This window comes from Zavarzinella formosa DSM 19928 (assembly GCF_000255705.1).
Classification (GTDB): Bacteria; Planctomycetota; Planctomycetia; order Gemmatales; family Gemmataceae; genus Zavarzinella; species Zavarzinella formosa.
Map to the genome: position 1 here is coordinate 1,405,677 of NZ_JH636439.1, position 57,671 is coordinate 1,463,347.

Below are 57,671 nucleotides of genomic sequence, written 5' to 3' on the forward strand. Positions count from 1 at the left end.
ACGCAGTGTGGAGCGGTTCAGCCCCAAACGTTCGCTTGCCTGGCCGAGGTGGGCGTCCACTTCCAGCAAAACACGTCTGAATAGGGCCTTTTCCACCACGGCAATGAGTTTCGTGTGGAGATCGTTTTCACCGGAGGCGATCATCGCTTCGATCATCTCTCGGACTTCCAGACGGTCGGCCTCGGCAATTCCCGTCCGGGGGCGCGGTTGCTCCGCCCGTAATGTCCGGGGCAGAAACTCGGGCATCACGAGCGGGCCGACGGTGCAGAGCATCGACTCTTTCAGGACAGCCTGCAATTCACGAACATTGCCCGGCCAACGATATTGCCGCAGACAGGCCAGCGTTTCCGGGTCAAACCCTTGGATCGACAAGCCGAGTTCTTGATTGAACTGAAACAAGAAATGATGGGCCAATTCGGCAATGTCGTCCGCGCGGTCGCGAAGAGCGGGAACTTGGATCGTCACTCCCCGGAGACGATAGAAGAGATCCGCGCGGAAGAGGCCATCGGCTATCCGTCGTTCGAGATCCTGATTGGTCGCCGCGATGAGCCTCACGCGCGTCTGAATCGTCTCGCGGCCTCCGACCCGCTCGAATTGCTGATCTTGCAGCAAGCGGAGAATCTTGGCCTGCGCGGTCAGCGGCATGTCCCCGATTTCATCAAGAAAAATCGTTCCTTCGTGGCACTGTTCAAATTTGCCGATCCGTTGCCGGTCGGCGCCGGTGAACGCCCCTTTTTCGTGGCCGAACAGTTCGCTTTCGATCAGCCCGTCGGGCATGGCTGCGCAGTTGATGGCAAGAAACGGATGGCCCGCGCGCCGACTATGGTGATAAATGGCCCTCGCGACCAGTTCCTTGCCGACGCCGCTTTCTCCCAAGATCAGCACGTTCACATCCTGCGGGGCAATCCGGCCGATGACCTTGCACATTTCCTGCATGGCCGGAGTGTGCCCGACAAGCTGCTCGCGAGGTTCCAACCCCGGCAGGACCGCCGGCACTTGCATGAGATAGGCGGCCTCGAACGCCCGCCGCAGAATGTCCTCCACACGGCCGAAATCAAGGGGCTTGATTAGGTATTCAAACGCGCCCCCTTTCATCGTTTCAATCGCGGTGGTGGTGGTTCCATGCGCGGTGATGAAGACAACCGTTTGCTTGGGCGAAATTTCCCGGATCGCCTCGAAGGCTTTCAACCCGTTGCCGTCCGGCAACTGAAGGTCCAGAACCACGACCTCCGGCTTTTCGGCTCGAAAAAGGCGCACGCCCTCGGCGACTGTCCCGGCCGAGATCACTCGTGTGGCCTCGTTGCCGAACACTCGGGCAAAGGAATAGCAGACGCTTGGTTCATCATCCACCACGAGCAGCGTCGGCATGGCGGGAGACTCCGGAAATTGTGGGAAGTGAAATTGTAAAAGAGGCGCCGGGGCCGGCGCGGTCGGTGAGCGTCAGTTGGCCGCCGTGAGCTTGGACGATCCGGCGGGAAAGACTCAAACCCAATCCGGTCCCGGTGGGCTTTGTGCTGACGAAAGGCGTGAACAGACGGTCGGCGATTCGGATGTCAATGCCGGGGCCGGTGTCGCTCACCGTTAACCGGAATTGATCCGGCATCTGGTTGTCCAGGCAGATATTGATCTCCCCGCCACCGGGCATTGCATCCAGGGCGTTAAACAGCAAATTCACAAGCACGCTCTGAAACTGGTCGCTATCAATATCGGCGATCACTGGTTCACAAGGCAATCGGAGATTCAAGGTGACCCGTTGTTGTCGCAAGCGTTCCTGGATCAGATCAACGACCCGGTGAACAATCCCGGCCACGTCCTCCGGTTGATGGCCGACTTCCACCGGGCGGGCAAAATCAAGCAGGGCCTGCACCTTGCGTTCAAGCCGGCCCACTTCATCGTGAATGACTTGCAAATCTGTGTTGGAAAGTCCCTTGCCACAATGACCATTCAACGCCGCGCCGACGAGAAGTTTGATGCTGGTGAGCGGATTGCGGACCTCATGGGCGATGCTGGCCGCCAGTTGTCCGACGGCGGCGAGTTGTTCCGCGCGCAATCCCTCTCGCTCCTGTCGCTGAAGCTGGCCGACCACATCCCGGACTCTCTCAAGAATGGTCCCGACCTGACGGTTCATCGCATGCAAATCGCTTCCTTCGCTTGTCAACCGCAATGAGGCGACTTCTTGATCGAGATGTGAGTGAACATCCCCCAACCGGACGCTCAGCCGGGTGATGGATCGGTTCAGTCCCAGAGCGACCCCAAATCCGCCGATCAATCCTCCGGCCGCCCCGACCGCGGCGAGCAAGATCATTTGCGATCTGGCCCGGCCACTGAGCCGGGCGCTTTCCTCGGCCGTGTCATTCATTTCCTGCCGGTTTAACTCCAGCAATTCTTCACAGGGAGCGACCACCAGTCGAATGGGATGACTGTCGGCCCATTTCAGATATTCAGCCGTCTCCGGGCCGATGGATGACCGGGTGGATTGCTGAAGTTCCTGATGGTATCCCCGATAGCCTGACTCGATGGCGGCGATGGCCTGTTGCTCAGCCGGGGAAGTTTCCGATATCTTCACCAACGCAAGCGATTCTTCAAAATCGTTCTGATCCTTTTCGACTTTGGCCCAGCGCTCCGTTGTCATGTCCATGATGTAAAGGAATGTGTGGAAGCGAAGACGACGAAGGCTTGTTTCGAGATTTTGCGCCGCCCGCAGAATACGGTCATGCTCCGAAACGATTTTGTCCCGGTCGGCTTGCAGTCGGTTGATGGAGCGGATTCCAAGCAGGCTCGTGCCGAGCATCGCCAGCGAGACGAGCAGGGCGGGCATCGTCACTTGGAAAACCATTTGTCGATTCAGAGCCACGATGAACGGACCTCTTTGATGCAACCGAGGCGAATACCTCAAATTAATGACCCGTCGGGGAAGGCGAATGCGTTGCCTCCACCGCCACACCGTTCGATGTCGCCGTTGTTCCGTTATTGCCTTCCCCCGAATGCTCGGAACGGGCTTGATCGTTGGCCGACGGCGTCGGGCTGCTTGATGCTCCAAACCACTGGAGAACGTAATAGAAGATCGGCGTCAGGAAGATGCCGAACATTGTGACTCCCAGCATCCCTGCAAAAACCGCCGTCCCGAGCGAATGCCGCATTTCCGCACCGGCTCCGCTGGCGATGACCAAGGGCACCACGCCGAAGATAAACGCGAAAGAGGTCATCACGATCGGCCTCAATCGAAGCTGGGACGCCTCGATGGTGGCCTCTCTGGCCGGGATGCCCGCTTCCTGGCGTTGCTTCGCAAACTCCACGATCAAGATTGCATTTTTGCAAGCGAGGCCAACCAACACGACAAAACCGATCTGTGTGAAAACGGATACCTCGATGCCCGCCAGTTGGACCCCGATAATCGAACAGAGCAAACACATCGGGACCACCAAGATCACCGCCAGCGGCAGTTTCCAACTCTCATATTGAGCGGCCAACACGAGGAACACGAATATCACGGCCAGCAGGAAGAACCACATTGCCGAATTCCCGGCTTGGTTTTGCAGATAAGCCAGTTCGGTCCATTCATATTTCATCTCCCTTGGCAATTCCTTGCCGGCCAGCTTCTCCATTTCTTGGATGGCTTGGGCCGACCCAAATCCCTTGGTTGGATTTCCCGTGACGGCCGCCGCAGAGTACATGTTGTAACGCATCACAACAACCGGCCCGGAAGTGTCCCGCACTTCCATGATCGTGCCCATCCGGACCATTTGCCCCTGCATGTTCCGCACTTGAAGCTGAAGGATATCCGGCGTTTCGTTGCGGAATCGCTGGTCAGCTTGGACATTAACCTGCCAGGTTCGCCCGAATTCGTTGAAGTTGTTGACGTAGTAAGATCCCAAATAAACTTGGAGCGTGTTGAAAATCTCACTGATCTGCACGCCCATCGCCCGGCATTTGGTGCGGTCGATTTCAAGACGCAACCAAGGGGTGTTCGCCCCGGATGTCGTGAAAAGTCCGTTCAACCCTGGCGTTGCGTTCCCTTGGGTGACAAGTCGATCCGATACTCGCTCCAATTGATCCAAGTTTGTGGTGCCACGTGATTCAACAATCAGATTGAATCCGCCGGTGGTCCCCAACCCGTCTACCGGCGGGGCGCCGAAGGTGGAGATCACGGCCTCGCTCACCTCACTGCGACACTTTTCTTGAATCGACGCGGCAATCGCCTCGGCCGACAAACTTGAACCACGGCGTCGGCCGAAATCATCCAGCATGATGTACATGGAACCAAGATTCGGGGCATTGGCATTCAAGATGACCGACCGGCCGGAGATTCCGAGCGTGTGTTTCACGCCGGGTGTTTGACGGGTGATGGCGTCGATCTTCGCCATCGCCGCCTCCGTTCGCTCGGCGGAGGCCGAGTCCGGCAACTGCATGTTGAGGATCAGATAGCCTTTGTCCTGTTCGGGGATAAAGCCAGTCGGCGTGTTGATGAACTGCCAGTAGGTCATTCCCAGCAATCCCGCATAGACGAGCAAGACCGCCACGCTCAACCGCAGCATTCGACCGACGGTTCGCCCATAGACAGCCGTGACCCGATCAAAGACTTGGTTGAACCAGCGGAAGAACACCCCGAGAACCGCATTCACCGGCCGGATCAGGAACCAACCGATCAAACCGCCGATCAAAATGCCTGGGGTGGCGAACCAAGCGAACCGAAGGCCGGTTTCGGTCCAAGTCAATTCTTGTCCTTCTTCGGGAACCCGGACAACGGGAAAACCGAAGCGGCCGCCGATCAGGGACGGGGCCAGTTCGTAGGTCAGCACCCCGCCGAGAATGGCGAAGATCCACCACGGGAGGGCTTCCTTTTTGTGAACATGCCCTTCGTGATTGTCTTCGGATTTGAAAATAAGCACGGCCCGCGAGGGTGTCATCGTCAAGGCGTTGATGGCCGAAATGATGGTCGAAACGGTGATGGTCACCGCAAATTGCCGGAAGAACTGGCCGGTGATTCCCCCCAAGAAACAACAGGGAATGAAGACGGCGCTCAAGACGAGGGTGATCGCCAGAACCGGGCCGGTGATTTCCTCCATCGCCTTGATCGTGGCCGTCCGGGAATCTAGGCCAGTGGCCATTTGTCGCTCAATGTTCTCCAGCACCACAATGGCGTCATCGACGACGATCCCGATGGCCAACACTAGCCCGAACAAGGTCAGGCTGTTTAGCGAGAATCCCATCAGGGACATAATGACGAAGGTGCCGATCAGCGAGACCGGCACATCAATCATCGGCAGAATCATGGCCCGCCAGTCTTGAAGGAATAACAAGACGACGATGGCGACCAAAATCACCGCATCACGGAGCGTGTGGAACACTTCGTTGACGGATTCCCGCACGAATGGCGTCGTGTCATAGGCGATTCGATAATCCAGCCCGTCGGGAAAACGGGTTTTCAGTTCCTTCATTTTGGCATAAACGCCCTCGGATGTTTCCAATGCGTTTGAGCCGGGAAGTTGATACACGTTCAAGGCCACGGAGGGCTTGCCGTCGAGGGTGCAGGATTGGTCGTATTGCAGTGCCCCGCGTTCGACTTTGGGCTGGCCGTGAGCATCCCGAGACACCACGTCACGCAAGCGGACGATGCCGGTTGTTGACTGAAGCCCCGGATCTGTGGTGGTCGTTGTCGCCGAAGCTCCGGTTCCGGAGCTTGAACTTGTGGATGAGGAGGTGTCGGAACCGCCGCCCATTGTTGAATTGGATTGGGTCTGGTTGTCCTGTCCCCCCTTGATGATGATGTCGGCGAATTGATCCGGCTCGGTGAGCCGGCCCAACGTGGTGACGGTTAGCTGGAACTGTTGACCCTTGGGAGTTGGCCGTTGCCCGATCTGTCCGGCGGCCACTTGGACGTTTTGCTGGGAGATGGCCGTGACCACATCCATCGCGCTCAGATTAAGGGCGGCGAGTTTGTCCGGATCGAGCCAGGCCCGCAAACTGTAATCGCGTTGGCCAAAGTAAGAGACCCCGGCGACTCCCGGCAGTCGGCCGATTTCGTCGCGGACATCAATGGTCGCGTAGTTGCTCAAATAGAGGTCGTCGTAACGCCCGTCCGTGGAGATCAGGTTCACGATCATCAACGTGTTGGGGGACATCTTTTTGACGGAGATGCCTTCGTTTTGCACCAGCGGCGGGATGACCGGCAGGGCCAGCGAAACGCGATTTTGGACCAGCACTTGGGCCATGTCCGAATCGGTTCCGAGTTTGAACGTGATCGTGAGCGTATAGGTGCCGTCATTTGTGCAGCGGGAAGACATATACATCATGCCTTCGACGCCGCTCACCTGTTCCTCAATGGGCGCCGCCACCGTGTCGCGAACGGTCGTGGCGTTGGCGCCGGGATAAAACGCCGTCACTTGCACGGTCGGGGGCGTCACATCCGGGTATTGGGCAACGGGCAGGGTGAACAAGGCCACGCCGCCCGCCAGCGTAATCACCAGAGAGATGACGGTGGCAAAGATCGGTCGATCCACAAAGAATCGGGCGAGCATGGTTATGACTCCTCAGTGCGTGTGTCCGCCACCGTTGGCTCGCGTCGAGTGACCATTTTTCGAAGTCCTTGCACCGCCCGCATGACGATCAATCCCGCCGTGCCCCCGATCACCGGATTCCACTGGAGATTGCCCTCTCCGATCTTCGCCAGAAGGAAGCCAACACCCCCGCCGAGTGCCAGACCAAAGGTGTAGGAAATGATCGTGCGAAGCCGGACGGAGCGTAACCAGCGAAGGCCGGTTGTTCCGTTGATGACGTAGTAGAACACCGGTGTCAGGAAGATGCCGAAGACGGTCACCCCAAGCATTCCGCTGAATACCGCGATCCCCAAAGAACGCCGCATTTCCGCCCCGGCGCCGTTAGCAACCATCAAAGGGGTCACCCCGAAAATAAAAGCGAACGATGTCATCAAAATTGGCCGCAATCGCAGCCGGGAGGCTTCCTTCGTGGCCTCGAAGGCGGGCTTGCCTTGATCTTGAAGATGTTTGGCAAATTCAACGATCAGAATGGCGTTTTTACACGCCAGCCCCACCAGCACGACGAGGCCAATTTGCACGAAGATATTCACATCCCGATTCGTAAATAGCACGCCTGCCACCGAACAGAGCAGGCAGAGGGGCACAACCAAGATGACCGCCAGCGGAAGCGTCCAACTTTCGTAGAGCGCTGACAGGGCTAGGAACACGCTGATGACCGAAAGGATGAACACATAGATCGCCGTGTTGCCGGCCCGGATCTGCATGTACATCAATTCTGTCCACTCGATCCGCATGGTGAGTGGAAGCGTGTCGTCCGACACTTGATTAATGGCGTTGATTGCATCCCCGTCGCTGACGCCGGGAGCCACGTTTCCATTGATCGCGGCGGAAGGATAAAGGTTGTACCGGGTGATGGAGATCGGCCCGCCGACCTCACGGATGTTGACCAGTGTGCTGAGAGGGACCATCTGGCCGGTCTTGGTTCGCACTTGAAAAAGCCTGATCGATTCCGGGCGAGTGCGGAACTCGCCATCCGCCTGGATCGTTACCTGCCAGTGCCGGCCGAAGTCGTTGTAGCTGTTCACGTACAACGAGCCGAGGTTCATGCTGAGGGTTTGGTTCAAGTCTTGCAACGGGACGCCAAGGGCGGCGGCCTTGTCCCGGTTGACCTCCACATAGAGTTGCGGAACCTTGGATCGAAACTGCGTGCGAGCATCAGTCAACTGGGGCAGTTTCTTGAATTTCTCGACCAGTTTGTCCATCTGTTGTTCAAGCGCCCGCACGCCTAATCCAGCTCGATCTTCAACAAGGAATTTGAATCCTCCGGCCGATCCCAAACCGGGAACCGGCGCCGCCCCGAAGACGGTAACTTGGCAGTCTTTCACTTCGGCCGCCCAGCGTTTTCGCAGTTTGGCCATGATGACCGTGTCCCGGAGTTCGGGAGCCTGCCGTTCGGCGAACGGCTTGAGCACGATGAACATCGAGGCATAATTCGGACTGTTCGCCTGAAGCAAAAACGACATGCCGGAATTTGTGACCGTGTGGCCAACCCCCGGCGTCTCGCGGGCAATCCGTTCAACCTCCATCACAAGTTCGTGGGTGCGCTCCAGTGAAGCGGCATCCGGAAGTTGCACGTTCACAATCAACCGGCCCTGGTCCTGTTGGGGGATGAAACCCTTGGGAGCCTGATCGAATGTCCAAAATGTCAGAACCAAGAGAGCCGCATAGCCGAGGAGGACCAGAAGACGCAGATGCATCATCACGCCGACGGTCCAGGCATACGCCGATGTGCTGGCTCCGAAGAGAATGTTGAACAGCCAGAAAAACCAGCCGAGCGTGATCGCCAGCACCCAGGCAATCGGGTCACGCCGACTTCCGGGAGCTTTAAGCAGAATCGCCGCCAAGGCCGGGCTAAAGGTGAGCGAACTGATGGTCGAGATCACCGTTGAAACGGCGATGGTCACCGCAAACTGCCGGAAGAACTGCCCGGTGATGCCGCTAATAAACGCACACGGAACGAACACGGCACACAACACGAGGGCGACGGCGATGATCGGCCCCGTGACCTCATCCATCGCCCGTCGACTGGCTTCCTTGGGATCGAGGCCGTGTTCCATCCAACGTTCGACGTTTTCAACGACGACGATGGCATCATCAACGACGATCCCGATCGCCAGCACCAGACCGAACAAGGAGATGTTGTTCAGGCTGAATCCCAAGGCGGCCATCACGCCGAATGTTCCCAAGACGGAGACCGGCACCGCAAGCAATGGGATGAGGGCCGCCCGCCAGCTTTGCAGAAACACCAACACCACAATGGCCACCAATCCGACCGACTCGATCAGCGAGCGGACAACATCGTTCACCGAGTCGCGGATGAAGGGAGTGGTGTCGTAGGCGATCTGATAATCAATTCCGTCCGGAAAGTTGGCTTTCAGTTCTTGCATCTTCTTCTGAACCCGGTCGCCCACTTCCAAGGCGTTTGTTCCGGGAAGCTGATAAAGACCCAAACCAACGGATGGCTGGCCGTCGAAAGAGCAGATCGTGTTGTAATTCTGCGCGCCAAGTTCCAACCGGGCGACATCACGAAGACGGACGATTCCCGGCGCTTCCGGCAACGGCCCGCTCCCCAAGGCCCCGCCTCCCAGCGATCCGCTGCCGACGGTGCCGCTGGCGGTCGAGCCACCAGTGATCGAACCGTCATCAGCGCTGCCACTTCCTCCAAGTGTCGAGGCCGTCCCGGTCGCTCCGCTACTTGATGGCGTGACGGCGGTGGACCCGGAATCGACGCCGGAGGTTGAAGTGTCCCCGGTCGTCGGTGTCACAGACGGATCACTTTGGGGCGTGCCGGATGACGGCGTCATTGGGGAAGTGGCGCTCATCGAAGGCATCGTTGCGGAGGAACTTCCCCCCAAACCACGGTTTTTTCTGGGAACGGCGGGGCGGGGCGGTTCCATGGCGATTCCGGCCGGCGTGATTGCCTCCGGCATCCCGCCAACTTTCACGATGATGTCGCCGAATTGTTCGGGAGAGGATAATCGGCCGAGCGCGTCCAATGGCAATTGAAACGATTGGCCATCCGGGACCGGGGGCTGGCCGATCCGGCCGGCCGGGGCGTCGATGTTTTGGCTGCGGATGGCATTCGCCACATCAATCGCCGTCATGTTTCGGGAGGCGAGGCGTTGCGGGTCCAGCCAGACACGCATGCTGTAATCACGCTGGCCCTGAACGTTAATGTCTGAGATGCCGTCCACCCGCAACAGTTCGTCTTTCGCATAGATGGTGGCGAAATTGCTGAGGTATTTGTCGTCGTATCGGCCGTCCGGGGAGATGAAATTGACGATCATCAGCATGTCCGGCGTTCGCTTCCGGACGGTGATGCCTTGATTCTGAACCGCCAGCGGCAATTGCGGCATCGCCAACGCCACCCGGTTTTGCACCATCACCAAGGCCGTCCGCAAATCGATTCCGACATCGAAGGTGACTGAAAGCGAATAAGAACCGTCGTTTCCTGAATTCGAGGACATGTAAAGCATGCCTTCGACGCCGTTCACTTGTTGCTCGATCGGCGCCCCGACCGAGTCAGCCACTTCTTGAGCGCTGGCCCCGGGATAGTTGATCGAGATCACGACACTCGGCGGCGTGATGCGGGGATACTGCGCGACGGGCAGGGCCAGCAGCGCGATTGCCCCGGTGAGCGAGATCACGACGGAAAGGACCGTCGCAAAAATCGGCCGGTCGATAAAGTAGCGCGAGATCATGGTGAACCCTTATCGCTTCTTTTCGCCCGGAGCCGGGGGGCGGGGCTTGTTTCGGGAAGAACCCTCGGTGGCACCGCCAACAAGGGTGGGCATGGTGGTTTGCTCGGGCTTGATCTCCGAACGGGGGCGAAGCTGTTGAAGCCCGCCGACGACAACCCACTCATCCGGTTTCAAACCTTCTTCGATCACCCGGAGACCGTCCGGTTGGAGGGAGCCAGTTTTCACGCGACGATATTGGATCTTGTTTTCCGCATCGACGACATAAACGAACTTCAATCCTTGGTCGGAGCCGATGGCCCGATCAATCACCAACTGGGCTTTGAACGGTTCCCCAAGTGGAAGCCGGACACGGACGAACATGCCGGGAATCAGCGACCACAACCCTCCCGCTGGTCGCGGGTTGTCGAAAACACCCCGCACGGCGATTGTCCCCGTGGAGGGATTCACCTGATTGTTGATGAAGTTCAGCTTGCCCGAATGCGGGAAGCCTTCTTCCCCGTCGAGGGCCATTTGAACGGGGGGTTCCGCTTTGAAAGTGTCTTTTGCGCCGTCTTTGATGTTTTCTTTTGAGACCTTTGGCTTCTCATTCAGATTGTTGATCGCCTTGACCAATCGCTGAAATGTCCGTTCTTCGACATCGAAATAGGCATACATCGGATTCGTGCTGACGATGGTTGTCAGCAACGTTTGATCCTGACTCACTAGGTTGCCAAGCGTGTAGTAATACCGGCTGATGCGCCCGTCAATTGGGGCGTAGACCTGTGTGAAACTTAGATTTAACTTAGCCGTGGCGAAAGAAGCCTCCGCGACCTTGATGCGGGCTTGGGCCTCTGCGATGGCCGCCCGGTCTTGGTCAAGCTGTTGTTGCGTGATGGCACCCGTGGCCGAGATAGAACTGTCCCGGTCATAGGTGGTCTTGGCAAGTTTCAGTTGGGCCTGATACAAGTCGATCTGGCTTTGGGCTTGATCGACAAGAGCCTGATAAGGCCGGGCATCGATCTCGAAGAGCAAATCACCCTTCTTAACCTCCGTGCCTTCCTCGAACGGCATTTTCATGAGGTATCCGGTCACCCGGGTGCGAACGCTCACCGTCTGGACGGCATCGGTTCGCCCGGTGTAATCGGCAAAGTCGGTCACGTCCCGCAGGACCGGATGGCTGACCGGGATATTCGGCGGGGGGCTGGCGGGCACTTCGGCCGCTTTGCGCTGACAGCCTGGTGAAGCGACACCAAGCAAACAACACCAGACAACGACCCCGATTGACCGTAAAGGCACTCGGAAGACGAGCGGCAGGTTGAACAAATTTGGACGTGTCACGATGAGATTCTCCTGAGAAGCATCTCAATCAAAGCAAAGTTGGAATCAAGGAAGGTCAACGCATTCGCACTGGATCTGAGAGGTTACCAAGCAACTCTCGCGCCAACAACAAAAACATGGCATTTGCCAAAGAATAGCTGCCTGTTCTGCCGAAAAACGCGCCCCTCAACGAAGCCAATAACAAGGGATTGGAGTTTTTTGCGCTCCACCGGGCAAAATGCGTCGGAAAGGGCAGGCAGATGGAGATTTCGCGAGGTTGTGCTTCAAAGATGAAAGATTTTCAGATCAAGCCAACCGGGCATCAACCTTTTCCCGATGATACAAATCAATCATCTCCTCCGCCTCGCCCAAACTCAATCCTCGGGCGATCTCGAACGGAGGTTGATCCAGCACGGCATCCGCTTCTTCCGGAGAAATTTGCCGGAAAGCCCGCAATTGTGCATTGAACGCATCCCGCGCCGAGAGCGGAAATGAATGCACGATGACCGAACACATTCGCACAGGCTGAATCCGTCGGCTGATGCGATCCAATGCCGAGATCGGCAGAATCACCAACAATCGCTCTCCAACCCGGACTTGTTGGTTGGCATGACGGTATTCCCGTATTGCCCCGGTCTCGTCGAACACTTCCACCGGAAGAAATCCATAATCGATGGCGAGCGCCTTCAAAGAATGGCCGATGAATTGATGATCGTCTGCGTTGGTGATGTTGAATTCCACGACGGCCATCGTCCGGCCGGCCGACTGGAACATGGTTGAAACCCGGTCCCCGAGCAAACCGGCGGCAAAAGCAGGAGCGGCCAAGTCCGGGAGGGAGAGGGCCATTTTCACGCCTGCCGCCGCGCGGGCTGTTTCCGCCAAAGCAGTGTCACCGAGACGGACCACCACCCGCTGTTGCGGGTTGAACTCACTCACCAACAAGGCGATTTCGAGATTTAACAGATCGTTGTCGGTCGCGCAGATCACGGCCCGCGCCTCCTTAACGCGGGCTTGCTTCAGAATGTCCGGGGCCGCCCCGTCTCCGATGATGACCGGCACGCCCGAACGGCGACAACGACTCACCAATAAGTCGTCTTGTTTCATCTCGATCACAACGGGCCGTTCGCCGAGACGGACCAATTCTTCCACAGCCCGAAAACCAACGTTTCCAAGGCCGATCACCACAACATGCCCGCTGTCCGGGATTCGGCGGACTTCAAACACGCCGCCCAGTTTTGCCCGGATCAGAAAATTCGTCAGAATTGCCGTGAAGGCGGCCACCAACACCGTTCCGAATATTCGCAACGTGCTGACGAATACCTTGCCCCAGCCTTCATAATCCCCCGCCCCGAGTTCGGCTCCGGTGGCGATGACGCTGACTGTGCGGTAAAGGCCATCAGCCCAAGATAGCCCCAATCCCCAGTGATAAGTGGCTGCGCTGCTGGACACAACAATGAACAGGGCGATTGAGCAAATCTTGACAGCGAGTTCCAATTCCGCAAAGGTACGGTAACAAATCCGGCCAAACCGACGAAGTTTCCCCGCCCACCGGACATCATCTTCATCTTTGCCGTTGGACGGTTGGAGTTTTCGCAAATCGGCCGTTCGGCCTGCGATTGTGAGTTTTTCACCCATGCCGATGCGGTGGTCGAGGGGGATATCCCGCAAGAAAGTCGCCGTTCGGCCGGGAATGGCATGCGAAATCAGAAGGTAATGACCGATCTGATTCGCATCCGAGATCGTAAGGCCACAGAGCGGGGAATTTTCGGCGACCGTCAATTCGACCGCTTGGAATTGTTCCTGTCCGACCTGAAAAGTCCCCAATACCTCGCCGGTGGCGGCTGTCAGGGCGAGCAGGGGGGCGGCCATGCCCGAGACACTCATGGGCACGACATTCGAGACAGTTTTGCCGAGGCGTTGAAGCAAGTTTTGGTTGAACAACCGAATGACGACGCGAACCGAGGGGGCCAATTGACGCACCATGAGGGTGGCCGAGAAATTCACAAGGTCGTTGCTGGTGAGGAGCAAGACGCCGCGAGAGGTCAACACCCCCGCCGCTGTCAGGATGTTCCGATCACGGCAATCTCCGAGGATCACTTGAATACCTTGCAATTGCGGATCGTCCGGCCTCACATGGCTGTCGACCACCACGACAGGAACACCGGTGGCGCGCAGGCATTCCAGCACCCGTCGGCCCAGTCGCCCCAATCCACACAGGATCACTGGCCCGTCCATCGCAAGTCTCCGATGGGAAATGAGTTTGGAAGCGGTCGAACCGGGAAGATTGCGGGGGTTCTCCGTCTCGCCCTCGAATGAATTCTCCCCGTTCCTACAATATGGCGAATCGAAAGCATGGCATACATCCTCCCATCCCGAGTGTCGTTCCGCCGGTGTAAGGTCCAGCCACTGGCGCCGTATAGTCCCTCAGGAACAGACGCATGAGCGCGCCACCCCTGACTCGAGCCAGTTTGCTGGTTCGCCTCCGGGATCCGAATGATGTCTCGGCATGGAAAGAGTTCGTGCAACTCTACGCCTCCATCATTTACGGATTTGCCCGCAAACGAGGTCTGCAGGATGCGGACGCCGCCGATCTGATGCAAGAGGTACTTCGTTCAGTTTCGTCGGCTATGGGTCGATTAAATTACGATCCGGCAAAAGGAACGTTTCGAGGCTGGCTTTATTCCATTACTCGGAACAAGATTTATACGTTTCTCGAATCCCGCGCGCGACAGGCGCGGGCGGCCGGGGACAGCAATTCCCAGCAACGGTTGGAAGAACTGCCCAACCGGCCGGGAGACACGGATGATTGGGACAAGGAATATGAGCGAAAGTCTTTTGCCTGGGCGGCCGAACGGGTGAAGCACGAGTTTCAACCAGCGACTTGGAAAGCCTTCTGGAAGACGGCCGTTGACGGTGAAAGCCCGAAGGATGTGGGCCGGGAATTGGGAATGTCCCCCGGCGCGGTTTATGTGGCCAAAAGCCGTGTGATTGCCCGATTGCGGGATGAAATATCCCAGCTCAATCCGGATTGATTGGTAACATCGCTCCAAATTCCAAGTTGGAGGAAAATTAGGCATACGGCGGCTTCCCGTTTGCTGACGAACCTTGGACTTTGGAACCCTCCGCTACAAACAGCACTGATGAAACCCGAACCGAATCAGCGTCCCATGACAACCACATGCCCTGAAGACGGCAAATTAAAACAGATGGTGAGTGGTGTGCTTCCCGAGACGGAAGAACTGCAAATCGTCCGTCACCTAGATGAATGCCCCGGCTGCCAGGTTCGCATCGAGAAAATCGCTGTTGGCAATACCAGCATCATGGAAGCCGCGCGATCAGCAAAGTTGGACACCCCGCCAGAGGTGCGTTCGGCTTTTTGGCCGGCTCTGAAAAAAATTGAGATGGATTTAGACACACCGATGCCCGAAGCGGCCTCCCTGAAAGAAGAGGAATCGGAGGTTTCGGCGACGGTCACATCAGTGACTCCTATTCACCATGTTGACTCGAGTGGTCTCCGACCGAAGGCGTATTCTTTTCTCGAACCGGCCGAGGAACCGGAATACCTTGGTCAGATTGATCGCTTCAAAATCGTCGAGTTAGTGGGCAAAGGCGGAATGGGAATGGTCTTCCGGGCCTTCGATGCGTGTCTGCAACGCACCGTGGCCGTCAAAGTGCTGGACCCGCAATATGCCACCAATGAACAAGCACAAGGGCGATTCTGCCGCGAGGCGAGGGCGGCCGCCGGGGTGACTCATGAAAATGTTGTGACCATCCACCATGTGGAACATGTCGAGGAACGTGATCTCTCGTTTATTGTGATGCAGTTCGTGAAGGGGCGATCCCTTCAAGACTTGCTTGACCAGCATGGTCCGTTGCCGGTGCGGGAAGCCGTCCGTATTGCCGCCGCGACGGCGTCCGGTCTGGCGGCGGCCCATGCCAATGGCCTGATTCATCGGGATATCAAGCCCGGCAACATCCTCATCGAACAAACCACCAACCGCGTCCTGTTGACCGATTTTGGTCTGGCTCGTTTGAACGAAGACGTGAAGATCACTCAAACGGGGTTCGTCGCCGGGACGCCATTGTACATGTCTCCCGAACAAGCCCGAGGCGATCAACTGACGGCCTCCTCCGATTTGTTCAGCCTCGGCGGCGTGTTGTACGCCATGTTGACGGGCAATCCTCCCTTCCAAGGCTCATCCGCGTTCGTGGTGCTTCGGCAAGTGACTGAATCCCGGCACCGATCCGTCCAAGATGCAAACTCGTCGGTGCCCGCCTCGATTGCCGAGATCGTGGATCGATTGTTGGAAAAGACTGCCAAAAACCGCTTCAAGGATGCCGCTGAGGTGGCCGTGATTCTGAATTCGGAACTGGCGAAGTTACCGGCCGATCAACCGCAGACGGTGACCCGGCGAAGCTCCTTTTTTGTCCCGGCCTATGCCCGGAGTTGGTGGCGGCGTTACAGCCCGGTGGCAGCCTCGGTTTTAATCGGCGGCCTTGGTCTCCTTGCGGTTCTTGAAGCCACAAAAACCACCAAGTTCACTCTGTTGGGTCAGCGTGGGTTAACCCGGCTGACGGCGGCTGAAAATCCCGCTCCCAAGGAAGAAGAGATTCCACCGCTGTATGTTTTGAAAGGACAGGACGGGGCGATCTGGTCCGTCGCATTCGATTCCAAGAGTGAACTGCTCGCCACGGCCAGCGAGGGGGGGATGGTCAAGTTCGTCTCGGCCCGCGACGGTCGTGAACTTGGCGTGTTGAACAACATGAAATACAAGTCGCCAGTCTGGACCATCTCCTTCAACAAGGATAGTTCTCGACTGCTGACCGCAAGCGATGACGGCCATGTTCGCATTTGGGATGTCAAGTCGAAAGAATTAATCTCCGACATTGATCATCCGTTTCCGGTTCGCTGTGCGATCTTTTCCCCGGACGGGACAAAAATCGTGAGCGGAACTCGGGATGGCATCGTGACAATCTGGGATGCGGAAACCCAAAAACCGCTCCAATCAATCAAAGCCCATGCGGGCAGCATCATCATGTCGCTGGCGTTCTCTCCGGACGGGAAGTTGGTGGCGAGCGCCGGAAGCGACAAGACTGTTCGCGTGTGGCATGTAAAAGACGGCATGCCGTACACCACCTTCACCGGTCACGTCGGCCCGGTGTATGCAGTTGCTTTCAGCCCGGACAACAAGGTTTTGGCCTCGGCCGGTTGGGATCACACCTTGAAGCTCTACGACATTGAGAAACGGGAGCCGAAGGAAAGTTACGATTCGATCCATGAGGAAGACATCTGGGCGTTGTCGTTCTCTCCGGACGGAAAACACATTGTCACCGCCGGGCAGGATCGCACCGCCCGCTGGGTGGAGACGGCCACCGGAAAAGTGGTGAAAATCTTCCGCGGTCATGGCGGCCCTGTCCATGGGGTGGTCGTTTCCCGAGATGGATCGTTGATTGCCACCAGCGGCCGGGACGGTTCCGTGCGTGTGTGGAATCCGGAGTGATCTGGCGTGGAAACGGGTCCGTTGCCGGCACTAAGGATGATCAAGTAGATTTAAGCGGAGTTGTTGAAACGGCAGGGAACGACGGCGGGGTTGGGTGGTGAAATTCATTCGATCGGCCCGCCGTCGCATGATAGTTTGTTGACAGATCGCATTTTGACCCAGTCAAGGGTCAATCGTCCAAGTAATCCGCATCTCTGCTGCTGGCGCGCACACGATCTTTGGGATCGGGGCCATACTTATTGTCACCGACGTCCCCGTCTGTCGCCAACCAAACCAAAAGAAGGATCGGGCCAATACAAGGAATCAAGACGATAAACCAGAACCATCCGCTCCGATCGGTGTCATGCAATCGCCGAATCAGCACGCCTATGCCGGGGAGAAATACCGCCAAACTGTAAATGGTGCCAAAAACACCAATACTACCCGACTGGTCTGTCAGTCCGGCAAAACCATCGATCAATCCGAGAACGAAACCGATCAATGTGCTGAACAGAGTGTAAAACCAATACTCCGACCGTCGTGCCCGTCCGCTGAAAACCGCGTACTTCTTCAGCACTTCCAAATACCAATTCATGAGATTTTCCGATGCGTGGGGATACTTTCGAGGCGAATGATCGCGCGATCATTTCCGCACAGATTGGCACAAAAGACCCACGCTGTCCAAACAATTTTGCACAAGATGGAATTGATTTTGATATCCTGGCCGGCATCCTTGGTTGATGCCAGCCCGATCGCTGGTATTTCCCTTGGGAAACTCATCTTCATCCCAATGTTTTCCAATGGTCATCGTCAATCCTTTTCACCTAACCCCTCGTTGGCGCGCGAATCATCCATGCCGAATTGCATCGGCCACTTCCTCGATCAGATCACCGAACAAGTCTGGCGCCGTTCGTTGACCAAGGCATGACGTCGGAGGTTTCATGCGGGGTGCTTTGGGAAGGGATTGAAGTGATGCCGCGGTGCCCGGCGCCGAACACCCCGAAATACGTTGTCTCAGGATCGTCAGCCCGATCATTTTTGATCCAATGTCTCACGGACTTTCCGGGCGAGCGACATTGGCGTGAAAGGCTTGCGCAGGAAGGCGATGCTTGCCTGAAGGAGACCGTGACGGACCACGGCATCGTCAGTGTATCCGCTCATGTACAACACCTTGATCCCCGGACAGATCCGGCTCACGGCTTCCGCAAGCACCCGGCCGTTCATCCCCGGCATAACCACATCGGTCACTAGAATGTCGAAACGGAGTCGGTCCCGCTCAATCAACCGGAGCGCCTCCTGGCCGTCCGCTGCCTCGACCACCGTATAGCCCTTCGTCTGGAGGGCGATCAGGGCGATTCGCCGGACTTCCACCTGGTCCTCGACGAGCAGCACCGATTCTGTTCCCCCGCGAATGATTCCGGTCTCGGATCCCGCCTCCGGTCTTTCCTCGCCCGTGACAATGGGCAGGTAAATTTTGAATGTCGTGCCCGTCCCGACCTCGCTGTGGACCTCGACATGGCCGCCCGACTGTCTGACGATTCCGTACACGGTGGCCAGCCCCAAGCCGGTTCCCTTGCCTTCCCCTTTGGTGGTGAAGAACGGCTCAAACACCCTCGCCATCACTTCCGGGGCCATCCCCTGGCCGGTGTCTGTGACACTGGTGATCACATACCGGCCCGTCCTGACCTCGGATCGGCCCGCCGCATATGCCTCGTCCAGGTTGACTCCCAGGGTCTTGATCGTGAGTTCCCCGCCTGTCGGCATGGCGTCACGCGCGTTCACGGCGAGGTTCATCAACACCTGCCCGAACTGGCCGGGGTCCACTTTCACCTGGCCGATCCGGGGGTCCAGGGATGTGGACAGTCTGATGTCCTCCCCGATCAGCCGGGCGAGCATCTTTCCGGTGTCGGCGATCACCTCGTTCAGGTCCAGCACCCTGGGTATCAGAACCGTCTGACGGCTGAACGCCAACAGTTGACTGGTCAGCCCGGCAGCGCGCTCGCCCGACTCCCGAATCGCCGACACCGATTCCCGCCAGTCATTGGATTCGCTCATATCTCCAAGCAAGAGTTCGCTGTACCCGTTGATGACGGTGAGCAGGTTGTTGAAGTCGTGGGCGATGCCTCCGGCGAGTTGGCCGACCGCCTCCATTTTCTGGGACTGACGCAGTTGCTCCTCAAGTATCTTGCGGTCGGTGACGTCCTGGGCCAGGGAGAACAGGCCGGCGAACGTTCCATCTTCATCGAACAGTGGAGTGTTATGCCATTCGCAGGTGATCGTTCCTCCTCCCTTCGTCCGATTCGCATAGACGCCGTGGGCGTCCATGTGTCCCGCCGTGATTTTGTCAAAAACGCCCGTCACGAAAGCTTGTGACTCGGCGGGCACGATCGTCTCGAAGGGATGTTTGCCGATAATCTCCGCCTCTGAAAAACCAAACATCCGCTCCGCGACCGGGTTCCATCGGGTGAATCGCATATCGGCGTCGCATAACAAATAAGCCAGTGGCATCCGTTCGATCTGGATCTGAAGCCGGGTAAGCAGACGGAGATATTCTGCCTCCGCCTGTTTGCGGGCGGTGATGTCTCTGCTGATTCCGACCAAGCCGACGATCTCGCCCGCCACGTCGCGCAAGGGAACCTTGATCGTCGAATGCCACACCGGATTCCCGAAGCGGTCAAGGCTTCGTTCCTCCCGGTTCAGAAGCGGTTGCCCCGAGATGACCCGCAGGTCGTCCGCATGAAATTTCTCGGCAAGCTCGCGCGGATACAGGTCGAATACGGTCACTCCGGCCAATTGCTCTTCTCGCTCGCGTCCGGCCAGCGCAAGAGTCGCCGGGTTGCAGTTCACAATCCTGCCTTCAGTGTCCTTGGTGAACACGACATCCGGAACCGCGTCGATCAGCGTGCGCAATAACGTTCGCTCCAGGTCGAGGGCTGCGCGGGCGGCGATCGCCCGATTCAAAGCATTGTTCATGGCTCCGATCACCCCGGCGATTGCCAGCGTCAGCATCGTGTTGACCAGCGTGAAATTGAGGGTGATGACCACCCATCCGGAGAAGCCTTCGGACCAGTCCGGTATTGCCATTTCGGAAGCCACGTAACCGAGACAACCAACCAAAAGCAAGGTTGCCGAACTCAGGAGGACCGCAATCAAACCGGCCCGGAGGCCGAGCAGAATAGCTGTGAAGATGGAAAATCCAAAGAGATAAATCTGGCTGATCGATCCCACCCAAACCAACAGTCCGACGGCGAGAACGTACAGGGTCAGGCAAAAGGCCGTCGCGCGAAGACGGAATGATATTTGATCGAAATAGAACAGTCCGATAATTGCGAGCAGAGCGACCGTGTCGATGACGGCGACTCCGACAAGGCCAAATTTGATCGCAAAGTAGAAGCTGGGCAAATAGACCAGGAATCCGAAAAAAACAGTCACTCGCAGGATGAGCGTAAGCAACCCGGCCCGCCAATTATCGGTGTCGATCATCAGCCCGTTTGCGAATCGGCTCCACATGGTGATGATCTCTGCGGCAGACTTCGTTTGACAGACGAATACCTGGAATATCTTAACTACTGTTTCGTCCGATCTTCGGCTCTTTCCATCCGGTGGATTTCCATCAGGGTTCGATACCCGAGTGATTGATGCAATCTGAACTGGCTGCGGGATTGAAAGCAGCCGGAGAAGTGAGGCGTTCCATTTTGCCTTGTCTCGGCTCGCTTCGGATTGAGGCAGCTCGGGATATTTGTCGTGATCATGGCGGTTGACAACCATGAATGAACTCGCTGGAGATGTGCATGGACGGAAGTTTCGTTGGAACTTCCTAAAATCTCACATCGGGCAATGTCCTAACTCAGGACGCCTCTCCACATGATCCACCCGGAGCAGTCAATGTGCAAAATGCTTGTTTTCCTATTCGTGTTTCCTTTGATGGCGTCCGCTGCGTTCGGGCAAGTTGCCGTCAAAAAAGGCGAACCCGAGAAGATAAAACTGTGGAACGGGAAAGCTCCCATCGGTGACGGTAACTTTGAGGAAGGGGACGCCACGATCAGCGTTCACAAGCCCGAAAAACCGAACGGCGCGGCCATCGTGATCTGCCCCGGCGGCGGTTATGGTGGTTTGGTCACCGGTGCGGAAGGCCACGGTATTGCCTCATGGCTCAACAGCCACGGCATCACCGGCGTTGTGCTTGAATATCGCCTGCCCAAGGGACGGACTTTTGTGCCATTGCTCGATGCTCAGCGGGCGATTCGTACGGTGCGAGCAAACGCCAAGAAATGGGAAATCAACTCGGACAAGATTGGCATCATGGGGTTTTCTGCGGGTGGCCATTTGGCCTCGACGGCCGGAACCCACTTCGACGGCGGTGACCCCAAAGCCGCCGACCCCATTGATCGGAATAGTTGTCGCCCCGATTTCACGGTGCTGATCTATCCTGTCGTCACGATGGGTGAGAAGACTCACGGCGGTTCCAAAAACAACCTGCTCGGCAAGAATCCTGATGCAAAGTTAGTGGAATTGTTCTCGAATGAAAAACAGATCACTGCGAAAACACCTCCCGCGTTTCTGGCCCATGCGAAAGACGACAAGGTGGTGGTGATCGAGAACAGCAGTGCTTTTGCAGATGCGATGCGGTTGCAGAAGCTACCCGTGAAATTTCTGGAGTTGCCTTCGGGGGGGCATGGCCTGAACGGATACAAAGGGGAAATGTGGGATCGTTGGCAAACGCAATCACTGGCTTGGCTCGCCGAGTTGAAATTCATCCCCGCAATTCCCGAAACACCGAAATAAGCTGGCCTAGCCGGAACTCATTTCGACAAATGTCTTTCAGCCACTTCAGACGGTGCATGGTTTGAACAGTGGCAAAGCCTTGACTGCTATAACGTTCGCCTCATGTCGAGGGAGTGGTTGAGACGACTCGAAAACGCGAAGAGTCCAAAATTATTTGGGTGGTTCAACCCGGAACTTGACAAGGTCCGTCTTGAGTACTGCTCCTTTTCGCTCCTCGGAATCAGCCAGTTGGTAGGTCGCCTTGAGCGTGTAATCGCCGGGGGAAGTGAAGAAGATCAGGCGTGACATGCCTCGGAAACCGTCTTGCAGTTGATCGATCGCGATGTCATAAGTTTTCCCCGATTCGATCTTGACCGGTTGGGCCAGCCGAAATTCCAGCGTCACTGCCTTCGGCGGGGCAAGGGCGACCACACCGGGGCCTTCGAGTTCGAGATTTAGCGTGTTCACATCCCCCTTCACGAAAATCGTCACCGGTTCTTTGCCAGTGTTGGTGAGTTGCAAAACGAAATCAACGAGGAATGGCTTGGGTACAATTGCCTCTTTTTTATCCCGGATGGCTTGCTGGGCCGCCTTCAACATGGCATCGAACTCGGCCGGTTTTTGGGCGACCGGCCAGGCATAAGAGTTCGTTTTGGCGATCAATTTCGCGCTGACTGTCGGCTCGGCGGCGCTCATGAAACTGATCCCCGCGAACAAGGTGGCAATGGAAAGCATGGCACGCATGATGATTCTCCGGTGTGATGTGGGCGCGGGACGGGACGGGCGTGTCCCGATGGAATCAGTTTAGACGTGCGAAGGCTCGGACGAATAAGAGAAATGCTTACCCGACCGCCGAACCCATTTTAAACACCGGCAACAACAACCCTGCGACGACGATTAGCGTGATGGCCGCCATCACGAGTAGCATCACGGGTTCCATCAGTTTCACGAAGAGCTTCAATTGCCGACTCGAACGCTTTTCCAAGGCGTTGGCGATGTCCACCAACACTTTGTCGAGGCTGTTGCTCTCCTCGGCGACCGCGATCATTTCCACCACGTCGGACGGGAAATACTTGCAGCGGCGCAACGGCGCGGCCAGTTTTTGCCCGGCGGTGATATTCTCGACCGATTCCTCAATTGCGTGTGAAAGCACCTTGTTCCCGGTGGAATCTTTGGCGATTTGCAGCGAACGAAGGATGGGGATGCCGTTGGCGAGAAGCGTGCCCAAAATCCGTGTGAAGCGGCCGAGGGCGAGGGACAACACCAAAGTTCCGGCCACCGGGATTTTCAGTTGCACGCGATCAAAGGCGATTCTTCCGGCATCACTGTTCTTCCAACGGCGGAACAACACCACGCCGCCGAAAAAGAGTCCCCCTAACCACCACCAATGTGTCTGCAAAAAATGGCTGAGGCCGATGATGAAGACGGTCAAACCGGGAAGTTCGCCCTTTTTGGCCAACTTCTCGAAGATGGGCTCGAACTTGGGAACGAAGAAAATCACCAGCACATTCAAAATCACGAAACCCACGCCGCCAAGAAGCACGGGGTAGGCCATCGAACCGATGACCTCGGATTTCATGTCCTCGGAGTGTTCGGTGAAATCCGCGATACGCCGCAGCACATCCTCCAGGAAGCCCCCTTCCTGACCGGCGCGGACCATGCTGACGGACAATTCGTTGAACACTTTCGGAAAAGGTTTCATCGCATCGGCGAGGGTCGTCCCGTCGGCCACCTTGGCCCGCACTTCCCGGATGGCGAAAGCCAAGTTGGGATTGCCCCCTTGCTTCTCCAAAATGTCGAGGGCTTTGAGCAGCGGCACCCCGGATTGAAGCAGGTCGGCGAGTTGGGCGTAAAAAGCGCTGACCACCCGCCCCTTCACTTTTTTCCCGCCCGAACCGGCCGACTTGGCGCGCATCGGGGCAATTCGGATGGGGAACAGTCCGCGCGCGTCGAGCATCATGCTCGCCTCGCGTTCGCTGGTCGCTGTCAGCACGCCGGCGCTGCGGTCGCCGAGCCGGCCCATCGCTTCGTAGGTGAAATCAGGCATGCCAATCCTCTTCGTCGATGATTCCCGCGGGTGACAAAACCGTTCCCAAATCCTCAACCAATCATATCCCCGGCGGTTGTCCGGTTGACTTCGTCGATCGTTGTGCTTCCCCTCAACACCTTCAACCAGCCGTCTTGCCGCAGGGTAAGCATCCCGGCCTTCATGGCCTCAAGCCGGATGAGATTGGCGTTCGCCCGGTTGACAACGAGATCCCGCAACACATCGGAGTTAATCAACAGTTCATGGATGCCGGTTCGGCCGCGATAACCGGATTGGCGACAGGCCCGGCAGCCAAGGCCCTTGTGAATTTTAGGCTTGCCTTCAAGTGGCTTGTCGGGGGAAATCAAGTCTTGGATCGCGTGTTGCATTCTTGCATCAAGGGGCGTGGGTTCGGCGTTGGACATGTCGCCAAAGCGTTCCCGATGCGGGAAGTCGATGGGGAGATCGTCCATTTCCGGCACGTACTCCGTTTTGCAGTCTTTGCAGATCGTCCGCACCAGGCGCTGGGCCATGATGCCTTCCACGGTGCTGGCCACAAGGAACGGTTCCACGCCGATGTCGATGAGCCGGGTGAAGGCGCTGGGGGAATCATTGGTGTGCAACGTGCTGAATACCATGTGACCCGTCAGCGAGGCTTGGATTGCCGCGTCGGATGTTTCCTTGTCCCGCATTTCGCCGATGAGGATCACATCCGGGTCGTGCCGAAGGATCGACCGCAGGGCCGTGGCGAATGTCAGCCCGATCTTCGCGTGCGTCTGAATCTGGCTGATGCCCGGTTGCTGGTATTCGACCGGGTCTTCCACGGTGATGATCTTCGTCACTTCGTCCTTGATTTCGTTCAAGGCCGAGTAAAGCGTGGTGGATTTCCCGGAACCCGTCGGCCCGGTCACCAGCACGATGCCGTGGGGCAGGTCAATCAGTTTCTTGAATGTTCGGTGAATCGGGGGAAGCATCCCGCAGTTGGCGAGATTGAAAACCATCCGCCCCTTGTCCAGCAACCGCATCACGATGCCTTCGCCGTGAATCATCGGGATGATGGACACCCGCACGTCCACTTCGCGGCCCTGAACGCGCATCTTAATACGACCGTCTTGCGGCAGACGCTTTTCGGCAATGTTCAACCGCGACATGATCTTGATGCGGCTGATGATCGCCGACGCAAACCGGTTGATTTCCGGCGGCAACATCTGCGTTTGAAGCAACCCGTCGATCCGATACCGGATGCGAATGGCGTTTTCTTCCGGCTCGACGTGAATGTCGCTTGCCCGCTCGTTGATGGCTTCGATCAGAATTTCGTTCACGAGCTTGACGACGGAGGCTTCTTGAGCCTGCTTGGCCAGTTCGCTGTCGTCCGCCTCGATTCCCTCCAGCAACTCCACATCGTCCCGTTCCTGGACGAGGGCTTGCACCGTTTCGCCGCCAACCCCGAAGTGGTGCTTGATGAGGCGGGAGATTTCCCGCTGACTTCCCAGCACCGGGGTGATTTCCAACCCGGTGAGCGTCTGCAATTCATCCAGCGTGTTTACGTCATAAGGGTTTGACGTGGCGACCACCAGCGTGCCGTTGTTCCGCGAGATGGGCATCAGCCCCTTGCGGTGAACGATCTTCGTGGGCATCACGGAGAGCGTTTCGGCAGAGATGATCGTGTGTGAGAGATCGACAAATTCGAGGCCAAATTCCTCGCCGAGGGCTGTGAGGATTTGCATCTCGCTGCCGATCCCCTTTTCGATCATCAGTTCGTGCAGGGGGCGGTTTGGGTCTTGGGCGTGGAGTTCCTCGGCCCGTTTGGCGTCCGTATCCGAGAGTTGACCGTTTTCGCGGAGTCGTTCGATCAGGAACATGAGGCCTCGTCCGGTGACGGACGGGCTGGAAAAAGGCCCGTCTTAATCATCAGGTTAACGTGTGGAGGCAAATCACGCCAGCGGGGAAATGTCTTGTTCTCAGAACGCTTTAATCTCTCGAACCGATTTAACCGGCTTTCCCGCCGATCTGACATGCCTCCGTGCCGCACTTCCTTCGTTTGGGAAACAGCGGCCGGATGCGGGCGAAGATCGAGTACAAAAATTTGGAAACGAAGTGGACGACCGGCAGTCCTGTCAGCCACCCCAACCAACGATAACCGGGGATGACCGACCAAATCGCCCGGAAGGCATCGACGCCGATGAACAATTTTCCATCAAGCCGGGTATGCAGATGCCGGTTGACTCGTTTGGGGTCGAACCCCTCGGCCACCGGGTCGAATGTGTCGGCGGTGATGTCCACAAACTCGGTTGTTCCGGGGATCGCCTTTTTTCGGTAGTGGCTGATCTCCCGAGAACAGAGATGGCAGCGGCCATCGTAAAAAATCTGCAACCGGGCCATGAAAACATCCCCAAGGGCATTGTTGATGATAACAGACTGTTGCCCTCATTGAGAAGCGGTCGTTGTGGCGACGACATTTTCTATGCCAAGCGGTCGGCCGAATAATTCCGTGCGGATGCGATCCCGCTCGCGGTCAATCTGGTCCGGGGTGGCGCCGAGGCGACGCAGCAAAAACTCTGTCATGGTCAGGGCCACTTCGCCTTCGCCGGTGAACACCACATCCGCGCCTGCTTGAATCAACGCCGCCCGGTCCCGCAGGTAGCCGACACGGGCGACGACCCGGATTTCGGGGTTGGCCGTCCGGGCAAACCGAATGGCCTCCTCGGCGCGGGGAGTGTCGGAGGAACTGAGGATGAAGGCGGTCGCCCGTTCTGTTCCGGCTTCCTTCACGGTTTCTTCGTGAGAAGCATCGCCGTAAACCGCCCGGATGCCGGCGGCCCGCAATTTTTGGACGGTCACCAGATTCATTTCCACCACCGTCGGTTCGATGTTGTTCTCCTGCAGCAACCGCACCAACGTGCGACCCACCGGCCCATATCCCACGACGATGGCCCGTGTCGGGATATCTCCGTCCATGTTGTCCGGTTCATTGGTCAGGCCGGGAAGGTTCTTTCGTGATCGATCGATGAATTTCCAAATCGCGGGGAAACGGCGGCCAAACTTCTCAAGCGGGCCGGCCAGTCGGCATACCAGCGGATTCAGGCTGATGGAGATGATGGCCGCCGCCACCAAAGCGTGCATGGCCTCGGCAGGGATGATTTCCAACTTTTGCCCGGCCGTGGCGAGAATGAAGGAAAATTCGCCGATCTGGGCCAGCGCCAGCGCGACCGTCAGGGCCACACGCGGGGGTTGTCGCAGGAGAGTCAACAACAGAAAAGCCACGGTTGGCTTGCCGATCAACACCACCACCGTGGCGGCGGCGATCAATCCCGGATGTTCCAAGAGGGCGGTCGGGTTGAACAGCATTCCGACGGAAACAAAGAACAACACAGCGAAGGCATCCCGCATTGGCAATGCCTCGGCCGCCGCCCGTGAACTGAAGTCTGACCGGCCGACAACCGTGCCCGCAAGGAACGCCCCCAAGGCCATCGACGCGCCGAACAAAGAAGCCGATCCGACGGCGATCCCCAAGGCCAGCACCAGCACTGTCAGCGTGAACAATTCGCGTGAGTTGGTGGCCGAGACGCGGGCCAAAATCCAAGGGACAATCTTTCCTCCCGCGAGAATCACGAACACCACCAGCAAGGCAATCTTGGCGACCGACCACCCGACGGCGATGGCGAAGCCGCCGATTCCCAAGGCTTCTCCTTGAAACACCACCGGCAGGAGAACCAACACCAGCACGGCATACAAATCCTCAACCACCAGCCAGCCGACAGCAATATGTCCGGGCGCTGTGTGCAATTCCCGGCGATCCGCCAGCACTCGCACAAGAACCACGGTGCTGGCCACGGACATCGTCAGCCCAAACACCACGCTCGCGCCAAGCGACCACCCGAACGTCAATCCGGCGCCAAAGCCGATGAGCGTAATCAGAAGACTGTCCGCGATGGCCCCCGGCACGGCCACTTTCCGCACAGCCAACAGGTCTCGCACATCGAAATGCAACCCGACCCCGAACATCAGCAGAATCACGCCGATCTCGGCGAGTTCGGCGGCGATTTTTTCATCTGCGATGAAACCGGGCGTGTGTGGTCCGACGGCCAAACCGGCCAGCAGATAGCCCACAATGGGTGACAGGCCCAATCGGTGGGTGATGTAACCGCAAACCAATGCGGCAGCCAGCCCTCCCGCGAGGGTGATGATGAGATTGGGGTGGTCCACGACAGGTCTCCGGTTGGCGCGCGGTCAGATCCGACCGGCGGCCGGAAGACACTCATAGAGATAGGACCGGCGCCCGATGTTCGGGTAGAAATGTTGACCAATCAAAATGGAAAGATTGTTCGCCAACGAACAGAAATCAGGATGCCGCCTCGATGGCCTGTCGGACGGTTTGCCAGTGGATGTCCACTGTGTCGTTCACATCTTTGGCATAGCCGCCTGCCATCGTGACCACCAACGGCAGACCGGCCACGCGGACCGCCTCGAAAACCATCCGGTCACGCTCGGCCAGTCCGGTTTTGGTGAGTTTTAACCGTCCCAAGCGGTCCCCTTCAAACGGGTCGCTTCCGGCGAGAAAGATCGCCAGATTTGGCCGGGCTTTATTGATGGATTGGCGCAGTCCTTTGGCCAAGGCTTCCAAATATGGTTCGTCGGTCGTGCCGTCTGGCAATTCGATATCCAAGTCGCTTTGCTCTTTTTGCAGCGGGTAGTTCTTTGCCCCGTGCATGGAGAAGGTGTAAATGCTCGGGTCATCCCGGCAAATCGCGGCGGTTCCGTTTCCTTGATGGACATCCAAATCAATCACCACCACCCGCCGGATCAGGTCTTCCGATTGCAACACACGGGAAGCAATCACGGAATCATTGAACAGACAATACCCTTCGCCGTGATCCTGAAATGCGTGATGCGTGCCCCCCGCCAGATTGACCGAGTAACCATCCGCGAGCGCGCTTCGACATGCTTGGGTCGTTGCCCCGGCCGAACGCCGGGAGCGTTCGACGAGCAACGGGGACCACGGGAAGCCGATTCGTTTCATGGCTTGCTCGCCGACGGTTCCGGCCGACATGGCGGCGATGTAATCGGTGTCGTGAGCCAATGCCAGTTGGGAGTCGGTGGCCGCGTTGGGCACGATCAGGGAATCGGGCGACACAAGGCCTGAAGCCAACACTCGCTCGCGCAGCAACCGGTATTTGGACATCGGAAACGTATGCCCGTCCGGCAACGGGAGGACAAATTGATCGGTGTAATAAAGCCGCATGGAAGAATCATACCGGCTGACGACGGCTTGAGAGGCCGCTGATGGCGAAGGCAACCATCGTCGTCCCCATGATTGGCCAGAATCCGGGAATCAAACGAAGCGTCCAAGGACCCACCCACCACATGAAGACCGCGAGGAGTATCCCCCCGATGGTCAGGATTTTTAACTCTCGCAGATGTTCTGGGCGCCAGGTCAAAAAGTCGCCGATGATGAGATAGCCCACCGCCAGAAACGGCACAAACCATCGAACGGAACAGCACGCCCCGCCGTGGTTCTTGGAGAGGATCGCATAACTCAGGTAGCCCAACCCGGCGAAGACCAGCCCGGCCGCTTGTTCGGCCGTCAGCGTTCGCCGCCAAATCATGCGGGGCACACAAAAGACGGCAAGCATCAACGGCAGGTTGTGCGTGAGGAATCCCTGTTTGCCGAACAGGAGATCGACGAGATACAACGCGAACCGTTGCGGCGTGTGCCGCCAGAACCCCGTGATGGTTGTTTCAGTGAAAGGACTGCCGGGGTAGTTGAAATATTCCGGCACCGCGTTCGCCGGTGTGATCCATTTGCCGCCGATCTCATGATTCAACACATGATGAGCAGTCACCCAAGGAAGAGTGGCCATCACGAACAATAGGGTTGGATGCCATCGGCGAACACGGTAGACCACCCAGCCGAAGACCGCGAGGGCAAGGCCCGGTGCAAGTCCCGGATCAAGGTTGTAACCCAAGCCGCCGAGTGTGCCAAGCACGAGCAACTTGCCGATGACCCGGCCATTGGTTGCGACAGCCCGGCGAATGCGCTCCATTTGCAGGATGATCGCCGACATCACCCCCAGGTACATTTCGTGGGAGTTCACATACTCGATGTAAGGGATGGCAATCGAGCCGAGTGAGAAGCCCAAAAGCAGAGTCAGCCGGATTGGCCGCGGCCATCCCCGCAATCGGGCGAGAATGGCCCAACACCACACAGCCACGGCATAAGCGAGTCCGCTGGTGAAAACTGTCATCCAGTAAACGACAATGTCGGGGCGTTCCGCAAAACTCGGTCCTCCCGCCAGTCGCCAAAGACGATATTCCCCCGCGAGGAGAATCGAAACAACCGGTGGTTTGTCCGAGTAAAAATGTCCGGCGATGAACAGTTTGTCCAATGTCCCGTACCGAAGCAAAAGAGGATCGGTCGGATTGAAGGGCGGGGTGCCTTGATCGATCAATTCCTCTGGCACGCGGACAAACACCGATTCGTCGATGGCAAAAGTGCCCCGGTCACCGAGCGATTCGATGGCCGCCAGCCGGGAACCATCGTTCCAACTTCCCGCGTAAGGCTTGGCGCTGACGAGGGCCAAGACCATCGGGACAATAAAAATCAACAGCCGGACCCACCAAGGATCGGCCGGTTCGTTCGTCGGGGAATCAACGTTCACGCCGGAAACATTAACGGCGGGCGGGGATTTCGCCAACGGCAATTCAAACCCCTCTTGCATCGAATGCGGAACGGCGGTATCCCCGAGAAATGAACGGAATTCTCCTTCTCTTGATGGCCATCCTGCCGGGCGCTGATTCGTCGCTGTTGCGTGCGGATACGTCGCAGGCGAGCGTTGGAGAAGTGACGGCCAACAAGCCGCTGGTTCATGTGTTTCATTTGGAGAACACCGGAACCAAGCCGCTCACCATCGTGGATGTCCGGCGAACGTGTGCCTGCGCAAAATATGATCTCGGCGAGAAGTCTCTGGCTCCCGGTCAGAAAACCGCCTTGCGGGTAAATTTCAACCTGCTGACACAACCGGAAGGTCCCGGCCAGTGGAATGTGGGCGTTGTTTATGCCGTCGAAGGTCGTGAGGAAAAAGCAGAACTAGCGTTGTCCGTCAGCGCGAAAGTGAAAAAGGATGTTTGGGTCGAGCCAGTTTCGTTGGTGATGATCGGCGAAAAAGACTTGAGCGGCCTCGTGACCGTGTTTGACCGGCGGGGCAAAGCGTTGACTGTCACCGGGGCGAGGCTGGGAGTCGATCAGGTGACGTCCAAAGTCGATCCGGCGAATGTTAAAGATGTTGTGAAACATCAGGCAATCCGGTTGACAGTGGGAGAAAACTTGCCGGTCGGATCGTATGTTGACGAACTGGCCATCGACACGGATGATCCGGAATATCGGGAAATCCGCATTCCGGTGCGAATCGTCAAAAAAGCCCCGGTTGATGCGATCCAAGCCGTTCCCGCGAGCGTCATGCTCCGGGGGATTGGCGCCAGTAAATTGGCGACATTGCGGGACCGAGAAGACCGGGAGATTGATCTCGAATCCGTCTCGGCCAGCGAGAAATTCCTGAGTGTCAAATGGGCCAGGGGACCGGGCAACGACGCCACGGTTCGGATCACTCTCAACGGGCAACCCGAACAGGTCACCGGCACGGCCACGGTGATCGTCAAAACGAAACTGCCGGCGGCCCGCGCGATCAGCATCTTGGTGGAGTGGAGCAAATGAACACGAATCTTCCTGCGGAACCCCCGGCCGACGATCCGGTGAACGATCCGATCCCCCGTTACACGGCCAGCGACACGCCAGTGACGAAGCTTACCCGCTGGGCTTTCCAGATTTGGGTGATTTGCTTCTTGTTTACGCTTGTCTTCACGCTCATGATTTACCTGATCGACAAATTTCGAGGCACTCCCTGATTCGCCTCCCGACCAAGCGGGAGCGGGCGTCCGGTACCGGGGTCATTCATGTTCGGATTTCTCAACCCTCGTCCCCACACGCCGGACTATCGGCGAGCCTACGCCCGGCTTTGCCAGCATCAGCGGGTGAACTTCGGCGTCCGCTCGTTGCCTTTTCACAGTTACGAAGCCGTTTTTCTCTATCAACTCGCGGCTGATCTCGAAGCCTTCCCGGCTTCGGTGATGCCGCATGTGAAATGCTGTCGGCTGGCAAAGCCCGCGAACATTCACCGGGATGCAGATGCCGCCATCGGCCGGTTCTGCGGCGGCGTCGGCGTTCTGCTCGCCTCAATCAAACTGGATGACGATGTCCAAGACGCCCAAGGATTTCTAACCCGACTTTCCCGCAAAGCAATTGCGTGGGTATTGCGGTGGAAGATCCGTTCAGCCCGGAAGATGTTCACGGATTTGGATTTTCGCTTCAACGCCAACGTGCGGCAACTCATCGCCGATCATCATCGGCTGGAGCATTCCGGCGAATCACCCCCCCTTGCTGACTACACAGAACCGACGGCCAACGCCTTCGGCTATGTTTTTGGCCAGATGGCCAAGATTGGCGGTCTCCACGCCCAAGAACAAGTGCTGACAACCGTGGGCCGCCATGTCGGGGCCGCGTTGATCGCTTTTGATTGTGCCGTGGATTGGAAGCGGGATCGCCGACGGGGGGAATTCAATCCGTTAGCGGATGAAGAAGCCGTTCATGAGGCGATGGTGTATTGCTTGGATCGGCTCCATCGGGCCGAAGTTTTCATCCGCACATCGGTGAGCGAAAACGCACGCTCGGCAATCACTCTGGCTCGCGTTCAGCAACGTCTTTTGCAGCTCGATCCAATGGCCCAGGGACGGACCTGCCCGACTCCGGCGGCCCGGAAACCCAGCCGGATCATGCTTCCAGTGCTTGCTTCTTCGGGTTCGCCAACAGAGCCGGATCCGGCGGGCCCTATTGATCCGAACGCCACTCCAGTGGTCGATGGCATCCCTCCGGAACTGCCGGGCGGCGTGGATAAGGTGAATCAGAAAAAGGGTGGCGGGTCGAGTTGTTGCGGCAATCCGACTTGCGACGGTTGTTGTGATATGTGTTATTGCGGGGCGTTGGGCGCGGACTGCTGCTCGGGAATCGATGGTGCCGGTGCTTGTTGTGCCATTGCTGAATGCGGCGATTGTTCATGTTGAGCGACGGCATTCCCATGCGTGGAATGCCGATTGCCGAAACGCCGACGCGATCCGCAGAAATTGAACCGCGTCGAAAAGTTGGGTTTCATTTTCCCGAGAGACTACATCGGTGTGAACATATTCGCCGCTTCGGCCGCCCGTTCGCGAGCTTTTCTTAACTCACATGTCCGTTCATAGGAATCCTTCACGGCATCTCGGGCGTGGGTCCATTCCATCGCTCCGATTCGGTGGTCTCGTTCCCACTTGTCGCGAAGGTCTTCTTCCAGTTCGCCGAAGGTCTTTCCGGCGTTTCGGGCTTCGGCTTCGGCACCGTAGTTATAAGCAGGAACGTAGGTTTCAAAAGTCTCCCCGCTCATCACATAGTGCTTTCCGGCGAATGAGTCGCGGAGCCAGTTGTCCTCGGTGGTCGGGTCGATCAACTCGCCGACGCCTTTGCCCGCGTACCCCCCGGCGACGGCCCCGGCAACCGTTCCCACAATGGCCCCCACGGGACCACCCACCAACCCGATGGCCAACCCGGTGGCGGCTCCGCCAATGGCGGCCCCGATGCCTGTTTCGAGTGGGTGTGACCCCGGCGCATTCGTAATTGGATCAGCATTGCGGTGTCCGGATGTCGGCAGATCGGCCGTCGATTCCAATTCTTTGCGCTGATTATTTTCGGGAGGCATGGCTTGTTCTCACTGCGTGTTCCGGGAGATTGCTACCACTCACAAAGCCGCAAACGAGATGCCGTTGGGTTGGAGAAATGATTGATTGTGCCTCATACGTTACTCATGAGGATGGAAATTCGTTTTGTGTTCAAAAAACTCAAACGGGCCAGAATTTTCTTGTGAGCAACAGGCTACAGGGCTTGGGATTTCACGATTTCAAAACCGGTCAAAATGCGACCCAAAAGTGACCTGAAAAGATGAAAAACAGTCGTCCGGCGACCATTTTTGGACAGTTGGACACCCACCCAAGTGGTCAAAAACAGTGGGCCAACTGAACACTATTTTTCAAAACCCCCGGTAAATCGACACGTCGCCTGATGATTTTGGAGTAATCCGGGGCGATTATGGGCCGATTCCAATGGCCTATAATGACCGCTCGATGTTGATTTCCGGAGGGTTGAAAGTAGCCACATGGCCCAAATGGTGTTTTGGCCCAGACTTGGAAAACGGCGACGGGTTCTTTTTCGGCGGCCTGACGTATAAGCCGAAAATGCAGACGGGAGAGATGTCGAAAGGCGGGTTTCAAATCGGATTTTCTTCCGGATCCTGATGCGAGAAGGCCGCTACCATCTGTATGGTTGAAATATCATCAGGCAACAATCGGAGCCGGGCGTCCATGTTTTACGAAGCCATCGATCATCTTTGTTATGCACCGGCTGATCCGCAACTTGCATTGAAGGCTGTCAGCCAAATTGGTTGGAACATCGTTCCTTGGCGTGGGGGCTGGGCATTGTCCTTCGGATCGGCCAAGAACCTTTTCCAAATCTGGGTGCAGTCCGAATCGACCGCCCCGCCGGGGGTGTTGGAATTTGGCATCCGGGTGACTGATCTGGCCAAAGTGGTCGATCAGCTTCAGAAGAAAGGACTCTCGGCACAAATCATTCCGTGGCGAAACGATCAGGGACATCCCGTTGCGGAAATGGCGATGTTGTCAACGCTCAAGACAGCAGGAGTCCATCTTCGACTGATCGAATGGAAGGATTCTACAAAGGATCGTCATCAGGCCATTGCCGGCATGGGCGGGTTTGGCAACAAGTTTCCGGCCAAACGACTCGACCATTTGGCGGTCATCACACATGATTTGGTGACGAAGAGCGAATTTTGGGAAAACGTCCTCGGCATTCCCCGGCATGGTGAAATCCGCACGCCCAGCATGTTGATCCGCCAATATCGGATTGGGGATGCGATCATCGAACTCCTTGGCCCGGTCGACGACCAAAGCCCCCTCATGAAGCGGACACCGGGACCGGCCCCGATGATGTCGTTGGAAGTCCCTGATCTTGAGTCTTCCGTGAAGTCCGCGTTGGCAGCCGGTTTCTCCGCCCCGGCGGCGGCTGACGGCGTCCTGCCGATGACGCGGACTTCGACGATTCCCTTCAGTGAGACCGGCGGGCTGAACTGGCAGTTGCTTCAGTACGTTTGATCCCCGCACATTCCGCACACGCCGAACGAACCGGGTGACTGGCGAATTTTATCGGACGGTTTTGCCGTTCACGCCGGTCACGCCAGAGTCAGCCTCTGTCCTTTCGCTGATTTCCAAGCCCGTTGATTTGCGACTCCCCGCTCGCGCGGCAAGCCTTCCCCGAGACATTGTGCTCGTTAGGATGCGCCCCTGCGCGAAGGAGTGTGATCGCATGTATAGCCTCGTGATGATGGCCGCCATGACGGCGGCCCCGGACGTGCCGCAGGACTTTCTGTGCCACGTCAATCCCTCCCGCTATGGCGGGGGCTACTTTAGCAAACACTGTTTTTACGATTGCTGTCTGCCCGCCCGTTATGGCTGGGTAAATTGCTGGAACAAAGGCTTCGGGTATTATCCCGGCGGGGCTCGCTCGTTCTGCGGCAGTTGCGCGACCGCCTCTTATGGCCATTTCTATAGCCCCACCTGTTGTGGTTGTGGACCCAGCTATGGGGCCGGTTGCGGTTCCGGCTATGGGGCCAGTTGCGGAAGCGGCGGTTGCGGAAACGGGTATGGTTTTGGCGGCGGGAAAGCGAGTTGCTTCTCCATCCATGGTCTCAACGATTGGGGTATTGGATGCACGCCTGCCTATTGGACCAACGTGGCCGGTTGTCGGCCGTGTGTCACCGCCCCGCCTTACGCTTACTACACCCAGCGGAATCCCTGCTGCACCTACGGGCACTTCGCTTTTGACAGCGGCTTGATCGGCCATTCGTCGGGTGTCGGATATGCCGGTTTTGGCGCGTATGGTAACTACGGTTTCTACGGGGCCGTTCCTGTTCAACATCCCCCGACGCTGGCGGACATCCCCCGGTATCAGCCGCAAGACTTCATGCCTTACGAACCGCGTCCGTATGCCCCGCAACGGGAGTACGTGGCCCCCGGCTATGTTCCCTCTCCGTTGAACAGCGTTCCCGGCGCCGCGATGCCGGAAGCCCCCAAGGCTCCGGCGGGGCCGGGCATTTTCCCGCCTCCCATGTCTGATCGGACGGATGTTCCTCCGATTGGAACCCCCGGTGTCACGCCGATGGTGCCGTTTAATCCTCCGGTGGCGCCGGGATTGAACACCCCGGAAATACCCAAGCCGCCGACGAACATTCCTCTCATCAAACCGTTCGATGACAAGAAGGAAGAACCCGCTCCGAAAAAGGAAGGCATCAAGACGCTCGGCGTCAACCCGATGGCCGCCACGGTGGTGTTGAATGTCCCGGCCGGGGCCAAGGTGTTTGTCGAAGGGGTTCAACTGAAAAGCGACGCGGCCGAGCGGATTTTCCGCACGCCCGCCCTCGCGCCGGGCCAAGAGTATTCGTACACGGTGAAGGCCGTCGTCATTGAAGATGGCCGTGAGCATGAGGAAGCGATGCAAGTATTGGTGATTCCCGGTGAAACGACGAAGGCGAGCTTCGAGAAACTGCTCGCTCGCTTCGGCCCGACACCGGCCATCGCCCAAACTGGTGGAAAGTGAAAAAATATGGCGACCGTTAGGTCGTCGTCATCTGGCTTTTCAATCAGCCACCGTCATTCCGCTGACGGCATGTTCAACCATCACGAGGTTGAACATGCCGTCAGCGGAATGACGGTTTTGTGCTTTCATGGTCACCCAAGCGACATTCTCATCTCTGCTGCGTTAATTCATCTGGCCGACAATTCGCGTGCAAAGTGTCAAACCTGCGATCATATGATTGTTGGAAGATTGTTGATTCAAATTGAGAAAAGGCGATGGCGAAAGCGAACTGGGGACAGACAGCACACAGGGAGGGGATATAAAAAGGCGTCGGGGAGGTCGGGGGTCGTCTCGCGAGACGATCTCCGACCCCCCGACGATATTTCAATCTGACCAGACTTTAATCGTCGGACTGCTTCTTGCGAACATAAATCAGCACGCCCACCAAGCCGATGAGCAGGACCGCCATGAGCCCCATTCCAGGCCAACTGTAAATAAAGTCCATCAGACATCTCCCCTAAGTGGTCACTTGATGACCGAGTATGGATTGCTTCCAGAACTGGCCGTTCCGCACCCGACAATGCGGATTACGCTTGAAAATCGGTCGGAATGCCAAGGAAGTTTGCATCGTTCTAGCAAGCCCGCAAGGCGAATGCAAGCATGGAGTTAACTGTCCGCCTAAAATCTTCATGTTCAGGATTACGGCAATTCGGAAGGGTGGAAAATTCGGCTTGCCTGGTCGTCGGTGATCTGGTATCGCACGGGGCAACGTAAGAACTCCCGAGGAGTCGGATGGACGCCGGCCCGTTGATCGAACGCATCCTTAATGACGAGGGGCTGACCGGCGACCTGTTGGAAGCCGAGGCCGAGATGCTGAACACTTGGTTGATCGGCCGCGCCAAGAGCGTGGCCCGATCAGCAAGAACGATGGCCGAGGCCAAACGCCAGCTTGAAACGATTTGCCGAAAGGCGATGGGCATCGGCAAGGTCATGGCCGCGTGGCGGGAGCATGGCGATGCCGCCGGTGTCGCCACGAGCAACGGCTTGAAATGGAAGCCCGGCCGGGATGGCACGGAAACACTGACGGGCTTGCTGGGGCAAGTGGAATAAGGCGGGCTTGCCGCCGGACAACAGGATGGAATCTAATCATGGCGAAAAAACGCGCCAAAACACCGAGTCGCCGCGGTCCGCTCAAGTGGTTCTTCGGGCTGATTCTCGCCGTAACGGGCATCGCCCCCGTCAGCGGGTATGAGTGGGTCATCGACGCCTACCATTGGCTGAGCGAACACCGGCCGGTGTCAGCGAACCCCGGTGAACCGGAAACCGCCGCCGGAAACAATCAAACCGGGACAATTCGCATTTATTTCTCCACGCCCGATCTGCCGCCGGGCAAATCGGAGATCGCCGCCGCCTGCGTGGCCTACATCGACCAGACGAAGTCCACACTCGACGTGGCGGCTTTTGAACTCGACAACAAAGTCATCACGGAGGCGCTGGTCCGGGCCGTCAATCGGGGGGTGCGGGTGCGTGTCGCCACGGAGACGAATTATCTTCAGGCTAGCGGGATTCATGCGTTGAAGGCTGTTGGTGTCACCGTGATTGACGACCAGCGGGACGGGGCGTTGATGCACGATAAGTTCATGGTGTTCGACAACAAAGCCGTCTGGACCGGCTCCATGAACTTCACGGAAAACTGCGCGTACAAAAACAACAACAATGGCATATTCATCGAGAGCCGGGAACTCGCCGAAAATTATACGACCAAGTTTGGCTGGATGTTTGAATTGCACAAGTTCGGTGGGGCCCCATCCCGCGCCTATAAAATTCCGCATCCCACCGTCACGCTTTCCGACGGCACGGTCATCGAGAATTATTTCTCCACTCACGACCATATCGCTGAACATGTGATCACCGAAACCAACAAGGCCCGTCAGGTCATTCATTTCCTCGCGTTTAGCTTCACGCACGATGGCATCGGAAAATCAATGCTTGGCCGGGCAAAGGCGGGTGTGGAAGTGCAGGGGGTCTTCGAGAAAACTCAGGCGGCCGGGGGCCATACCGAATACGAGAAGTTCCGGGCGGCGGGCCAGCCTGTGCAAGTTTATCTTGACGCGAATCCGCGAAACATGCACCACAAAGTGATTGTGGTGGACGGGCAAACCACGGTCGCCGGGTCGTTCAACTTCAGCGAATCGGCTGACAAATCGAATGACGAGAACGTGGTGATTATCCGCAGCCCCTCGGTGGCAAAACTCTTCGAGGAAGAGTTTCAACGGGTCTACGGTGCCGCCAAGGCCCGCGACGGCCGTTGATTCATTCAAATCGCAGGGCGTCGATCGGGTCCAGTTTGCTTGCCCGCCGGGCGGGGTAATAGCCGAAGAACATCCCCACGGCGGCGGCAAAGGCGAGGCCGATCAGGGCCGCCGGGATTGACACCACCATCGGCCACTTCGCGGATGGCAAAAACGCATTGATCCCGGCCGTCACCGCATAAGAACCCGCCACGCCGAGGGCGATGCCGATCACCCCGCCGACGGCGGACAGGACGACGCTTTCGATCAAAAATTGCCGAAGGATGTCCCGCGACCTCGCGCCGAGGGCCATCCGAATGCCAATCTCTCGCGTCCGTTCGGTGACAGACACCAACATGATGTTCATGATTCCCACGCCGCCAACGAGCAGCGAAATGGCCGCGATGGCCGAAAGCATCGCCGTCAACGAACCCGTGATGATGTTCATCACACGGGCGATTTCGACGGTGTTTTCCACCTGAAAATCATTGGGCCGGCCGGGGGCGATCTTGTGACGTTCGGCCAGCAGGGCGGTGATTTCCGTGACGGATTTGGCCGATTCTTGCTCGCTGCGGGCCGAGATCATGATGACATCGACATTGGAAAATTGCGAACCTTGCAGGCGTTTTCGCACCGTCGTGTATGGCATCAGGATGATGTCGTCCTGATCGTTGCCGACCAGATCGGCCCCTTTTTTGGCCAGCACGCCGACCACCGTGAAGGGGATGTTCTTCACCCGAAGTTGCTGGCCCACCGGGTCCATGCCGGGAAAGAGTTTGATCCATAACGTGTGGCCGATCACGCACACTTTGTTGGCGGCCGCCACATCCCGATCCGTGAAGAATTCTCCGTCGTCCATTTTCCAGTTTCGCACATCCAGATAATCCGGCCCGACCCCCTGCATGTCCTTGGGTTTCCAATTGACATTGCCTCCGACCACTTGAGCCGAGGCGCCGACCAGCGGACTGACCGCCCGGACGGAGGGGCATTCATCCGCAATGGCTTGGGCGTCGGCCGCCGTGAGGTTTTGGGCGGGTGTTTCACGCACGCCGCCACCCCCCGCTTTCCGGGCCGGGAACACAATGATGACGTTCGACCCAAGCGTGGCGAATTCATTTCGGATCATCTGGCCCGCGCCTTGTCCGATGGACACCATCACCGTGACTGCTGCGATGCCGATGACCACCCCGAGGACTGTGAGACCCGAGCGGAGCTTGTTTTTGCCAAGCGTCCGAAGCGACAGCAAGAACAGGTCGGAGAATCTCACGGCCGTTTTTCTCCTTCGACACCGGTGACAAGTTCTTGTCCTTCCGTCAGATCGCCCGTAAGGAGTTCCGCAAATTGGCCGTCCATTAACCCCAGTGTCACCGGGACGGCCCGAAGCAAATTGCCATCACGCACCCACACCAATCGCTTGAAGCGGTTTTTCGCCTGGATGGCTCGTTGCGTGGCCGATAGCTTTTCTTCCCCCTCCTTGGGGTCTTTGACGGGTTTCACATCCAGCAATTCCTTGTCCTCCGGTCGCACGAGATGGCTCGGAGGCATGTAACGCAGGGCGGCCATCGGAACTCGCAACACCGATTCCCGCACGTCGATCTGGAAGGAGACATTCGCCGTCATTCCCGGCATCAGTTTCAGGGCCGGATTGGGCGCTTCGATGATGACGGGGTAAGTCACCACGTTTTGCGTGGTTGTGGAACTTTTGCGCACCTGATAGATTTTCCCCTTGAACACATCCTCGGGGTAGGCATCCACGGTGAAACTCACTTCTCGGTCTTGTTCCTGTGAAGCCCGGAGATGGCCGATGTCCGCCTCATCGACGCTGGCGTAAACGTGCATGTGCTTTTCCATGTCCGGCCCGATGATGAACATTTCCGGCGTTTGAAACGATGAGGCGACTGTCTGGCCGGAATCGACTTTCCTGTCGATGACGATGCCATCGGCGGGGGAAATGATCTTCGTAAACTCCAGATTTGTCTCGGCGTTTTTCACGCTTGCCTCCGCTGACGAAATGTTGGCCAACGAGAGTTTCACTTGGGCGTCGAGGGCGACGCGGGCAAAGTGCAGTTGGTCCATCTCCTGATCGGAAACGTAGTCTTTATTTGCTTTCTTGAGGTTAATCGCCCGTTGTTCGTTTCGCTCGGCTTGCTTCAATTGAGCTTCGATTCGGGCCAAGTCGGCCTTTTGCGTGGCGAGTCCGGCCCGCTCACGATCAGCCGCCGCTTGCGACAATCGCGGGTCGATCCGGGCGAGCAATTGGCCCTTTTTCACGACTGAATTGAAATCCACGAGGATTTCCGCGATAGGGCCAGAGATGAACGATCCGACCGAAAGCGATTGCACCGGTTTTACCGGTCCCGTGGAGTTGACAACTGTTTCAACCCGCCCCCGGCTGACCTTGGCAACGGTGAACTGGGGAATCGCCTTGGCCTGAAGGTAGTTCTTCCCCAATTGGGCGGCAAAGGCCATCCCGCCGCCGGCTACACCGAGGATCACCAGCCACTTGAACGCCCGCCACATCAGTTGTTCCCCGGTGGGATGATTGCCACCCCATCATAGCGGATGTGAAACCTTCATGCTGGAATGCTTATTCCCTCCCGAAAAATGATCGTTAAACTGACCGGATGCACCCGGAAGACACCATCGTTGCCCTCGCCTCCGCTCCCGGTTCGGGAATGCGGGCCGTCATTCGACTCAGCGGTTCGCAGTCATTTCGGATCGTTACGGGCATTTCGGACGCAGTCATTTCGGAACGCGGGATTGTTTCCGTGGAGTTGAAACTTCCCGGCGTGCATTCCTCCCTTCCGGCTGATGTGTATGTGATGCCCGGTCCGAGGAGTTACACCGGACAGGACTGCGCGGAGATTCACACGATCTCCAGCCCGCCGCTCGTGGATCTGCTCATCGCCACGTTGATGAACGCCGGGGCTAGGGCGGCCCAACCCGGCGAGTTCACCATGCGGGCCTTCCTCGCGGGCAAGAAAGACCTGACACAAGCCGAGGCCGTTCTCGCGGTCATCCATGCAGGGTCGGAAGATGAACTGAAAACCGCCCTGACCCAATTGGCCGGGGGGATGACCCAGCCGCTTCAAGCATTAAGGGAAGACCTTCTCAATCTGCTGGCCGATGTGGAAGCGGGCTTGGACTTCACCGATGAACACATCGAGTTTGTCGATCAAAAGGAAATCCTGCTTCGCCTCGGCAAAGGGATGGCTCACCTCACCAACCTCAAGAAACAACTGGAAACCCGCTCCGTCAGCGACCGGCCGTTTCGCGTGGCTTTTGTCGGGGAACCGAACGCCGGGAAGAGTAGTTTGTTCAATGCGCTGGCGGGATCGGCCGACGCCATCGTCAGCCCGGTGGCCGGAACAACGCGAGACTACCTCACCCGCACGGTGACTTTAAAAGGCTTGAACATCGAATTGATCGACACCGCCGGCTGGCAGGAAGCCGGGAATGTGATCGAAGAACAGGCCCAAAAACTCGGCAAGGAACAAACCCGCCATGCCGACTTGGTGATTTGGTGTGTGGAAGCCGCCACATGGGTCCAATCTCGCGAGCAGGTGAATATCCCCGCCGGGCTGACCCTGAGCCACCCGCCGACCTTGGTGTTGACAAAGGTTGATTTGATCGAAGAAACGGTCGATCATCTGGCCACCAGCGCCAAGACCGCCCAAGGACTGGAGAAACTGCGGAGCCACCTTGCCGAGCAAGCCCGCGAAGCCCGCCCCCCGGCGTTGGCTTCCAGCCTGAGCCGCTGCAAGCACCACGTCGAAAAGTCCCTCGGCCATATGCGAGCCGCCCACCACATCGTCCTCTTTGAAGAACCGGCCGAACTGCTGGCCCTCGAATTACGGCTGGCCCTTGACCAAATCGGCGAAATGGTTGGAGCGATCTACACGGACGATTTGTTGGACCGCATTTTTTCGAGATTTTGCATTGGCAAATAGCCGCGTCACTTTTTGCCTTTCTTCGTTTTCTTTCCATACCATTGTTCCGCAATTTGGACCAGTTCGGTGAGAACCCCGTCCAGTTCCATCACTTTGTCCGTGATCGAATACGTCACTTGTGGCGGGACGGTTGGCTCATAGTGCCGGTTCAGCCAGCCTTCACCCTCCAGCATCCGCAGCCGTTCGGTCAGTGTCTTGGTTGAAATTGCCCCGAGTCTGCGCTTCAATTCGCCGAACCGCTTCGGCCCCTCCAAATGCAGCCGATGCAAAAGGAGCATCGTCCAGGGGGTGGACAGAATGCCAATCAGCTTCATCAGCGGTTCCAGTTCATTCTTTCCATCGGGAATTGTCTTGGCCATTACTTTTCCAAAGTGAAGTTGCTTTGCTTTGTGAACCTACTTTACTTTGGAAACTATTGCCGGTAAAGTGCCATCGAAGCCGCAATCGGGCGGCAAAAACTGAAGGAAAGAAATATGACACGAGCATTATTCGCGATGGCCATGCTCGGCTTTTCCACCATTGCTTTGGCTGAGCAACCAAAGAACGATGTCAGGCAACAGGCGGTTGCCAAGGCGATGGAAACATTCGCCGGTATATGGGAAATCGTTTCGACGATTCCGGAGAAAGCGACGAAGAACGCCCGTCGGCTTGTCTTCAAGAAAGACGGCGGCTATTCAGCCGTGGATCAAGACGGGAAAGAACTATGGGCGGGCACGTTCGAGATCGATCCGGCCGCCACTCCGAAAGTGTGGGACCATCGGTCGAACGAAGCCAAGAAGGAGAACAAGGACGTGTTGGGCATCTATGAGCTTGACGGCGACAAACTGAAAGTGGCGTGTGTTGTCGGCCAATGGAAGGGCAAAGAATGGGCCGGGAAAGCCCGCCCGAAAGGGTTTGACCCGAAGGATGCGGACGTGGTAATCGAATTGAAACGGGCCAAGACAGGCAATTGACAGCGTCTGCCTCAAGAGATTGCCCGAAAAATCATAAAGCCGCACGGAAGGGGGAAGTCCTTCGTGCGGCTTGAATTTTCTTCAGACTGACAGGCGGTTAGTTTATCGGCGCCAGCCGAAAGGGCGGCCGTAAACCGGACGGCCATAAGCCGGGTAACCGTAAACCGGGGGACGGACATAGCCATAAGGATAGGCCGGGACGACCACCGGGGGATAAACCGGGCGGGCATATCCATAAGGTACGCCATATGTCCCGCCGAAGACGCCCGCGTTCCCGATGCTGACACCCAGACGACTGCCGTTGCCGAGAGGGGTGGTGAAGTTCAGACCCACTTGGGCGTTGGCCGATTCGGCCATCACCAAACCGCCGACGCAGACGGCCATGATTGTGAGAATGCGTTTCATGAGTTGGCCTCCCTGAGAGAGTTTTTGGTCGGTGAAATTGGAAAACAGTTTGTCCAATTTTCAAAAGGCGAACGACTCCCGCCCGCCTGTTTGCGCTTCCGGCAAATGTTAATTCCGTATGAGAGACGGCATCTTGCAGGAATCTCGCCAAACACCGACCGGCACAAAATATAAACGGGAAAAGACCGCCAGCAAGCCCCAGTTACCTCCTTGGCGAACTCTGTCAGAAAAGCAATTTCGGTGGATTTTTGGTCGTTTGACTGACGATCTTTCCGCACTGTTCAATTTTTGGCCGCAGGCTTCACTCTCAGCAGTTCCGGTTTTACCACCGCCAGATATTGGCAAACGGTTGCCAGCATCACCCCTTCAATCAATGCCAGCGGCAAATGGAGCAGGAAGCCCGTGGCGGCAAGAAGTTGCAGGTCTTCAATTCCTCCGGCGATCAAGACGCCCGCGTGAATCAAGATCGTTGCCAATACCGTCAGTGAACCCGTCAGCCAGCCATAGGCGAACGCCCGGCCGCCGGACAAAGGCGGTCGCAGCAGAAAGCGAAAGAGGCGGGGGACGAGCAATCCCGGCACGGACATGACCACTGCATTCAACCCGAGGACAAGGAAGCCGCCATGTTGCAGCAACACCGCTTGAAGCACCAAACCGATCATGATGGCAACGGGGGTTCGCCGGCCAAGCATGGTTCCCACCAATCCGTTCAAGAGCAGGTGAACGCTCGTTCGTCCAAATTTCAAATGGATTGACGAAGAGATGAAGAAAGCGGCCGTGAGCAGGGCTGTTTGGGGAATCTCTTGCTCTGGAAAGCGATAACAACTCCAAGCCAACAGCAATCCCGCGACGATCCAACCGCCGACCCACCACGGCGTGTCCAACAGGAAATCGGAGAGATGCACGGCAAACAGGCTGACCATCCGAACAGTGTACTCACCGGGGAGCCGGGAAGGATATGGTTGTCCAACCCGCGCGAATCACCTACGAAAAAAGTAGTCGTTCATTTCAAGGAGTCACACACATGATGTGCCGCTGGTGGCTGATCGCCCTTTTCATCGCAGGATTAATTGTTCCCATGTCGGAAGCCGAACCGCTCAAATACCCGCAGACCAAACGAGAAGACCGCGTGGAAACCATCCACGGCAAAACGGTCCCCGACCCTTACCGCTGGCTGGAGGACGACGTTCGCAAGTCTCCCGAGGTGAAACAATGGGTCGAAGCCCAAAGCAAACTCACGCAAGAATATTTGAACGCGATTCCCGAACGGGAAATGATCCAAAAGAAACTCACCGCCTTGTGGAATTACGAGAAAGTGACCGCCCCCTCGAAGGTAGCCGGGCGCTATTTCTTCCGCAAAAACGACGGGTTGCAAAATCAGGCCGTTTTGTACGTGATGGAAAAGCTCAATGGCGAACCGCGAGTGCTGATCGACCCGAACCTCTGGACGAAAGACGGCACCATCGCCTTGGGAGGCACGTCTGTCAGTGACAACGGCCGGTACTTGGCCTATTCCGTCTCGGAGGCCGGTTCGGACTGGCAGACGATCAAGGTGCTGGATATTGACACTGGCAAACCGCTTGCCGACGAGATCAAGTGGGTGAAGTTCAGTTCCCCTTCGTGGACGACCGACGCCAAGGGGTTCTTCTATAGTCGATATCCCGAACCGGCGAAGGAAGCCCAGTTCCAAAGCCTCAACAAGAATCAAATGGTGATGTATCACCGCGTCGGCACGCCGCAGGCCGATGATGTGCTGGTTTACAAACGCCCCGACCAACCCGATTGGGGCTTCTCCGCGAGCGTGACCGAAGACGGCCGATATTTGGTCATCAACACATGGGTGGGGACCGATCATCGTTACCGCGTGACCTATCGTGATCTGAGCGAACCGTATGCCATGCCGGTTGAACTGATCGACAAATTTGAAAATGATTACACGTTGATCGACAACGATGGCCCGATCATGTATTTTCGCACGGATTTCGAGGCGCCCCGCGGCCGGGTGATCGCCATTGATGTTCGCAAGCCGGAAAAAGCGAACTGGAAAGAAATCATCCCGCAGACCGCCGAGAGTCTGGAGGGTGTGAGCATCGTCGGCAATCTGCTGGTGGCGAACTATCTGAAAGATGCCAAGTCGCAAATCAAAATGTTCACGCCGGAAGGTGTGTTCGTCCGCGAGGTGGAATTGCCGGGCATCGGCTCGGCGGCGGGATTCACCGGCCGCCGGGCGGACTTGGAGACGTTTTACACGTTCTCCAGCTATGCCGTTCCGCCGACGATCTTCCGGTACGACATCATCACCGGGAAAAGCACGGTCTTCCGCGAAAGCAAGGTGGCTTTTGACGCGACCAATTACGAGACGAAACAGGTTTTCGTCGTCAGCAAGGACGGCACGAAAGTGCCGATGTTCATCACCGCCAAAAAAGGATTGGAACTCAACGGAAACAACCCGACCTTGCTCTATGCCTACGGCGGCTTCAACATTTCACTGACCCCGGCGTTCTCGGCCGGCGTCGTCGGTTGGCTCGAATTGGGCGGGGTGTATTGCGTCGCCAACCTGCGCGGCGGCGGCGAATACGGCCAGGAATGGCACAAACTCGGAACCAAGGCGAAGAAGCAAAATGTGTTTGACGACTTCATCGCGTCGGCCGAATATCTGATCCGCGAGAAATACACCTGCAAGGAAAAACTGGCGGTGAAGGGTGGCTCGAACGGCGGCCTGCTCATCGGGGCCGTGATGACCCAACGCCCGGACCTCTTCGGGGCTTGCTTGCCTCACGTCGGCGTGATGGACATGCTACGATTCCACAAGTTCACCGCCGGCCGATTCTGGGTGGACGATTACGGCTCCCCGGACAATGCCGAGGACTTCCCGGCGTTGCTGGCCTACTCGCCGTATCACAACTTGAAGCAAGGGGTGAAGTACCCGCCGACGATGGTAATCACGGCCGACACGGACGACCGCGTCGTCCCCGGCCACAGCTTCAAGTTCGCCGCCAATCTCCAATACTCCCACGTCGGCGATGCCCCGGTGCTGGCCCGAATTGAAACCAAAGCCGGTCACGGAGCGGGGAAACCGACGAGCAAGATCATTGAAGAATTGGCTGACGAATATGCGTTCTTGGTGAAGAATTTGAAGATGTCGAATGTGAAGTGACAATCCACGCCGGACGATTGAACGATGTCCAACCGAGCCGAGTTCCTGAAGGAGTTCGGCTCGGTTGGAAGAGATGCTACTTCTTCAAATCATAACATAACATCACATCCCAATCCCGAAGGTAGAGTTTGCCGCCGACCACCACCGGGTAAGGCCAGGCGGCTTGTTTGCTGCGATCTGGTTGAGAGAATTGGCCCTTTTCGACGTATTTTTTCGGGTTGGCTTCCACGAGGGCAACCTTTCCGTTTTCCCCACGGACATACAGCATGCCGTCCGCGTATGTGATTGATCCTTTGCCGACGCTGCGTTCATCCCACATCACGTCGCCGGTTTTGAAATCCACGCACATCAACGAGCCGCCGCCGGTGCCGTAGACATAATCACCCACCAAAACCATGCCGCCGTGGTGGTTCTGCAATTTCTTGATGAAGTATTTTGGCTCGGCCTTGAAGCCATCGTCCGACTTGGTGAGGTTGGCCCGGCCGCCGCCGGTGCCGTAAGCCGAGGCAGCGAACACAGCGTTGTCCTTGAACAATGGCGTCGAGCAATTCGCGGTTCCGTTCGCCGGTTCGTCGTAGTGCCAGAGGAGCTTTCCTTCTTTGGCTGAAATGCCCACCACGCCGCCGTTCAGGAATTGGATGTATTGAGTAGTCCCGCCGACATCGGCCTTGATGATGGATGAATACCCGGCCCTCGAAAAATCCTTTTTCAGTTTTTTGCCATCAAGTTCGGTGATCGGCGATTTCCAGACAACTTCGCCATCGGTTTTTTTCATGGCGACGATGGTGGCCGTGTCGCCGCCGGGGGTGGCCAACACCAAATCTCCGTCGATCAGCGGACTCTCGGTGTAGGCCCAACCTCCCATTTGGCCGCCAAACACTTTTTTGAAATCCTTCTCCCATTTGATCTTCAGCGTGGCGGTATCCACACACACGAAGTTCCCGTTGGAACTGACCGCATAGGCGTAACCGTTATCAATGGTGGGAGTCGATTTCGGGGCGCCGTATCCACCGGTGACCGTGCCGATTTTCACATCACCAATTTTGGAACCATCCTTTTGGTTCAGGGCGATGAGGAATTCATCCTTCCCCTTGGTGCCGAGGAGGTAAATTTTCCCGTCGCTAAATGATGGGGTGGAATATCCGTCGCCCAGTCCTTCAATCTTCCAAACTTGGGTTGGTCCGGCGGTCGGCCATTCCTTCAGCAAGCCGGTTTCCTTGGAAAGACCGGTGCGATCCGGGCCGCGCCATTGAGCCCAATTGCCGTATTCACCGGGGTCGGCGGCAAATGTCGCCGATGAACAGAGGAGGCCGAGAGAGACAAGCCAGTTTTTCATGCGAACTCCGAGGAGCGGTTGAGGATTCGTTTCATCCCGATGTGTGGGAATGGGATCAACGAATCCGGGTGGGATTTTGGGCAAGTCTTGGAAGATGATACCACGGCGTTTCGGGAAAATCATGCTTTGTTTGATGCAGATGCTGGTTCAACGGGAAAACGAGCAACCGCCGCAGCCAGTTGGATGAGATGTTTGCCGTGCATTTGGCGGCCTCCTGTTCTCGACCGGCGTGCTGCCGCCATTGCCGCAACAGCATGGCCCAAGTGCAAGTGGTTACCATCGGAGCGACCCACAGGGCGATGTAATTCAAGATGCCCGACCGGCCGGTGAAATAACTCGACCAACCCAGCCCGAGATTCACCAAGGTGATAAACGTGATCTGCATGAGCGTGCGGAATCGCGGCGAATAAACGGATTTCAACCGGCTTTGGTGAAAGCATCGGCCGGGGAGCAACAGAAAGATGAAGCAGGTGACCACCCACATTGATGGAGGCAGGAAGACCAACACCCACCAGTTGGGTGACAGGTACAATCCGATCAAAATGGCAAACATGATGAGGACATAGGCCGTCCCGATTCGCAGGGCCACTTTAGGAGGTCGTTCGCCGGGTTCTTGGTAAGGATTGTTGGGGTTAGCCGAGAAGTTGTAATTCGCCCGCAAAGAATGCCAGCGGAGCAGGGCGGTCATTCTCAGGAAGCGAACTGGCTTCAACGGCCAAAACCCGGCTTTCCCGGCGATGATTAATTCGGCATCCCGTTCGGGGTCATTGGGAAACTCGTAATGGGACCGCACGATATGCCGCATGTGGTGCGTCGAGGTGGAGAAAGGGAAATGAGTCAGCCAATCGCCAGCCAGTTCGTTGAGCCAGCGGTTGCGAAACAGCACACCGAGACAAGCTTCTTGTCCCAGCAGAAATAAGCGGTGTTGGGCCGGGCCGATGAGGAAGATGGCGAGAAACCCCACGGGAATATCCGTCCACCACGGCAGTTCCGTTTCCCGCCAGCGAAAGAACCACAAAGCCCCAAGAACGATGATGGCGATGTATCCATAGATGATCGCAAGAACGAACATATTTCGCCACTGGGCGGACATCGGCGGGGCGGGAGAGTCTTCCATCGGGTCGGACACGGGCAAACTGGCCTTCAACGGTTTTTGAAGAGTGGGTAGGCTATCACACTTGGGGGACCTGGCACGAGGCCAATTTTCGATCCCGGCCGACCGCCTCACGGATGAGACACCATGCATTGGCTCCTGATCGGCTACATGTTTCTGTTCATCCATCGCCCTTTCGAGATTTGGCCGATTCTGGGCGACCTGCACGTCGAGCGGGTCTATATGGGCGGTGTCTTTCTGTTCTGGCTCATGCATTCCGGCAAACGCTGGATCGCCAACGCCCAGCAGGGGGCGTATCTCGTCTTCGGCATGGCCGTTGCCGCGTGTTGGGTGATGTCGCCGTGGGCCGAGCAGGGGCAAGTGGTCGTCGAAAACTGGTTCAAAATACTCTTCTTCTATTTGCTGCTGGTCACCAGCGTTTACGACGCGAAGGGGCTGAAACGCCTGGCGTTTGGGTTCTTGGCCGTCATGGCCGTCTACATGCTGCACTCGATCAAGGAATATCTCGGCGGCCGTCACACGTTCCGCATGGGGATCGTCCGGTTGCTTGGCGTCGATTCGTCGATGGGCGATCCGAACAGTTTCGGCGGCAGCATCGTGTTCTCCCTGCCGTTCGTGACAGCCTTCTGGAATGCCTGCCGGGGCAAGTGGATCAAGGCGTGCTGTTTCGGTTATGTTGGCCTCAGCGCCGGATGCATCCTTCTCACGGGTTCCCGTTCCTCGCTGCTTGGGATGGTTCTGTGGGGAAGCATCGTCATCATGCGTAGCCGGTATCGTTGGGCGGGCTTGGGTTCGATGGTTCTGATTGCCCCCTTGATGTTCTTTGCGTTGCCGGATTCGTTGCAAAATCGCTTCGAGACGATCATCAACCCGGATGTCGGTCCGGCGAATGCCAAGGAATCTGGCGAAGGTCGGATCGAAGGTTTCTTCACTGGGATGGATCTCATCATGGCTTACCCGGCCACGGGTGTCGGCCCCGGTTCTTGGCGGCCGGCGACGGGGAGCAAACTGGAATCGCACAATCTCTACGGGCAACTTTGCGGTGAAATGGGCCTGTTGGGCGTGATGACGTTTCTCTCCATCCTTGTTTGCTTTTGGATGAACTGGATGTGGTTCAAATCTCGGCCGTCGGCCCAAACGGCGGCGAATCCGTTTCCTCGGGCCATCGCCGGTTCGGTGATGATGGCGGTGTTTCTGATGCTGTTCATGGGGAATTTTGGGCACAATCTGTTTCGGCATAACTGGCTGTGGTTCGGTGGATTCCTCGTGATCGCCCGGCATGTGGCTTCCAAGCAAACGGCTCCGGCGGTTGCCCCGATGCGATCGCGTTATCCGCATCGGGTGGCTTCTTGGAGGGTTCAGGTCGGCGGGCTATCGACGGCCCGGCTATCATGAAGTAACGGCTCTCCGAGTGACCCACCCATGGAAGACCTCTCTGCCCAAGAAGAACAAATTCGCCTCGGCGGCGGCCAAAAAGCCATCGACCGCCAGCACGAGAAAAACCGACTGACCGCCCGAGAGCGGATCGCCCGCTTGGTTGAGCTAGGCAGTTTTCAAGAACTCGGCTTATGGGCGGCGTGGGGAATGTATGCCGAGTGGGGCGGGGCGCCCTCGGCCGGGGTGGTCACCGGCATCGGCACGGTTTCCGGACGCCGGGTGATGGTGATCGCCAACGATGCGACCGTCAAAGCCGGGGCTTTCTTTCCGATGACTTGCAAGAAGGTGTTGCGCGCCCAGCGCATCGCCACGGACAACCGGCTACCGTTGGTTTACCTCGTCGATTCGGCCGGTGTGTTTCTCCCGCTTCAGGAAGAAATCTTCCCCGACGAGGACGATTTTGGCCGCATTTTCCGAAACAACGCCGTGATCTCGGCGGCGGGCATTCCCCAATTCGCGGCCATCATGGGCAACTGCGTCGCTGGCGGCGGTTATCTTCCCGTCTTGTGTGACACATTGTTGATGACTGAGGGAAGCGGCCTTTATCTGGCAGGACCGGCGTTGGTGAAGGCCGCCATCGGGCAGACAGTCGATTCCGAAACGCTCGGCGGCGCGGCGATGCACTCGGCCATCAGCGGCACGATTGATTTCCGTGACCCGGACGAGCCGACGTGTCTGGCCCGCTTGCAAAGGCTCGTCGGGGCGTTGCCGCCAGACGGGAAACAATTTGTTGATGCGGCAAGCAAAACGCTCGATTGGACCCGTTTCACGCTGACCGCCGAATATGACACGCGGGACTTGATCCGGGCGATCCTTGATGATGCCCCGTTCGATGAGTACAAGGCCGAATACGGCCAATCGCTAGTGTGCGGCATCGGCAAACTCGCCGGGGTGTCGGTGGGAATTGTCGCCAATCAGCGGCATCACAGCAAACCGGCAACCGGCCCGATGCAATACGGCGGCGTGATTTACACGGACAGCGCTGACAAGGCAGCCCGGTTTGTGATGGATTGCAACCAGTCGCATATCCCGTTGATCTTCCTGCAAAATGTCAACGGCTTTATGGTGGGCAAGGACGCCGAGCAGTCCGGCATCATCCGCTCCGGGGCAAAACTGGTAAACGCGATTTCCAACAGCATCGTGCCGAAAATCACCGTCATCACCGGCGGATCGTTCGGAGCGGGGAATTACGCCCTCTGTGGCAAGGCGTTCGATCCTCGTTTTATCTTTGCGTGGCCAAACGCGAAATATGCCGTCATGGGGGGCGATCAGGCGGCGGGAACGCTATTGGACATTCAGATTGCCGCCATGAAGCGAACCGGGCATGAACCGGATGTCGCCGAATTGACGATGCTTCGGGATCAGGTAAGGAAAAGTTACGAGGAAAAAACCGACATCCGCTATGCCGCCGCTAGGTTGTGGGTGGACCGGATTATCAAACCGGAAGAAACGCGAAGTTCACTGATCGCCGCTTTGGAAATTGCCCGACGAACGCCGATCACCAAGACTTTCCAAACCGGGGTGTTGCAAGTGTGACTTGCCGTTTGTTTGTGAACAGCAAGTGTTCGTCAGAAAAATTCAAGGGCATCGCCGGTGACAACTCCGAAAGAACGCCAGATCACCAATGCCCCGCACGGGCATATCCTCACCAATGTAAATGTCTGGTCACCGGACTCCAAGCGAATCGTTTATGATGTTCGCCCCGACGCGGCCGGAAGCCAGTTTGATGGCGACCGCATTGAAACCGTCGATGTCGACACTGGTGAAGTGAAGATTGTTTACACTTCACGCAACGGGGCCAAATGCGGTGTGGCGACATACCATCCGACATTAAACCGGGTGATCTTCATCCTCGGCCCGGAAAATCCGACGCACGATTTTCAGTATGGTTTCGCCCGCCGTCAGGGGGTAATGGTCGATGAGTCTTCGCCAGAAGTGGTCATCAACTTGGATGCCCGTGATTTGACCCTGCCGTTCACGCCGGGGGCTTTGAGGGGCGGTTCCCATGTGCATGTGTTCTCCCCGGATAGCCGCGCGATCAGCTTCACTTATGAGGATCAAATTCTTTCAGGAATCTCGGAAGAGAAGGACGGTCGGGAAATCAATCAACGCAACGTCGGTGTGAGTTTGTTGGAGGAACCCGTTCGGGTGCCGAAGACACACCCTCGAAATCATGATGGCGAGGCATTTACCGTTTTGATTTCCCGAACGGTGGCGAATCCGAAACCCGGCAGCGACGAAATCAAAAAGGCTTACGAAGAGGGCTGGATTATCCGGGATGGCAAACGCTCTTTGGCTTTTCTCGGAGACACCGTGGATGAAAACGGGAACACCGTGCCCGAAATTTTCATCGCCGATTTGCCGGATGATCTCACGCAACCGGGCGACAGACCTATTCAGGGAACGGCCATCACCCGCCCGGCCCCGCCGAGGGGAGTTTCGCAGCGGCGATTAACTCATAACGCTTTTGCGGAAACCAAAGGGCTTCCCCGTTTTTGGTTGCGAGCATCGCCAGATGGTTCGCAGATTGCATTTCTGAAAAGGGACAGTTTGGACGTTGCCCAAATCTGGACCATCTCGCCCGATCGTGGCAGACTCCGACAGATCACCGCGATTGAAACGGGCGTTCGTTCCTGTTTCACTTGGAGTCCTTATGGCGAACGAATCGCATATCAAACGCTCAATGCCATCGCAATTGTCACAGTGGACACCGGTCGAACAACCCTGATTCCCGTCGATGTGAGCAACGGTTTTCAACTCCGGCCCGAGGCCGTTGTGTTTTCACCGGATGGAACGAAGATTGCCTATGTGAAACACCAAGACGGGAAGTTCAACCAGATTTTCGTTTGTGATGTTCCCGAGTGAATCTCATAACACTCCTTTGCCAACCGGGATGCCGCTGGCGAGGTTGGCCAAGCCCGGCCCCCAATAAGTGTCGGGTTTGTTGAACGGCAGGATCATTGGTTCCTCAAACGGCCGGAAGGGAACCATGCTGGCCATCTGGTTGATTTCCGAAAGCAGATCGAGAGCCAAAGGCCCTTTGGCGGCCGCCGTGACGGATTCTTCGATTTGTGTGGCGGTTTTGGCTCCGATCAATGCCGTGCTGATGTCCGGGTTGGTGATGACGAAGCGGATGCAGGCTTCGACTATGGGCATTTGGTGGCGATCAAGGATGTCGTAAAACTGGCGCAGTTGTTCTTGCCGGGGTTTGGAGAGCCAAGCGGGTTTTTTCTTCAACACCTCGTCGTATCGACGGCCCAGCGCGCCTTGCTGCAACACCGATCCGAGAACAATCCCCATTTTTTTGCCAATGGCTTCCGGCAGCAGTTCTCGAGTCGCTTCCTGAAACGCAGCACTGTAATTGAAAGCCGTCAGCAGCACATCGAAATCACCTGCCCGCAGGTAATGGCTCATCTCCGTGGTGGTCGTCCCGCCGAGGCCGGTGAAACGGATCACGCCGCGTTTCTTCAGATCGTTCAAGACCTCGATCACCGGGCCGTAACAGCGTTCCGGTTCGGTCCACCAGTTGTATTGTAACGGGCGATCCGGTTCATGAATGATGAGAACATCGATCACTTCACGACCGAGAAGCTTCAAACTCTCTTCCACCGACCTCCGAAGTTCGTCGGCATTTTGCGGGTTGAAGGGCAGGGGACGGCCGCCGAGTTTTGTAGAGAGTACGATGGGCGTTTTCACTTCGCGGAGGATGCGGCCCAACACGGCCTCGCTGTCCGCGTAGCCGGGGGCGGTGTCGATGTAGTTGATGCCGAGGTCAAGGGCCTTGAACACCGCCCGTTTGCTTTCCTCGAAACCGGGGCCGAGGCCAGAGGTGAACAATCCCCCCAAACCAATCTCGCTGACGGTGATGCCTGTTTTGCCGAGTGTGCGAAAGTTCATGGCCCTTGTTCCGTCTCGTTCGATGTTGACAGCGGGTCTGTTTGCTCTCGAAGATAGAATTCATTTGCCCGACCGCCCACATAGAAAGCGAGGGTGAGCCATGGCTGGCCCGCCGACTCTTCAGTTTCTCGGTGCGGCCGGAACCGTCACCGGGTCCAAATACCTCGTCAAACATCGCGGTCAGCAGGTGATGCTCGATTGCGGCTTATTCCAAGGCCTCAAGGAACTCCGACTCCGCAACTGGATGAAACCCGGCTACGGCGCTCGGGAAATCGCCGCTGTGGTATTAAGCCACGCCCACATTGACCACACCGGGTATTTGCCTCTGCTGGTCAAACACGGTTTTCGCGGTCGCATCCATTGCACTGCCGCCACGGAAGATTTGTTGGAAATTCTTCTGCCGGATTCGGCCCGTTTGCAGGAAGAAGACACCGAGCGATCCAACCAGCAGGGATACACCAAACACAAGCCGGCGCTGCCGTTGTTCGACATGAACGACGTGAAGGCAACGCTAAAACTATTAGACACCCATCCGTTCCGCAAAGAATTCCCGGTGGCCGGGGATATGCGGGCGACCTTCCGGCCGATGGGGCATATTCTCGGCTCGGCCTCGATTGATCTGGCCATCGGCAAGCCCGATCCTCTTCGACTGGTGTTCTCGGGAGATGTGGGCCGATACGGCCGGCCGATTCTGCGTGATCCTGTCTCCGTGCCTGAAGCGGATGTGCTGTTGGTGGAATCCACCTACGGGGATCGATTGCATGCCGATGACCCGATGGAAGCCCTTGCGGAGATCATCAACGATGCCGTCAAACGAGGCGGGGCTATCATTGTTCCGGCGTTTGCCGTGGACCGGACGCAAGAACTGATTTGGTGTATCAATCAATTGGAATTGCAGAATCGCATCCCGGAATTGCCGGTCTTTATTGACAGTCCGATGGCGATTGAAGTGACCGATTTGTATTCTCGCCACACGGCCGAGCATAATTTTGAGGCGTCGCTTTTCCACGGAGATCGCAACCCGATTCGCTCGGCCCGGCAGGTGATGATTCATTCCCGAGATGAGTCAAAAGAACTCAACGGCATGTCCGGCCCGATGATCGTGATCGCCGGGAGCGGCATGGCGACCGGCGGGCGCGTGTTGCACCATCTCGCGGCCAGGCTGGGCGATCCTCGAACCACGGTGATGTTCGCCGGGTTTCAGGCCCAAGGAACGCGGGGCCGATCACTGGAAGAGGGGGCGAAATCGGTTCTCATTCACGGCCGGGAAGTACCGGTGCATGCCAAGATATGCCGACTGCACGGGCTGTCGGCCCATGCGGACCAAAACGAACTGATGCGATGGCTCGGCGAGTTCCAACGGCCGCCGGCCCATTGTTACCTCGTCCACGGTGAACCATCGGCGGCCGCTGTGTTGGCCAAGCGGATCGAGGATGAACTGGACTGGCCGGTGTCTGTGGCCCAAGACCAGCAAGTGGTGACATTGACAAAGAATGCCGAATGGCCCGCCTGAGGAAATGACGCAAGGGGTGCATGGCCGGGAAATAATCCTTGATCCCGCTCCCCGACTGTTGAATAATCACCCTTCCCACCCACCTGTTGGCATTTTGGGTCTCTCCCGGTCGGAGCGTGATTTCATGCGATTTCCAATCTTTCGATCCTTGTTCGTTCTGGCGCTGGCCATCGGCCAAGCTCCGGCCGCCGATTTGATTCAGTTGAAAAAAAGAGATCATATCTCCATCGTGGGGAACACCCTTGCGGATCGGATGCAGCACGACGGCTGGCTGGAAACAGAACTCCATCGCCGGTTTCCCCAGCTTGATCTCACCATTCGTAACCTCGGTTTTTCCGGGGATGAACTGACCCACCGGATTCGCTCCTCGAATTTTGGGACGCCCGAGGAATGGCTGACCAAAACGAAGACAGACGTGGTGTTCGCCTTTTTCGGCTACAACGAATCCTTTGCCGGTCAGGACGGGTTGCCCAAGTTCAAGTCTGATCTCACGGAGTTCATCCGCAAAACGACTGGCTCAAAATACAACGGAACCAACAACGCGAAACTCGTGTTGTTCTCCCCAATTGCCCATGAAAACTTGAAAGACTCCTCGCTGCCGGATGGCTCGGCCAACAACGCCCGCTTGAAACTCTATACGGCCGCGATGGCCGAGGTAGCGAAGTCGGAGAAAGTGCCGTTCGTCGATCTGTTCACGCCGACGAGCGAACTCTATCCCCAAGTCAAGAATCCGCTGACAATCAACGGCGTTCACCTGACGGCCGAGGGGAATCATGCTGTCGCGGGGATGATTGGCAATTCGCTTTTCGAGACTCCCGACGCCTCCAAGACGCCGCCGGAAAAATATTTGGAAGACATTCGGAAGGCCGTGCTGGATAAAAATTTTCACTGGTTTGAACGTTATCGCACAACGGACGGTTACTCCATTTACGGCGGCCGGGCCGATCTCCGCTTCGTCGGAGGACAGACCAACCGCGACGTGGCGCAACGGGAAATGGAAGTTCTCGATGTGATGACCGAGAACCGAGACAAGGCCGTTTGGGCCGCCGCTCAACTAAAACCCTTTA

The 57,671-nt window shown here is 57.2% G+C and carries 44 protein-coding genes (2 of these 44 cut by a window edge); 19 read left to right on the forward strand and 25 right to left on the reverse strand.

The window, feature by feature from the left end:
• The 6 genes from BGIM_RS0106615 to BGIM_RS0106640 form a co-directional block, all read right to left on the reverse strand.
• Positions 1-1,368, reverse strand: the 5' portion of a protein-coding gene (locus BGIM_RS0106615) for a sigma-54-dependent transcriptional regulator (RefSeq protein ID WP_020469013.1). It extends 51 nt beyond the left edge of the window; the window shows 1,368 of its 1,419 coding nt (coding positions 1-1,368); its start codon is at positions 1,366-1,368; its stop codon lies off the left edge, out of view.
• On the reverse strand, positions 1,343-2,854 hold the full coding sequence (locus tag BGIM_RS57055; protein ID WP_157368641.1) for a sensor histidine kinase: 1,512 nt from the start codon (positions 2,852-2,854) through the stop codon (positions 1,343-1,345). Before BGIM_RS57055 ends, BGIM_RS0106615 begins: the two co-directional genes overlap by 26 nt.
• A 43-nt stretch (positions 2,855-2,897) precedes the next feature.
• Positions 2,898-6,518 (reverse strand): efflux RND transporter permease subunit, encoded by a 3,621-nt coding sequence (locus BGIM_RS49035; RefSeq protein ID WP_020469015.1) that lies wholly within the window; start codon positions 6,516-6,518, stop codon positions 2,898-2,900.
• 2 nt (positions 6,519-6,520) lie between these two features.
• On the reverse strand, positions 6,521-10,258 hold the full coding sequence (locus tag BGIM_RS0106630) for an efflux RND transporter permease subunit (protein WP_020469016.1): 3,738 nt from the start codon (positions 10,256-10,258) through the stop codon (positions 6,521-6,523).
• A gap of 9 nt (positions 10,259-10,267) precedes the next feature.
• Positions 10,268-11,575, reverse strand: coding sequence for an efflux RND transporter periplasmic adaptor subunit (locus BGIM_RS0106635; protein WP_202947223.1), 1,308 nt, complete (start codon positions 11,573-11,575; stop codon positions 10,268-10,270).
• Between the two features lie 285 nt (positions 11,576-11,860).
• The gene (locus tag BGIM_RS0106640) at positions 11,861-13,789 is read right to left on the reverse strand and encodes an NAD-binding protein (RefSeq protein ID WP_020469018.1); all 1,929 of its coding nucleotides are present in this window, start codon (positions 13,787-13,789) and stop codon (positions 11,861-11,863) included.
• Between the two features lie 203 nt (positions 13,790-13,992).
• Between BGIM_RS0106640 and BGIM_RS0106645 the strand changes: the two genes are divergently transcribed.
• Entirely contained in the window at positions 13,993-14,586 is a 594-nt protein-coding gene (locus BGIM_RS0106645) for an RNA polymerase sigma factor (protein WP_020469019.1), read from the forward strand.
• Positions 14,587-14,721: 135 nt separating this feature from the next.
• Positions 14,722-17,055 (forward strand): WD40 repeat domain-containing serine/threonine protein kinase, encoded by a 2,334-nt coding sequence (locus tag BGIM_RS57060; RefSeq protein ID WP_020469020.1) that lies wholly within the window; start codon positions 14,722-14,724, stop codon positions 17,053-17,055.
• A 169-nt stretch (positions 17,056-17,224) separates the two neighbouring features.
• Here BGIM_RS57060 and BGIM_RS0106655 read toward each other — a convergent pair whose 3' ends face one another.
• Positions 17,225-17,629, reverse strand: coding sequence for a DUF805 domain-containing protein (locus BGIM_RS0106655; protein ID WP_020469021.1), 405 nt, complete (start codon positions 17,627-17,629; stop codon positions 17,225-17,227).
• A 36-nt stretch (positions 17,630-17,665) separates the two neighbouring features.
• Between BGIM_RS0106655 and BGIM_RS0106660 the strand changes: the two genes are divergently transcribed.
• Positions 17,666-17,962: a hypothetical protein gene (locus tag BGIM_RS0106660; RefSeq protein ID WP_020469022.1), complete on the forward strand. Its 297-nt coding sequence runs from the start codon at positions 17,666-17,668 to the stop codon at positions 17,960-17,962.
• A gap of 104 nt (positions 17,963-18,066) precedes the next feature.
• Here BGIM_RS0106660 and BGIM_RS57065 read toward each other — a convergent pair whose 3' ends face one another.
• Positions 18,067-20,544: a PAS domain S-box protein gene (locus BGIM_RS57065; RefSeq protein ID WP_162136226.1), complete on the reverse strand. Its 2,478-nt coding sequence runs from the start codon at positions 20,542-20,544 to the stop codon at positions 18,067-18,069.
• A 414-nt stretch (positions 20,545-20,958) separates the two neighbouring features.
• On the opposite strand from BGIM_RS57065, the gene BGIM_RS0106675 reads away from it, so the two are divergent.
• The gene (locus BGIM_RS0106675; protein ID WP_202947224.1) at positions 20,959-21,819 is read left to right on the forward strand and encodes an alpha/beta hydrolase; all 861 of its coding nucleotides are present in this window, start codon (positions 20,959-20,961) and stop codon (positions 21,817-21,819) included.
• A gap of 150 nt (positions 21,820-21,969) precedes the next feature.
• Here BGIM_RS0106675 and BGIM_RS0106680 read toward each other — a convergent pair whose 3' ends face one another.
• The 7 genes from BGIM_RS0106680 to BGIM_RS0106715 all read right to left on the reverse strand — a co-directional run bounded on the left by BGIM_RS0106680 (position 21,970) and on the right by BGIM_RS0106715 (position 30,543).
• Positions 21,970-22,542: a hypothetical protein gene (locus BGIM_RS0106680; protein WP_020469024.1), complete on the reverse strand. Its 573-nt coding sequence runs from the start codon at positions 22,540-22,542 to the stop codon at positions 21,970-21,972.
• A 97-nt stretch (positions 22,543-22,639) separates the two neighbouring features.
• Positions 22,640-23,845: a type II secretion system F family protein gene (locus tag BGIM_RS0106685; protein WP_020469025.1), complete on the reverse strand. Its 1,206-nt coding sequence runs from the start codon at positions 23,843-23,845 to the stop codon at positions 22,640-22,642.
• 53 nt (positions 23,846-23,898) lie between these two features.
• Positions 23,899-25,686 carry a GspE/PulE family protein gene (locus tag BGIM_RS0106690; protein WP_020469026.1) on the reverse strand — a complete coding sequence of 596 codons (1,788 nt, stop codon included), beginning with the start codon at positions 25,684-25,686 and terminating at the stop codon, positions 23,899-23,901.
• A 127-nt stretch (positions 25,687-25,813) separates the two neighbouring features.
• Positions 25,814-26,206 (reverse strand): thiol-disulfide oxidoreductase DCC family protein, encoded by a 393-nt coding sequence (locus BGIM_RS0106695; protein ID WP_020469027.1) that lies wholly within the window; start codon positions 26,204-26,206, stop codon positions 25,814-25,816.
• A gap of 45 nt (positions 26,207-26,251) precedes the next feature.
• A complete protein-coding gene (locus BGIM_RS0106700; RefSeq protein WP_020469028.1) occupies positions 26,252-28,030 on the reverse strand; it encodes a cation:proton antiporter in 1,779 nt (592 codons plus the stop codon).
• Positions 28,031-28,166: 136 nt separating this feature from the next.
• Positions 28,167-29,066 carry a histone deacetylase family protein gene (locus tag BGIM_RS0106710; protein WP_020469029.1) on the reverse strand — a complete coding sequence of 300 codons (900 nt, stop codon included), beginning with the start codon at positions 29,064-29,066 and terminating at the stop codon, positions 28,167-28,169.
• A 7-nt stretch (positions 29,067-29,073) separates the two neighbouring features.
• Positions 29,074-30,543, reverse strand: coding sequence for a hypothetical protein (locus BGIM_RS0106715; protein ID WP_020469030.1), 1,470 nt, complete (start codon positions 30,541-30,543; stop codon positions 29,074-29,076).
• 29 nt (positions 30,544-30,572) lie between these two features.
• Between BGIM_RS0106715 and BGIM_RS0106720 the strand changes: the two genes are divergently transcribed.
• Genes BGIM_RS0106720 through BGIM_RS0106730 form a run of 3 tightly spaced genes read left to right on the forward strand, consistent with a single transcriptional unit; the run spans position 30,573 to position 32,938 of the window.
• Positions 30,573-31,535, forward strand: coding sequence for a DUF1573 domain-containing protein (locus BGIM_RS0106720; RefSeq protein WP_020469031.1), 963 nt, complete (start codon positions 30,573-30,575; stop codon positions 31,533-31,535).
• On the forward strand, positions 31,532-31,726 hold the full coding sequence (locus BGIM_RS0106725; protein ID WP_020469032.1) for a hypothetical protein: 195 nt from the start codon (positions 31,532-31,534) through the stop codon (positions 31,724-31,726). Before BGIM_RS0106720 ends, BGIM_RS0106725 begins: the two co-directional genes overlap by 4 nt.
• Before the next feature lie 48 nt (positions 31,727-31,774).
• Positions 31,775-32,938, forward strand: coding sequence for a DUF5685 family protein (locus tag BGIM_RS0106730; RefSeq protein ID WP_020469033.1), 1,164 nt, complete (start codon positions 31,775-31,777; stop codon positions 32,936-32,938).
• A gap of 101 nt (positions 32,939-33,039) precedes the next feature.
• On the opposite strand, the gene BGIM_RS0106735 is transcribed toward BGIM_RS0106730, so the two are convergent.
• The gene (locus tag BGIM_RS0106735) at positions 33,040-33,606 is read right to left on the reverse strand and encodes a hypothetical protein (protein ID WP_020469034.1); all 567 of its coding nucleotides are present in this window, start codon (positions 33,604-33,606) and stop codon (positions 33,040-33,042) included.
• A gap of 658 nt (positions 33,607-34,264) precedes the next feature.
• On the opposite strand from BGIM_RS0106735, the gene BGIM_RS0106745 reads away from it, so the two are divergent.
• Complete coding sequence (locus BGIM_RS0106745) at positions 34,265-35,071, forward strand: VOC family protein (protein ID WP_020469036.1); 807 nt, start codon at positions 34,265-34,267, stop codon at positions 35,069-35,071.
• A gap of 211 nt (positions 35,072-35,282) precedes the next feature.
• Positions 35,283-36,572, forward strand: a complete 1,290-nt coding sequence (locus BGIM_RS0106750; RefSeq protein WP_029629799.1) for a TIGR03000 domain-containing protein — start codon at positions 35,283-35,285, stop codon at positions 36,570-36,572.
• 379 nt (positions 36,573-36,951) lie between these two features.
• On the opposite strand, the gene BGIM_RS62560 is transcribed toward BGIM_RS0106750, so the two are convergent.
• Positions 36,952-37,056, reverse strand: coding sequence for an LPXTG cell wall anchor domain-containing protein (locus BGIM_RS62560; RefSeq protein WP_020469038.1), 105 nt, complete (start codon positions 37,054-37,056; stop codon positions 36,952-36,954).
• 287 nt (positions 37,057-37,343) lie between these two features.
• On the opposite strand from BGIM_RS62560, the gene BGIM_RS0106765 reads away from it, so the two are divergent.
• Positions 37,344-37,661, forward strand: a complete 318-nt coding sequence (locus BGIM_RS0106765; protein ID WP_020469039.1) for a hypothetical protein — start codon at positions 37,344-37,346, stop codon at positions 37,659-37,661.
• A gap of 38 nt (positions 37,662-37,699) precedes the next feature.
• Positions 37,700-38,863 carry a phospholipase D-like domain-containing protein gene (locus BGIM_RS0106770; RefSeq protein WP_020469040.1) on the forward strand — a complete coding sequence of 388 codons (1,164 nt, stop codon included), beginning with the start codon at positions 37,700-37,702 and terminating at the stop codon, positions 38,861-38,863.
• Between the two features lies 1 nt (position 38,864).
• On the opposite strand, the gene BGIM_RS0106775 is transcribed toward BGIM_RS0106770, so the two are convergent.
• Entirely contained in the window at positions 38,865-40,109 is a 1,245-nt protein-coding gene (locus BGIM_RS0106775) for an ABC transporter permease (RefSeq protein WP_020469041.1), read from the reverse strand.
• Positions 40,106-41,362: an efflux RND transporter periplasmic adaptor subunit gene (locus BGIM_RS49050; protein ID WP_020469042.1), complete on the reverse strand. Its 1,257-nt coding sequence runs from the start codon at positions 41,360-41,362 to the stop codon at positions 40,106-40,108. The genes BGIM_RS0106775 and BGIM_RS49050 overlap by 4 nt, the downstream gene beginning before the upstream one ends.
• A gap of 104 nt (positions 41,363-41,466) precedes the next feature.
• Between BGIM_RS49050 and mnmE the strand changes: the two genes are divergently transcribed.
• Positions 41,467-42,792, forward strand: coding sequence for a tRNA uridine-5-carboxymethylaminomethyl(34) synthesis GTPase MnmE (gene mnmE, locus BGIM_RS0106785; protein WP_020469043.1), 1,326 nt, complete (start codon positions 41,467-41,469; stop codon positions 42,790-42,792).
• Positions 42,793-42,797: 5 nt separating this feature from the next.
• On the opposite strand, the gene BGIM_RS0106790 is transcribed toward mnmE, so the two are convergent.
• Complete coding sequence (locus tag BGIM_RS0106790) at positions 42,798-43,151, reverse strand: winged helix-turn-helix transcriptional regulator (RefSeq protein ID WP_020469044.1); 354 nt, start codon at positions 43,149-43,151, stop codon at positions 42,798-42,800.
• A gap of 114 nt (positions 43,152-43,265) precedes the next feature.
• On the opposite strand from BGIM_RS0106790, the gene BGIM_RS0106795 reads away from it, so the two are divergent.
• Positions 43,266-43,745 carry a TIGR03067 domain-containing protein gene (locus BGIM_RS0106795; protein ID WP_029629800.1) on the forward strand — a complete coding sequence of 160 codons (480 nt, stop codon included), beginning with the start codon at positions 43,266-43,268 and terminating at the stop codon, positions 43,743-43,745.
• A gap of 102 nt (positions 43,746-43,847) precedes the next feature.
• On the opposite strand, the gene BGIM_RS0106800 is transcribed toward BGIM_RS0106795, so the two are convergent.
• Together BGIM_RS0106800 and BGIM_RS0106805 are read right to left on the reverse strand one after the other, a co-directional pair.
• Positions 43,848-44,150 (reverse strand): hypothetical protein, encoded by a 303-nt coding sequence (locus BGIM_RS0106800; protein ID WP_157368642.1) that lies wholly within the window; start codon positions 44,148-44,150, stop codon positions 43,848-43,850.
• A 281-nt stretch (positions 44,151-44,431) separates the two neighbouring features.
• Positions 44,432-45,073, reverse strand: a complete 642-nt coding sequence (locus BGIM_RS0106805) for a CbiM family transporter (protein ID WP_020469047.1) — start codon at positions 45,071-45,073, stop codon at positions 44,432-44,434.
• 101 nt (positions 45,074-45,174) lie between these two features.
• On the opposite strand from BGIM_RS0106805, the gene BGIM_RS0106810 reads away from it, so the two are divergent.
• The gene (locus BGIM_RS0106810; RefSeq protein WP_020469048.1) at positions 45,175-47,307 is read left to right on the forward strand and encodes a prolyl oligopeptidase family serine peptidase; all 2,133 of its coding nucleotides are present in this window, start codon (positions 45,175-45,177) and stop codon (positions 47,305-47,307) included.
• Between the two features lie 76 nt (positions 47,308-47,383).
• Here the strand turns inward: BGIM_RS0106810 and BGIM_RS0106815 are convergent, their stop codons facing one another.
• Positions 47,384-48,643 carry an outer membrane protein assembly factor BamB family protein gene (locus tag BGIM_RS0106815; protein WP_020469049.1) on the reverse strand — a complete coding sequence of 420 codons (1,260 nt, stop codon included), beginning with the start codon at positions 48,641-48,643 and terminating at the stop codon, positions 47,384-47,386.
• A 55-nt stretch (positions 48,644-48,698) separates the two neighbouring features.
• On the reverse strand, positions 48,699-49,772 hold the full coding sequence (locus BGIM_RS0106820; protein ID WP_157368643.1) for a fatty acid desaturase: 1,074 nt from the start codon (positions 49,770-49,772) through the stop codon (positions 48,699-48,701).
• 111 nt (positions 49,773-49,883) lie between these two features.
• On the opposite strand from BGIM_RS0106820, the gene BGIM_RS0106825 reads away from it, so the two are divergent.
• Genes BGIM_RS0106825 through BGIM_RS0106835 form a run of 3 tightly spaced genes read left to right on the forward strand, consistent with a single transcriptional unit; the run spans position 49,884 to position 54,059 of the window.
• Positions 49,884-51,152: an O-antigen ligase family protein gene (locus BGIM_RS0106825; RefSeq protein WP_020469051.1), complete on the forward strand. Its 1,269-nt coding sequence runs from the start codon at positions 49,884-49,886 to the stop codon at positions 51,150-51,152.
• Between the two features lie 27 nt (positions 51,153-51,179).
• Positions 51,180-52,730, forward strand: coding sequence for an acyl-CoA carboxylase subunit beta (locus BGIM_RS0106830; RefSeq protein WP_020469052.1), 1,551 nt, complete (start codon positions 51,180-51,182; stop codon positions 52,728-52,730).
• A 57-nt stretch (positions 52,731-52,787) separates the two neighbouring features.
• Positions 52,788-54,059: a DUF3748 domain-containing protein gene (locus BGIM_RS0106835; RefSeq protein ID WP_020469053.1), complete on the forward strand. Its 1,272-nt coding sequence runs from the start codon at positions 52,788-52,790 to the stop codon at positions 54,057-54,059.
• 3 nt (positions 54,060-54,062) lie between these two features.
• On the opposite strand, the gene BGIM_RS0106840 is transcribed toward BGIM_RS0106835, so the two are convergent.
• Complete coding sequence (locus tag BGIM_RS0106840; protein WP_020469054.1) at positions 54,063-55,091, reverse strand: aldo/keto reductase; 1,029 nt, start codon at positions 55,089-55,091, stop codon at positions 54,063-54,065.
• A gap of 100 nt (positions 55,092-55,191) precedes the next feature.
• Here BGIM_RS0106840 and BGIM_RS0106845 point away from each other — a divergent pair, with 100 nt between their 5' ends.
• Positions 55,192-56,604, forward strand: a complete 1,413-nt coding sequence (locus BGIM_RS0106845) for an MBL fold metallo-hydrolase RNA specificity domain-containing protein (protein WP_020469055.1) — start codon at positions 55,192-55,194, stop codon at positions 56,602-56,604.
• Between the two features lie 124 nt (positions 56,605-56,728).
• On the forward strand, positions 56,729-57,671 hold the beginning of the coding sequence (locus tag BGIM_RS0106850) for a PVC-type heme-binding CxxCH protein (protein ID WP_020469056.1). The gene runs 4,022 nt beyond the window's last position; the window shows 943 of its 4,965 coding nt (coding positions 1-943); it begins with the start codon at positions 56,729-56,731; its stop codon lies beyond the right edge, outside the window.

Bases quoted from the DNA above. Each gene is read 5' to 3' on its own strand.
- BGIM_RS49035 (WP_020469015.1), bottom strand. From the start codon at position 6,518: ATGCTCGCCCGATTCTTTGTGGATCGACCGATCTTTGCCACCGTCATC.
- BGIM_RS0106630 (WP_020469016.1), bottom strand. From the start codon at position 10,258: ATGATCTCGCGCTACTTTATCGACCGGCCGATTTTTGCGACGGTCCTT.
- BGIM_RS0106640 (WP_020469018.1), bottom strand. From the start codon at position 13,789: ATGGACGGGCCAGTGATCCTGTGTGGATTGGGGCGACTGGGCCGACGG.
- BGIM_RS0106645 (WP_020469019.1), top strand. From the start codon at position 13,993: ATGAGCGCGCCACCCCTGACTCGAGCCAGTTTGCTGGTTCGCCTCCGG.
- BGIM_RS57060 (WP_020469020.1), top strand. From the start codon at position 14,722: ATGACAACCACATGCCCTGAAGACGGCAAATTAAAACAGATGGTGAGT.
- BGIM_RS0106655 (WP_020469021.1), bottom strand. From the start codon at position 17,629: ATGAATTGGTATTTGGAAGTGCTGAAGAAGTACGCGGTTTTCAGCGGA.
- BGIM_RS0106660 (WP_020469022.1), top strand. From the start codon at position 17,666: ATGATCGCGCGATCATTTCCGCACAGATTGGCACAAAAGACCCACGCT.
- BGIM_RS57065 (WP_162136226.1), bottom strand. From the start codon at position 20,544: ATGTGGAGCCGATTCGCAAACGGGCTGATGATCGACACCGATAATTGG.
- BGIM_RS0106675 (WP_202947224.1), top strand. From the start codon at position 20,959: ATGGCGTCCGCTGCGTTCGGGCAAGTTGCCGTCAAAAAAGGCGAACCC.
- BGIM_RS0106680 (WP_020469024.1), bottom strand. From the start codon at position 22,542: ATGCGTGCCATGCTTTCCATTGCCACCTTGTTCGCGGGGATCAGTTTC.
- BGIM_RS0106685 (WP_020469025.1), bottom strand. From the start codon at position 23,845: ATGCCTGATTTCACCTACGAAGCGATGGGCCGGCTCGGCGACCGCAGC.
- BGIM_RS0106690 (WP_020469026.1), bottom strand. From the start codon at position 25,686: ATGTTCCTGATCGAACGACTCCGCGAAAACGGTCAACTCTCGGATACG.
- BGIM_RS0106695 (WP_020469027.1), bottom strand. From the start codon at position 26,206: ATGGCCCGGTTGCAGATTTTTTACGATGGCCGCTGCCATCTCTGTTCT.
- BGIM_RS0106710 (WP_020469029.1), bottom strand. From the start codon at position 29,066: ATGCGGCTTTATTACACCGATCAATTTGTCCTCCCGTTGCCGGACGGG.
- BGIM_RS0106715 (WP_020469030.1), bottom strand. From the start codon at position 30,543: ATGCAAGAGGGGTTTGAATTGCCGTTGGCGAAATCCCCGCCCGCCGTT.
- BGIM_RS0106720 (WP_020469031.1), top strand. From the start codon at position 30,573: ATGAACGGAATTCTCCTTCTCTTGATGGCCATCCTGCCGGGCGCTGAT.
- BGIM_RS0106725 (WP_020469032.1), top strand. From the start codon at position 31,532: ATGAACACGAATCTTCCTGCGGAACCCCCGGCCGACGATCCGGTGAAC.
- BGIM_RS0106730 (WP_020469033.1), top strand. From the start codon at position 31,775: ATGTTCGGATTTCTCAACCCTCGTCCCCACACGCCGGACTATCGGCGA.
- BGIM_RS0106735 (WP_020469034.1), bottom strand. From the start codon at position 33,606: ATGCCTCCCGAAAATAATCAGCGCAAAGAATTGGAATCGACGGCCGAT.
- BGIM_RS0106745 (WP_020469036.1), top strand. From the start codon at position 34,265: ATGTTTTACGAAGCCATCGATCATCTTTGTTATGCACCGGCTGATCCG.
- BGIM_RS0106750 (WP_029629799.1), top strand. From the start codon at position 35,283: ATGTATAGCCTCGTGATGATGGCCGCCATGACGGCGGCCCCGGACGTG.
- BGIM_RS62560 (WP_020469038.1), bottom strand. From the start codon at position 37,056: ATGGACTTTATTTACAGTTGGCCTGGAATGGGGCTCATGGCGGTCCTG.
- BGIM_RS0106765 (WP_020469039.1), top strand. From the start codon at position 37,344: ATGGACGCCGGCCCGTTGATCGAACGCATCCTTAATGACGAGGGGCTG.
- BGIM_RS0106770 (WP_020469040.1), top strand. From the start codon at position 37,700: ATGGCGAAAAAACGCGCCAAAACACCGAGTCGCCGCGGTCCGCTCAAG.
- BGIM_RS49050 (WP_020469042.1), bottom strand. From the start codon at position 41,362: ATGTGGCGGGCGTTCAAGTGGCTGGTGATCCTCGGTGTAGCCGGCGGC.
- mnmE (WP_020469043.1), top strand. From the start codon at position 41,467: ATGCACCCGGAAGACACCATCGTTGCCCTCGCCTCCGCTCCCGGTTCG.
- BGIM_RS0106790 (WP_020469044.1), bottom strand. From the start codon at position 43,151: ATGGCCAAGACAATTCCCGATGGAAAGAATGAACTGGAACCGCTGATG.
- BGIM_RS0106795 (WP_029629800.1), top strand. From the start codon at position 43,266: ATGACACGAGCATTATTCGCGATGGCCATGCTCGGCTTTTCCACCATT.
- BGIM_RS0106800 (WP_157368642.1), bottom strand. From the start codon at position 44,150: ATGAAACGCATTCTCACAATCATGGCCGTCTGCGTCGGCGGTTTGGTG.
- BGIM_RS0106805 (WP_020469047.1), bottom strand. From the start codon at position 45,073: ATGGTCAGCCTGTTTGCCGTGCATCTCTCCGATTTCCTGTTGGACACG.
- BGIM_RS0106810 (WP_020469048.1), top strand. From the start codon at position 45,175: ATGATGTGCCGCTGGTGGCTGATCGCCCTTTTCATCGCAGGATTAATT.
- BGIM_RS0106815 (WP_020469049.1), bottom strand. From the start codon at position 48,643: ATGAAAAACTGGCTTGTCTCTCTCGGCCTCCTCTGTTCATCGGCGACA.
- BGIM_RS0106825 (WP_020469051.1), top strand. From the start codon at position 49,884: ATGCATTGGCTCCTGATCGGCTACATGTTTCTGTTCATCCATCGCCCT.
- BGIM_RS0106830 (WP_020469052.1), top strand. From the start codon at position 51,180: ATGGAAGACCTCTCTGCCCAAGAAGAACAAATTCGCCTCGGCGGCGGC.
- BGIM_RS0106840 (WP_020469054.1), bottom strand. From the start codon at position 55,091: ATGAACTTTCGCACACTCGGCAAAACAGGCATCACCGTCAGCGAGATT.
- BGIM_RS0106845 (WP_020469055.1), top strand. From the start codon at position 55,192: ATGGCTGGCCCGCCGACTCTTCAGTTTCTCGGTGCGGCCGGAACCGTC.